The following is a 57671-nucleotide window of genomic DNA, read 5'->3' on the forward strand; positions in this document are numbered from 1 at the left end:
TATCAACCTGGATCTGCCTATTACAGTAGCAGTAACGAGCGATGTTTATAGAACGACGACCATCCATGGAGGAACAACATCTGGGAATAAAGTAGTCGTAACATTGCCTGCGGGTTCACAGGAAACATCCTTTACCGTGGTAGTAGACGACAACCAACTGAATGATGATGATGGATGGGTACAGGCAACCATACAGGCATACGATCCGTTGAGCAGCGGTCCTGCTTACTATGTAGGTCTGGCAAATGAAGTAAAGAACTCTGTAACAGATAATGACACACTGAAAATATCATTTAGCAAGAGTCAGTTCTCCGTTGTAGTACCTTTTGATACAACAGGTGTACCACTGCCGTTCGAACTGTCTATGACCCGCGCCAGCTCTCGTATTATCACCATCTACTATGAGTTCTACGAACCAGGGAAAAGTGAACTGCTGAGTGGTACCAGTGTGGCAGTTGCAGGTAAGGATTACGATGCATCAGTAACACCATTGCTCATTATGCCAAATACAAATTCTACCTCAATTCCGGTATTGGTAAATAGTGTGGAAAAGAACAAAATGTTTGGGATGCGTTTGCTCAGAGCGACAGTAACTTCTACGCAGAACTTACCAACCCTCGATTCAGTGAGCACAGCTACAGGTCTGATTGAAATCTGTATGGATTGTGATTCAGATGGTGATGGTGTACCTGATTATGTAGAGCGTTTTATCACCGATGGCAGATGGCAGGACAACAATAACGGTAATCTGCGCGTACATCCTTCAATGTCTCCAAACGGCGATGGATTGGGCAACGACGTGATGTACATTGAAAATATTGATTCCTATCCTGATAATGAAGTAACAGTATTCAATCGTTGGGGTGGTACTGTATTTACAACGAAAGGCTATAATAACAGTTCAAACAATTTCAACGGAAAGGCGAATACAGGAAGTGCAAAAAATCAGGATGTTCCGGATGGTTCTTATTTCTTCATTATCCATGCAACAGATGCGTCAGGTAAAAAGATTAAATACACCGGATTCCTTGTCATAAAGAGATCATAAGAAAACCAGCGAATGGAGGCAGCTGCCTCCATTCGCTGTAATCCGTATATATGAAGAAAGTAATAATTACCCTGTTTGTCCTATTTGCTTGCTACCTGCCTTCAAAGGCACAACAGGATCCTATCTATTCCCAGTATATGTTCAATGGCCTGGCCATCAATCCTGCCTATGCAAGCATGGATGAGTCAGCCCGACTTACAGTAGATGGCCGTAATCAATGGGTGGGAGTAGACGGAGCCCCCAAAACTGCTACATTTTCATTTTATTCACCACTGAATGAAAGGGGAACTACACTTGGATTATCTGCCATGAGGGAGAGTATCACAGTAGATACCCGTACAGATTTAAATATTTTTGCATCACAGAAAGTTGACCTTACAGAAGAGCTACATCTTGCGATGGGATTGATAGTAGGAATGTCGCAGTATAAGGAGAATAATAGTACACTGACTACTACAGATCCTACATTTGCCAGCAACCTGAGTTACATGAAAACAAATGTTGGCTTCGGATTTGCGTTGTTTACAGAGAAGTTTTACTTAGGTTTGGGTGCGCCTATGTTCAAGAGTTTTGACATTGGAAAAAGTGTAAACAGGATTGTGACGAAACCACACTATTACATGCAGGCAGCCTATGTATTTGATATCAATGAGGATCTGAAATTCAAGCCTACATTGCTGTTGAGAGATGTGAAGGGATCAGGACTGAATTACGATTTCAATGCCAGTGTACTTTTAAAAGAGCTGGTATGGCTGGGAGCTTCGTGGAGATCAGAGAAGACAGTCACTGGAATGGTAGGTGTTAGATTGACACCACAATTAGAAATGGGATATTCATACGATACACCTACAAATTCAAATCTCAAAGGCGCACAATCAGTATCACATGAGCTGATGATTAGCTATAGATTTGGATGGAGTAGCGATCACGAGATTTTGCCCCGACTTTTTTAGTCTAATAACCGAAACACCCTACGGGGTCATCAGTTCCCGCACCAAAAGTGCGGGAATTTTATTTTTCTATCTGCTTGATTTCTAGTTGATAATGAAGAGCTGGAAAAAAATAAAAAAAATAAATCCAAAGGAAATCCGTGTTTAAACATTTATCGTATGTATTTTCATAGCGGTGCAAAGCCAGTAACCTATAAGCTGGAAAACACCAAAAGATTTTAATTAGAAAAGTTGTGTCTTTTAATGGTTAACTTGGGAAACAGCCTGGTATTTTTACCAGGCTGGATTTTTTATAGCACTTTCCTCATCACGAAGTCATTCATCCAGTATCCATTTCCAATATCTATATCTTTCTCTTCGTATACTTCAAACCCGGTTTTCTCGTAGAAATAACGGGCCTTGTTATACTTATTTACATTCAGTTCCAGTATGTGTGCACCTGTTGCTTTCACTGTATCGATCACGGTGTTAAGCAGGAATTTGCCGGCGCCTTTTCCCTGGTAGTCAGGGTGTAGGTATATTTTGTTCAGCTTGTACACACCAGGCTCTTCTTTCGGGCTATAGCCTGCAAAACCAATGGTCCTTTCTCCATCCCATATCAGCAGAAAGGTATGATCGGAAGTGAGTTGTCTGGTCAGTTCTTCCGTATTATACATCAAGGCTATCATATAGTCCAGTTGTGCCTGGGGAAGGATAGACAGGTAGGTAGCTGGCCAGATCTGGTTGGTCAGTTCCTGTATAATGGGAATTTCCTGCGTGGTAGCATGCGTGATCTGATACATCATTTATTTTTTATCTCCTCAATCACCTGCAACAGTCTTGCTTTAGGAGTAAAGCCACTGGCTACCAGGTATAACTGTTCGTCTTTTTCAAGAATAGCAGCTGGAAAACCGGTGATTCCCCATTGCTGTACGATATTAAACTCCTGGTTGGTAGCGTATTTGTTATCATCTTCCTTCATGTTGTTCAGGAAGGCCTGCACCGGAATATTGTATTTCTCCAGAATGGGAATGTAGGTATCGTTATTATTAAGGCTCTTGCCTTCAAAGTTGAGTGCTACCTGCATATCATGAGCAAAGTTCACGGCATTTTCCGGTTGGTATTGCTTGAATATGGTCAGTGCGATACTGGGCTTTTCAGAGTCCATGATATCGTCTGAGCGCAGGTATTCGTTCAGGAAAGGATCACCAAAGGTAATGCCGGTGGTAGCTTCGACCTGTTTGTGTGCTTCCTTGATGTAGTTGTACATTGCGGAGGCAGGGCGGCGGTTGGCACTTAATAACATGCCGCCAGACAGTATCTCTACCGATATCTCTCCTTTAAATTGCTCCTGGATCTCCTGGATCACGGGCGTAAAGCCATAACACCATCCACAGATGGGATCATAGATATAGATAAGTTTCATTGTTCGTTATTTTTTCCTGTTGTGGATATAGTTTTCTAAAGCTTCTTTTGAATAGCTACTCAGGTTACCATCGGCAGTCAGAGCTCCTTTGCGGGCGGCTAAAGTTCCGTAGTAAACATCTTTATAACCGGCTATACTGTGGGCATCGGGATCGATGGAGAGCAGTACGCCTTTTTCGCGTGCATAAGGTATCCATTCCCAGTCGATGTCGAGTCGGCGGGGATGTGCATTCAGTTCAATGACAACATTGTGCTCGGCACAGGCTTCTATGATACGGCGGTGATCTACAGGATAACCGTTACGGCTCAGCAGGAGTCGTCCGGTCATGTGGCCTAAGATAGTGGTATATGGATTTTCAATTGCTTTCAGTAGTCTGCTCATTGCTTTCTCTTCACTCATTTTGAGATTGGAGTGAACAGAAGCGATTACGAGGTCGAAGGAAGCCAGAATTTCGTCCGGATAATCCAGGTTGCCATCGTTGAGAATATCAGCTTCAATGCTTTTGAAAATGCGGAAAGGTGCGAGTTGTTGATTGAGTGCATCGATCTGTGCATGTTGTTCAGCAATGCGCTCAATACTAAGTCCGTTAGCATAAAATGCAGAACGGGAGTGGTCGCTGATCACGAGGTATTCAAAGCCCTGTGCTTTGGCGGCGAGGGCCATTTCTTCGAGGGTATATTGACCATCGCTCCAGGTACTGTGTGAGTGGATGATGCCTTTGATATCCAGTGGTGTGATCAGGTGAGGGATCTGCTGTACTTCCAGCATACTGCCGTCGTTGCGGAGGCAGGGTGGGAGGTAGGGCAGGTTGGCCTGTGAGAAGATTTGTTCTTCCGTAGCACCGGGTGTAAGGCCGGCAGCGCCGCCAGCGGCAAAAAAGCTTTCGATGAAAGCGGGAGTGGCGGTAGTAAGAAAAAGTGATTTACCAAAATCGTCGATGGCAGATGGATAGATCCTCACTTTTACCTTTTGCGCATGTTGAAACAGCAGGGAGTGAGGTGTTTCTTCTATGAAGGTGAGGCTTAATTTTTCTCTGATGATTTCAGGTGCGGCGTCTACAACCAGTTCTATTTCATCGATGATGATTTCGTTTCTTCTAACTTGTCCGGTGAGGGAAACGGCGGCTGGTGCAAACAGTGTTTGTATTTCTTTTTCCAGTTCATTGGCGAGGGTTTCCACTTCGGCGAAGAGGTAACGGTCGCGGTTACTGAAATAAAATTCGATGCTTTGTTTTACGCTGTCCTGCGTTTTCTGGCCGAAGCCTTTCAGGAGCATGAGGCGGTTTTCGTTGCAGGCGTAGAGAAGTTCGCCGAGGGATTCTACTTCCAGGTCTTTCCAGATAGAAGCGATTTTTTTAGGTCCCAGGCCTTTGATCTTCATCATTTCGAGAATGCCGGATGGAGTTTTGTCGATATAGGTATCGAGTAGGCTCCATTGTTCGGTTTGCAGCATTTCCTGGATGCTTTTGCTGATGGATTCGCCGAATCCTTTGATTTTGGCGATCTCCTCAGTGTGCATTTCCTGTAGGGGAGTGGTGAGTTTTTCTACAGTGAATGCTGCATTGGCGAACGACTTTGCTTTGAAGCTGTTTTCACCGTGGATGTCCATAAGTTTGGACAGCAACGAGAAGTTGTCTGCGATAGTGCTGTTATCCGGCATAATTTGATTTGAACTGCGAATTTCGGTTTTTAAAGATGGAATTTCAACGGCAAAAAATAAAAGATCTTTCATTAAAAAGATTTTAAATCCCTCTACCTTACTGCAGCAAGCCAATTCAAACTCCTATAAAAACACGAAAGGTCCTGGTTATTCACCAGAACCTTTATTTCACAGTGTGTAAAATCGTAATTATGCTTCAGTTGAAGGAGCATCAGTCTGTGGAGCTGGAGCAACCACTTTCTTCTTAGCAGCAACCTTCTTCTTAGGAGCAGCTTTCTTAGCAGCAGCCTTTTTAGGAGCAGCTTTCTTAGCAGCAGCTTTTTTAGGAGCAGCTTTCTTAGCAGCAGCTTTTTTAGGAGCAGCTTTCTTAGCAGCAGCCTTTTTAGGAGCAACTTTCTTAGCGGTTGCTTTTTTAGCAGCAGCCTTTTTAGGAGCAGCTTTCTTAGCGGTTGCTTTCTTAGCAGCAGCTTTTTTAGGAGCGGCTTTCTTAGCGGTTGCTTTCTTAGCAGCAGCTTTTTTAGGAGCGGCTTTCTTAGCAGCAGCTTTTTTAGGAGCAGCTTTCTTAGCGGTTGCTTTCTTAGCAGCAGCCTTTTTAGGAGCAGCTTTTTTAGCCGCTTTTTTAATTGTTGCCATTGTTTTTTGAATTTTGGGTTAGTAATTAAAATTGGGTATTAAAAAAAACTTTATGGCAAACACTGCGCCAAGCTTACGCCTGGGCAGTGGTGTCAAATGATTTTACAGAAACGATGGTTCTGTTCTCGCGTCCTTTTCTGAACTCAACAACACCATCAGCTACCGCAAAAATGGTAAAATCTCTACCAATTCCTACGTTAGGACCTGGATGGTAAACTGTACCGCGCTGACGAACGATGATGTTGCCAGATACAGCAGGTTGACCACCAAATATTTTTACTCCCAGCCTTTTGCTTTGAGAGTCACGGCCATTCTTTACACTACCTTCACCTTTTTTATGTGCCATTTCTATGGAAGTTTAAAACTTTAATTAATTAAGCAATTTCTGAAATACGAATCTTCGTAAAGTGAGTACGGTGTCCAACTTTCTTCCTGAAACCCTTTCTGCGTTTCATTTTAAAAGCAATAACCTTATCTCCCTGAACGTGGCTCAGGATTTCTGCTTTAACTACTGATTTTACATCAGTGCCAACGGTCAGCGCGCCGCCATTATCTATTAACAACACTTCAGAGAACTGCACTTTATCTCCAATATTTCCCTGCAACTGTTGTACAAAGATTTCTTGGTCTTTTTGTACTTTGAATTGCTGACCTGCGATTTTTACAACTGCAAACATAGTGATCCAAAAATAATTTCCTGCAAAAGTAGGATTTGTTTTTAAATTGACAAAGTTTTCTCCATATTTAAAATGCGTTTGCCGTCAAAGCATACGTTTTAAAGGAGAATACCATACATTTTCAAAGATACGTAGTTTATTTTAATATAGTTTGTTATTATATGTAAGCTCCACGAACCACTATGCGCAACATTTCCTTAAAAGCCACAATCAGCGCCAATTTAACTAATATGCAAATTGGGCTGACACCAGCAAAAAAACTGCGCACATGCAGTTCATTCCATTCCTTTTATAACAATTTTTATTTTATACATTTGTCCTTTCACATATTCTAAAATAATGGGCATGAAGCTTAAATCACTGCTTGCCAAACCATTTGCTTCCATTGTAGCCAACAGGATCAGGAAGGAGATGCAGAGGGCGGTAGAAGACCAGGAAGCTATCCTGGAGGAGTTGATTAAAACAGGCAGGAAGACCGAATTTGGAAAAGACCACCACTTTGACAATATCCATTCCTATAATGATTTCAGACAGGCAGTGCCTATCAGAGACTATGAACAGTTCAAGCCTTATATAAATAAAATTAAAGAAGGCAAACAGAACATACTCTGGAAAGGCTTGCCCATTTACCTTGCCAAAACATCTGGTACCACCAGTGGGGTAAAGTATATTCCAATCACCAAGGATTCTATCTCTAATCATATTGATACAGCCAGGAATGCGCTGCTTAACTACATGGCAGAAACCGGGCACACTGACTTTGCCGATGGTAAACTCATTTTCCTCTCCGGCTCTCCCGTGCTGGAAAGGGTGGGAGGTACTCCTTATGGCCGCCTCAGTGGTATCGTGAACCACCACGTCCCCCGCTACCTGCGTACCAATCAGCTGCCCACTTACGAAACAAACTGTATCGAAGACTGGGAAACCAAGCTGGATAAAATAGTAGACGAAACCATTAATCAGGATATGACCCTCATCTCTGGTATTCCACCATGGATGCAGATGTACTTTGACAGATTGATAGAGCGTAGTGGAAAGCCTGTGGGTGAACTGTTCAAAAACCTCAATGTACTCGTATATGGTGGTGTGAACTTTGAACCTTACCGTGCAAAACTCATGGCATCTGTGGGTCGTCCGATCAATACCATCGAGACTTTCCCGGCATCCGAAGGATTCTTCGCCTTCCAGGATACACAGGAGCACAAAGGTCTTTTGCTCAATACCAACTCTGGTATATTCTACGAATTCATACCTGCTAATGAGATCTTCAACGAGCATCCTACCCGTCTTTCCCTGAAAGAGGTGGAAGTAGGTGTCAACTACGCCCTCGTAGTCAGCACTAACGCAGGTCTCTGGGGATATAACATTGGCGATACAGTGAAGTTTGTATCCACCAATCCTTATCGTTTGCTGGTAACCGGTCGTATTAAACATTTCATTTCCGCTTTCGGTGAACACGTGATTGGCGAAGAAGTTGAGCACAGCCTGATGACAGCAGCGAAGGAAGATAATTTACAGATCACGGAGTTTACCGTAGCACCTATGGTAAGTCCTGAAGCTGGCGAACTACCTTACCATGAATGGTTTGTGGAGTTCGAAAACCCGCCTGCAGACATCAACGCCTTTGCAAAAAGAGTGGATGACAATCTTCGTAAAAAGAATATTTATTACGACGACCTGCTCACCGGCAACATTCTGCAAGCATTAAAGATCAGAACAGTAAAAAAACAGGGTTTTATAGATTATATGAAGTCTGTGGGCAAACTGGGTGGTCAGAACAAGGTGCCCAGACTGAGCAATGACAGAACATTAGCGGACGAGCTGATGAATTATCTGGCATAAAGCAGGACAGATGTCGGACTACCCATGTCCGCATTTCTTGTAATTCCCTTATTATTGCAACAATGAGTAAGAAAAATATAGCCATTTTTGGCTCCACAGGATCAATTGGCATCCAGGCGCTGGAGGTAATAGAGGCGCATCCTGATAAGTTCAGTGTCGAAGTGTTGACCGCTGGTGTCAATGCAGATCTGCTCATAGAACAGGCCCTCAAATTCAGACCTAATGCAGTAGTGATCGCTGATGAATCAAAATACGAAAGCGTAAAGGAAGTACTCTTTGACAAAGGCATCAAGGTATTTGCCGGTGCCAAAGCTATGGTAGAAGTGGCTGCCTGGAGCTCGATCGATATGATGCTGGCTGCCATCATGGGCTTTGCCGGCCTGGCGCCAACTCTGGCTGCCATTGAACAAGGTACCCCCATCGCCCTGGCGAACAAGGAAACCCTTGTCGTAGCCGGTGATATCGTAATGGGTGCTGCCAGAAAAAGGAATGTACCCGTAATACCGGTAGATTCTGAGCACTCAGCAATCTTCCAGTGTATGATGGGCGAGTCTTCGGCCAAAGTGGAAAAGATGATCCTCACCGCTTCAGGTGGTCCTTTCCTGGGTAAAAAAACTAACTTCCTCATCAATGTGAAAAAGGACCATGCCCTCCAGCATCCAAACTGGCGCATGGGACCCAAAATCACTATTGATAGTGCAACCCTCATGAACAAAGGGCTGGAAATGATCGAGGCGCGCTGGCTCTTCAACATTGATCCTGACAGGATCGAGGTGGTGATCCATCCGCAATCCATCATTCACTCCCTGGTACAGTTTGTAGATGGTAGCATGAAAGCCCAGATGGGTCTGCCTGATATGAAACTGCCTATCCAGTTTGCATTGGGGTATCCTACAAGATTGGAAAATGACTTCCCCCGTTTCTCATTCAGGAACTATTCCAACCTCACATTCGAACAACCTGATACCAAGACCTTCCGTAACCTGGGTATCGCTATCGAGGCAATGCTGAAGGGTGGTAATGCCGCGTGTGTGATGAATGCGGCAAACGAAGAGGTGGTACATGCGTTCCTGAAGAACCGTATCGGCTTCCTGCAGATGACAGATGTCATAGAAGAAATCATGGGCAAGGTGCCATTCATCGAAAAGCCAACCCTGCATGATTACTATGAAAGTGACCTGGCAGCAAGGGAACACGCGAATAATATGATCAACGCTATCATAATTTAAGAACTTTATAACATGACATAGCTGCGATATCGCAGTTATACCGGCTATCTTTGCCATTCCCTGTTATAGAGAAAAAACAACATATATTTACTGTCAGACAAAGCATACATGACAACACAAGAAATATTGGTTAAAGCCGCGCAGTTGATACTGTCACTATCTATACTGGTAGTATTGCATGAGCTCGGACATTTTATCCCTGCAAAACTGTTTAAGACGCGCGTAGAGAAATTTTATCTCTTTTTTGACCCCTGGTTTTCATTATTCAAATTCAGGAAAGGTGAGACGGAGTATGGTATAGGCTGGTTGCCATTGGGGGGGTATGTTAAGATCTCCGGAATGGTAGATGAAAGCATGGATCGCGAACAGTTGGCCAAGCCACCGGAGCCATGGGAATTCCGTTCCAAAAAAGCATGGCAGCGCCTCATTATCATGATTGGTGGTGTGACGGTGAACCTGCTATTAGGTTTCCTCATCTATTCCATGATGTTATGGCATTGGGGTGAAACCTACCTGCCTACAGCAAACACCACTTACGGTATTGCTGCCGATTCACTGGCACAGACGATTGGACTGAGAGATGGAGATATGATCGTGAGTGTAGCCAATGAACCTGTGGAAAACTTCAAAGCGATTCCTGGTAAGATTGTACTGCGTGAAGCAAAAACTATCCAGATCTCCCGCGATGGACAGAAAATAGATATCGCCATTCCGGAAGGATTTGTGGGTAAGATGATCAAGCATAAGAATTCTCTCATGGATGTGAGAGTGCCTTTCCTGGTAGATACAGTAGCTGCCAATACACCGGCAGATAGTGCTGGTATCCGTAAGGGCGATCAGATCCTGACATTGAACGGACAGCCTGCTTATTATTATCATGAGTACAAAAAGGAAATAGTAAAAGATGTAAATAAAACCGTACCACTGCAGGTATTGCGTGGTGGAGATACGGTGAACTTAACGGTGCGTGTACCTGAAAAAGCGGTGTTAGGTTTGAATGTGAATATCGAGAAGATGTTTACCTTCTCAATCAAACATTTTACATTCTTTGAAGCGATTCCGGCTGGTTTTGATAAGTGTATCAATACGCTGGTGGGTTATGTGCAGCAGTTGCGTTTGATTTTTGTGTCTAAAGAAGTAAAGGCGAGTGAGTCTTTGGGTGGTTTTATGACGATAGCGAAGTTGTTTCCTGGAGAGTGGGATTGGATGTCATTTTGGGAGATGACGGCGTTGTTGTCTATCATATTGGCGTTTATGAACATTCTGCCGATTCCTGCGTTAGATGGGGGGCATGTGTTATTCCTGATTTATGAGATGGTAACAGGTAGAAAGCCGAGTGAGAAATTCCTGGAGTATGCACAGATCGTGGGGATGGTAATATTGTTTGGGTTGCTGTTGTATGCGAATGGGTTAGATATTTACAGAAGTATATTTGGGAAGTAAGTATAAATTTAAATTTTGAAGAAGGAAGAGGTCGAAAGGCTTCTTCCTTCTTTTTTTATGCGATACTGATTTGAGGTTCTAATTTTAATAATCGTCTATCTAACTCATCCAGACTGTATTCTGTTTTTTCTGACCTTACATCCATCATTTCAAATTTGTGGTCAAATTTGATCTCCATTGAATTCAGTCTTTTTTCGAGTTTTTCTATCCTGTTATAAACGGCCATAAACCGCAGGTCCAGTTTCTGTTCCATTGACCTAAGTGCACCCAGCACTATAGTAAATTGTGAATCCGACATTGTAATCTGTTTAATGGTTTATACCTTCTAATTTACTTAACTTTCCCAGTGATTCCAAATAATAATCCTTGCAAGATATTGATTATAAGATCATTATCAACTTAATAAGCTCGATATCATTCCAGCTTTTTCATACTCAATTTTATTTATATCTAAATATCACGTATCTTCGTTAGCTGCGAAAGCAAATCTGGGGCTGCCCGGTTTTGACAGCATAGGTCTTTGAAAGTGTAAGCATGTCGTGCGTTGGATAATTAGCACGTAAATCTGAATACCCAAACTTCAAAAGGCGAATCTAACTACGCCATGGCTGCCTAATCAGAGATTAGACACCCATTATAGCCGCCGCGAGCTGGCCGTCTACTCCAGCTGCCGCCGCCGAATCATAAACATGTAGAATAGGTACTCATGGTTTCTGTGAGTGAGTGCTGAAACAACAACGGATAAGGACAAGGTTGGTTAGTTATGCCCCTGCCGTGTCTCGAAAAAACAATGCATAAATAAACATGTAGAAGCCTTTTGGGGGATGTGTTTGGACGCGGGTTCGACTCCCGCCAGCTCCACCTCACGGTACATTTGATTTTTTTGATCGAATGTACCGTTTTTATTTTCACTGGAATCTGCTTGTAGACTGCTTATCAGCGTTAGCACCTCATTAGTTTTCGTGTTTGGACAACTGCTCCCATTAAAAATGAACTTTTCAGGGTATGTCGAAACAATAATCCTCCTTTTAGTCGCAATTGTCCCATGTTTGTATAAAAAGTACAAATTCGTCATGTTATTAAGTAAAGAATCTAACATTTTGTCAATTCCTGTATGGGATGTTTGGACTTCTGTAAAGTGACCTTCCAACAAAGTAAATTTTTTACTTCAATCGTCTTTTATTGCCTTAAAATCTTCTGTCTCTAAGTGCCCCCTCGATTAATAAATCTCTTGCTTTTGCTATTTTGTCAATTAAGTATTTGATTTCGTCTAACAGTTGCTGTCTGGTATTTTTAGCAACTTTTGATTTGAGGTGCACAAGTAAAACCGGACAGTTAATTTGCTTAGCTTTACCAAGCAAAGACAACGGGAAAATACAAAAAGAGTCGTAGAAAATATGATGCTACCTTCAAGGAAGAAGTTATATTGACTCAAATTACTCATCGGCCCTTTATATGCAAAGAAAAGGGCCAACCTTTTTGGTCCGCCCCAGTATTTTATTTTTGTGGTCCGCTTTTTAATAAGCAGTTTATGTCTTTAATCATCTGCTCTATATCTAATTGAAGGGTACCATTGTAAATACCTCTTATCCGCTTTTTTTTGTCAACCAGTATGATATGTTCAGTGTGTAAAAACTCAGTGCTGTCTCTAGTAAATCCAAGGTCTTCTTCGGCAAAGTAAGACTTCCTTGCTAAGGTGTATATTTCTCCTTTATCACCGGTTAGAAGGTGCCAATTGTTTGAATGTATCCCCTGGTTGTCTGCAAATTCTTTTAACCGGCCTATACTGTCTATCCAGGGGGTTACACTGTAGGATAAAATAACAACATCCGGATTGTCCAGGAAGGCTGACTGAACAAGTTTCAGATGCCTGGTCATTAACGGGCAGATGCTGCCACAGCTTGTAAAAATAAAATTGGCTATATGGATCTTTCCTTCAATATCCTTTTCTGTTATCTTTTTCCCATGTTGGTCGGTGAAGGCGAACGGAGCAATGCTGTGATTGATCTTTTGGTCCGCTTCACTTGCTAAAGAAAAGAACTGGGGTGTAAAGTCAGGTGTATTGTAATAAGGCACCCCAGCTGATTCATTCCTGCGGCTGCAAGACGAAATAATTGTCAGCAAAAGCAACAGGCTACCTTTTAAAAACACTATCCGAAACATTGACGCAGTTTTTAGTCCCCAACAATCCATATCTTTTTCCGTTATGTACAATGTAATTGCTTCTTATTTTACCGTTATCATAAAATTGTTTCTGCGCGCCTTCCTCGTAGCCGTTGTGGTAATTCATCTCCCGGACTAACAATCCGTCACGATTCCATTCCCGGCAGGTTCCTTCGTATTCGCCGTCTTTAAAAAAATATTGAAGCTGTTTTTTCCCAGACTCCCAATAAGCAATAAACTCGCCGCTCTTTTTCCCATCAATAAATCCCCTTTGCTCATTTAATCTCCCGTTTGGAAAAAAATTTTTCCAGACACCCTCTTCTTTTCCATTGATAAAACTTTCAATCCATGCCGTATCACCTGTGCCGGGATAAAGCATATAAACCGTTCCGGAAAAAGGTTCATTCCCCCACCAGGGAACTCCATTTCTCATGACAAACCTAACATCCTTGGCGTTGATAATTCGTTTTACTATTTCCTTTTGCGACTGTTGTGTACAATGAGCAAAATGATAAAGAAGGACCAGCCATAACAATTTATTTTGAAGCCGTGCCAGGTGTGCCATAAAATCCGCTGCCATTTATATAAGGATCTGTATTGGTTACGTGATAATGATAAATTCCATTGGGGTATTCAGCCGTAGCCGCTGTATGTCCATGATAGGCATCTAACGACGATTCTGAAACGGCGCTTCCGTTTTCTTCGGGGCCATAAACCGGAAAACCGTCAAGTAAAAAGCCTAATAACGAGGAGCGGGATAATTTTACCTGCGTTAAATATTTTGGTTCAACATGATAATGATAATCACCACTCTGTGCAGGATGTCCCCAATACTGGTCAAAACTTTTTGCTTCTGTCTGGGTAAGCGGCTCACTGGGCCCCGCATATTGATTGTAAAACGGAACACCATTTACTGAAACTCCTATCGGGCCCAACGGTGTTGCTGAATGGGAAGAGGCTTCTTTCGGATTAACTGGAATTTTAAATGTATAATTTTGGGAAATTATGCTATTGGGATTTTTTTCAAATGAATAATCACTCCAGGTGGTTCCGGAAAAATTTTCATACAGGCTGCTAGTGATAGGGTAATAAATACTTTTATGATCGGGAGTACCGGTGGTTTTAATGATAATATATGTACCGTCAGAAGTGATACTGGTGGCACCATAAATGTTTTTATACACGTCAGGAACAGTATTGCTGTCGCTACTGCTGTCGCTATCTTTTTTGGAACAGGCAAATGACATAAATAAAAAGAATGCACCAATAAGTGCAAATGTGTTTGTTGATTTCATATTTCAGGCTTATTATTACAATACATCCTTATACGTCATTCCTTTATCAATCCTTCGGCGGTGGCGGAATTATTTTTCCAGGCCGGAACAATTTTGCAAAATCTCTTGAAAGTAGTTTGAAATAGGGTAGTTGTTCGGGCCGGCATAGTTTTTTTATTTCAACAAGATGTTCATAGTGTGTTGATTCAACCTGTTGCTGAAGTTCTCCCAGCCTTACCATCAGGGAATCCCTTTGCCATATTGATACTTCTGCAAGGGAAGAATACAGGTAATTCTTTGCTTGCCTGATCTGATCGTCCAACTCGCCGATCCGTTTTCTATGGGCCGCTATCAGCATTTCATACTGAGCCACCTGCCCATTGTCGAAATGCAGCCGTTCGATAATGATCCTTTTGGGACCATCCCGGTGGAAGTTTCTTTCTGGTTCATCCATCGGGTAGGGTCTGGTAAAAAAAAGAAAAGCAAGCGTTCCTAGGTTTAATACCAGCAGGCCAACTACCGCAATGCTTAGTAATTTTATTTTACTCATCGTAAAATTCATTTGTAGTGGATAATTTCATACTGCTTGCCACTTGTTCCATACTACTCCTATTGTTCTGTCCCTTTGATCTTATAAGTATAGTAATATTCAGCAGAATGATTAAGACGGATAACAGCGCAAACGTTAATCGCCACTTTATTGGAGCAACCATTTCTGTCCCCTGCTCCATTTTATGGAGGATGCGGTTGTATAAGAAAGGCGGGGCCTCCACCTGCCTTATTTTTTTCAGTTTGTCCAGTTTGTTTTCAATATTCATGGTTAGTTAATTAAATGATACGACAAAATCATTTTGATCCTTCTCCCTTCTTCAACTTTTTTTCAAGGTTTTGCCTGGCACGTTGAAGCAGCGACTCCACGGCTTTTACACTTATATTCATAATTTCGGCCACTTCCTGCTGCGGCTTGTCCTCAATACGGGCAAGGATCAATGCAGTCTTCTGTTTGTCGGGCAGTTTGTTCACCAGGCTTAAAAGTTGTTGCAATTCATCTTTGTCTTCCGCTGCTATGCCAGGATGTACGGAATGGATCGCCTCATTCAATGGTTTAGCTGATTCGTTGCCTACAAGAGAAATGATAAATCCCAATCGTTTTTTGGCTTTACGGCTGCGGAGAAAATCAAGACACTGGTTAACGGTGATGCGGTATATCCATGTTTTCAGGCTGGCAATCTCCGGGTTATGCGACTGATAATTTTTGTAGATCTTAATAAAAACATCCTGTGTAATATCCTGTGCATCTTCATGACAGGATACATAATGAAGAACCAGGTTGTAAACCATGCTAATATATTCATTATATATCCGGCTGAAAGTACTGTTATCCATTGTAGGAACCATTAAACCTGTTTGAAGTTATAGTCCCCCAATGCCCGGGCCGGCGCATGTTTCATGGTCGCCAATATGTATCGAAGGTAAAATTCAGCTGGAACTTTAATGTATTTTGGCATTATAATCAAGGTGTTTACACAAATAATTTAAAAACATGAATTGATGGTACTGACTCATTTTCATTTTTACTTAGCCTGCCTCAGAACCACCACCAGTAATGGTGGGCGGGAAAAGATCAACCGCCGAAGGCGTAAGATCAATATTGAGTGAGTACCAGATTTATAATATTTCAAACGCTACTTTAAGAATTAGGTTAAACCCCGAAAACTTATACTTACTATTAATGCCAATAAACGACCTTTTGATCACCTTATAGATAAACCATTCACATTCGTAGTTTTAAAATGCTATTGTGTATATTTATAAGTATAAAGCTCAATTAAAACCGCCTTCATTGATAGCCGAGATATTTAACCAGCTTATTAATTTATTTTGGACAACCCTTTGTTTTGTACCCTAAGAACATGTTTAAATTTCTGAACGACTCATTTTAGAAGAATATTTATGAATGCTACCTGAATGAACGCTGCAGAAGATTCAGGTAGCCTCTCATGATCTTACCTGGCCTTCAGAAAAAATTTAGCCAGGAAAAGGATTATTCGACCTGCCACCTACCTTTTGGGGTAATAAAACCCTTTACGGATGGTGGTTTCTGGGTAATTTCAATGTTCCATTTATAATATTTTTCAACTGTATTCCTTAAAAATCATTTAATCCATCGGGCCATACCACACCATCGTCCGCTTCCCATATGCATCCTTAAACACCGCTTTCACCTCTGCCAATAACTTCTTCGCTTCCACATCCTGTATTCCTGCCACCACTATATAATATCCGCCCGAAAGATGCTTATACGCATTTGAATATTCCACTGATATATAATCATCATTGTCGGCATTCCCATCTCCCCTCGCCGGATAATAAGGGAAATCTTTCTCATCACTTCCTCCCGTCTTACACGCTGCCTCACTCAGCGTTAATCCTGTCTTCGCATTCGGACTCAACTCCCGCAAATCCAATTTCTTCCCTAGCTTCTTTGCCGCATCTTTCGCCGCCGTCAATGCCTCCTCATAGCTTTTAGTACTTCTTACAATAATGATCTGCTTGGGAACCTCTGACATCCATTTTTTCTGTGCAAAACCATTCAGCGAACAAATAAAAATCAATAAAATCGAAAGGGTCGTTTTCATTACAAAATGTGGGTTTTAATATCTGTGAAAATACAATACAAAATTTACCGGGCTGTACTATTTTGAACAAAAAAACAGGAATCAGTCCTAAAATACACAGCTTTTTCTTAACTTGAAATGCACATTCGTACTGACGACAATTAATTGTCATGTTATAATCCCATATATCTGTTCCTCTATGGCGAACTATCAAAATCCCGATAAGGATGTGATCGATGTATCAAACATGGTCAATCCCGCGGATCTTCGAATCCCGACCCAGAGCAACCTACCCGGACCGGAACAAGAACCGGAATACCTGGAAGACATCAAGCTGGGCAAAAAATACGAAACACGACTGAACCTCAGCCCGGACGAAATTAAATGGCTCAATACATTCTATTGCTTTCGCAACGCCTTTAACAGCATTGAAGGCTGTGAAATCGCCATCGTCAAGCTTTTCCTGCTCACCGTAAAGGCACTCAATAAACGCCTGAAAAAGGAAGAAAGCAGCCTGGAACAGGAAATCACCCGTATCCGGGAAAAATCGTTACAATCTCCCGAATACTTCATCGGATACGATAATATGTATATCCAGCAGGCAGCCGAGGCAGAAGCGTTTTATACCATCTATAAAAAGGCAGAAGCCATTGTAAGAACCGCCTGGGGACATAAACGTAAAATCTCCTCTGAGTATACCAGCTACAGCACCCCAGCCAAAGACCAGTTTAACAGTAAATTAGGTCCTCTGGTAGACGAAATCGTGGCCTACCTGCAGCCTACTATCGGGGAAACGGACGAGCAGATAGAACTGGAGCTAAACGCCGCCACCACCACCCGTTGGAAAGACAGAATGAATGAGATCACCGCTGCTTATTCAAAGGATAAAACAGTAGAAGAACTCTACCGCCTGGGAACACAGAACCTGCGCAATCCCGCCAGGGAAAACATCTACTACGAAGCTGCCCGGTTCCTGGCCCCATACGACAAACCAGAAACGCTTAAATTTTACCTCCATTATATTTACCACGACCTCAAGTCGCCCAAATTTGATCAGAAAGAGCTAAATAAATCCATCCAGAAAAAGCTCTTTTCAGATGAATCCCAATTGGCCGAATTCCTGACCATCGTCAATGGTTTGATCAATGACCAGAACCTGGTAAGGGCATTGATCCAGGTAGACAAGATCTGCCAGCCCAAACGACGCAGAATTGAGCTGGATCACGAGCAGATCCAGATGGTCACCGAAGCCCACAGTATTACTGTCGAAACTTTAAATGGCTACCTGCAGGAGGAAGAGGTCATCTTCATTCCCGAACCGGAGAAGGAACCATTACCCGAGTCAGCAACCCCTTTAAGCCCGCTACAGGTCGAGTTCTTAAAACTCTTTCCTGATGACTACCAGGTGAGCGCAAGTGATGTAGAAGCATTTGCACTGGGCAAAGGTCTGTTCAAAAACCAGTTGCTCGACAGTATCAACGAAACCTGCTACGAAGTACTGGATGATGTGCTCATCGAAGAAGATGACGATCAATATACTATCAATGTTAATTATTATACACAAATACTCTCCTAAATGTCATTGAATATTAAGCCCAAAGAAGTAACTGCAATCATTAATTCCTTATTAGGTGGTGTAGTCCCAAAGATTGGTGTACAACATATCACCGTAGGTCGTTCAGCAGAAGTAGATGCTTTCCTGCATGCGCTGGAAGATGTGAAAAATGGCCACAGCATTGTGAAATTCTGGATAGGTGATTTTGGATCGGGTAAGTCTTTTATGATGCACCTGCTGAATACCGTTGCCCTGAAACAGAAATTCGTTGTGACAAATGCGGACTTTACACCTGATAACCGTCTATATGCAAATGATGGAAAAGCAGTCGTATTGTATTCAGCTATCATGGATAACATCGCTATCCAGACGAAGCCTGAAGGCGGTGCATTGCCTACCTTATTGGATAAATGGATCGAGCAGATCATGATCAATACTGCGCAGGAAAATGGAATATCTCCTACTGAAATCCGCAATGAACAATATATAGAACTGATTCAGCGGAATATTCTGAAGACGGTGAATGAAGTCACAGAAGTAGGTGGATTTGATTTTGCGCATGTGATCATGAAATACTATGAGGGCTTTATCAGGCATGATGAGCAGCTGAGAAGAAATGCATTGAAATGGCTGAAAGGAGAATATAAAACAAAGGTTGAAGCAAGGCAGGAATTAGGTGTTCGGGAGATTATCAATGACCTGAACTATTATGATATGCTGAAGAATTTCACGAAGCTGTTTGTAAGTATCGGGTATAGTGGTTTTATGATCAATCTGGATGAGGCGATCAATTTGTACAAGATATCCACCTCCGCGATGCGTGAAAAGAATTATGAAAAAATCCTCTCTATCTATAATGATTGTTTCCAGGGTAAGGTGAGTAACCTGTTTATCAACTTTGCCGGTACGGCTGAGTTCCTGGAGAATCCAAGAAGAGGGTTGTTCAGTTATCAGGCGTTAAAATCAAGACTGGAAACCAATAAATTTGAAAACCAGTTGGTGCGCGATTTTGCGCAGCCGGTAATCAGGTTGATGCCGCTGAATAATAATGAAATCTTTGTATTGCTCAAGAAGTTGAAGGCGGTCTTTGAATTGAATTATAACATTACGATGGATGTGAGTGATGAGGATGTTCGGTTGTTTATGGAAGAGTTATATAATAAGCCGGGTGCGAATGAGTTCCTGACACCACGTGAAGTGATTCGCGATTTTCTGAATGTATTGAGCATTATCCGTCAGAATCCGAATATTAACAAGCAACAGTTGTTTGGAGATATACAGGTGAAGGATGAAAGACCAAATGAAACCTTATTAGCTGATATAGAAGAATTATAATCGTGTACGAACTATTATCAGAACCGATTCGGCGGTATGTAAGAGAGCAGGGGTGGGAGAGTTTACGTCCCATTCAATCCGCTTCTATTCAGAAAGTATTACAATCTGAAGATAACCTGATTCTTGCTTCCCGTACCGCTTCTGGAAAAACTGAAGCTGCTTTTTTGCCTATTCTTTCCAAGGTGAATTTTAATGAACGGGGAGTGCAGGTATTGTATATTTCTCCTTTAATAGCGTTGATAAACGATCAGTTTTTCCGTGTAGAAGAGCTATGCAAACATCTCGATGTACCAGTGACCAAGTGGCATGGAGAAGCAAATCGCACATTGAAAGAAAAGCTGGTAAATGATCCGGGGGGAATTGTGTTAATAACTCCTGAGTCGATAGAGGCGATGTTGGTGAATGCGGCTTATAAGGCCAAGGCGTTATTCAGTAATCTGAAGTTTATTGTGATTGATGAGATACATGCTTTCTTAGGAACGGATCGGGGAAAACAATTGCAGTCACTGCTTTTTCGGATACGTGAATTAAATGCCGGCAATGTCCGTGTAATTGGCTTGTCCGCTACCATTGGCAGCTATGAACAGGCAAAGGAGATGGCAGGTCCTGAAAATACAACGAAGATCTTACGTGATACCACAAGTAAGGAAATAGAAACGGAATTCAGATATTTCAAACAGGAGGGAGCAGAATTACCACTCGCTTTAATCAAAGATCTGTATCTGAATGTATGCAATAATAAAGTGCTCATATTCCCCAATGCGAGAGGTCTGGCAGAAGAAGTCGCTGTAAAACTGCATAAGATATCACAAAAAGTAGGAGGGCACCCTTATTACTTTTCGCATCATTCCTCCGTTCATAAAGAGTTGCGCGAATACATCGAAGAATTCGCCAGGAACAATGTTCGTTTTCCATTTACTATAGCCTGTACCTCTACCCTGGAATTAGGTATCGACATTGGCTCTGTAGATAAAGTAGTACAAATAGATGCTACGCATTCAATCGCCAGCCTGATTCAACGAATCGGACGAAGTGGTAGAAGAGGAAATGAAACAAGTAAATTGTCATTGTATGCCACTGATCCGTGGAGCCTGTTACAGTCAGTTGCCTGCATGACTTTATTTGAAGGGGAAGGGTTTGTAGAACCAATTGAATATACTGAAAAGCCTTATGATATCTTACTACATCAGGCATTGGCTTTAGTTCGTCAGCTTTCGGAATGTACACAGGAAGAACTGGTGCATAGATTATCCATCAATACAGCATTTAAATACATAACAGTCGATGAGATCAAGGAAATATTACTCCATCTGATCCAAACAGATCTGCTTGAATTTATAGGCGGTAAGCTGATCATAGCGATAGAAGGGGAGAAGATCGTCAATACTAAAGACTTTTATAGCGTATTCCAAACTGATACTTTGTTGAAAGTCCGGTGTCAGGATAAGCCTATAGGAGAAGTCCCCTTTTCTCCCCAGATCGTAGTTAATAACAATATGCTGTTGGCAGCCAGAATCTGGAAAATAGTAGATGTAGATCTGCCCGCAAAGCGAATAACCGTGGTTCCTGCGATGGATGGTAAGAAGCCTTTATTCTCCGGTTCTGGTGCTGATATTCATCCCAAAATCCGCGAACAGATGCTGCGCTTGCTGGTGAGGGAAGAAAAGATGCCAAACCTTAGTGACGATGCAAAAGAAGCAATTCGTCAATTAAAATTGGATTTTGAATTATATACAATTGAAAATCTGGAAACGGATCGCCCTTTGAAAGTACAGATCAAGGAGATGTACTGGTATTCTTTTCAGGGCACCAAAACCAATCGTAGCCTGGCTTTTCTGTTTGACGCCGCTAATATTAAAAACAATTTGAGGGAAGATGAAAGCATGTTCGAATTTAAGGCCGGTGACTTTGAATTAATCATTCAAAAAGCAATGAAGGCTTATGACCAACTTGCATCTGTTTTGGAGAGCGCTGTTCAGAATGAGCCCCTCATGCTTGCATTTTCAAAATTCGGTAGCTATCTCCCACTCAAATACCAGGTGCAATTAGTAAGAGATAAACGCTTCAACTTCGAATCCGCCATGGATTTCTTATCCTCCGTTCACATCTCCCAAACTCACACCCTCCCCGAATCCTGACACCCTCCTCCAGCGGGTTAGGACAACTATCTCCCAACCCGCTGACTACCATCATTCCCCTCCCAAAATAATCTCCCTATCTTCCCGCCTTACTATTATTTCCGCGTCAGTCATGAATATGAATTACAGACTCATCTCAATTTTCCTATTACTGCTTTCCCTCTCCGCCCGGTCTCAAAATCCTGTCGCCAACCCGGCTTCACAAGTGACCATCGGCTCCGCCCGTTTTACCATTCTCACACCCAGCCTCATCCGCATGGAATGGAATGAAAAAGCCGCCTTTGAGGACAAAGCCTCTCTCGTTTTTATCAACAGAAACCTCCCTGTCACCCCTTTCCAAAAAAAGGAAGCAGGCGAATTTCTCGAAATAAAAACGACCCATCTTACCCTGCGCTACAAAAAGAACGCAGGCAAGTTTTCCAAAGACAACCTGAAGATTACTTTCACCCTCAACGGTCGTAAAGTTGACTGGGTACCCGGTCTCAAAGATTCTTTAAATCTAAAAGGCACCACACGCACCCTCGATCAAACTGACGGTGATGCAAAACTGGAAGATGGCCTCCTCTCTAAAAGTGGCTGGACCCTGATCGACGATTCCAATCAACTCCTCTTCGACGGTGACAAAGATTGGAACTGGGCCACCACAAGAAATGAAGGTGACAAACAAGACTGGTACTTCTTCGGCTATGGGCATGAATATAAGAAAGCCTTATACGATTATACCCGTATAGCTGGAAAGATCCCCATGCCACCTAAATATGCATTCGGCTACTGGTGGTCACGGTACTGGACATATTCTGACACTGAACTCAGAGGTCTCCTCAACGACTTCACCACCTACAATATCCCCATCGATGTACTGATTATCGATATGGATTGGCACTATACCTGGGGACTTAACAAAGACTGGAAAAGAGATATGATGGGCGAACCTACAGGATGGACAGGTTATACCTGGAATAAAAACCTCTTCCCTGAACCGGAAGAATTTCTAACCTGGGCACATCAGCGTGGTGTGAAAACCGCTCTGAACCTGCACCCGGCTTCCGGTATCGCTCCTATGGAAGCACAGTATAATTGCTTCGCAAAAGCTTATGACTTTGATACCACCGGCAAGAAAAATATCCCTTTCAAAATAGAAGATAAAAAATGGGCGCAAATTTACTTTGACAGCGTGCTGCATCCTATCGAAAAACAAGGGATTGATTTCTGGTGGCTCGACTGGCAGCAATGGCTGGAAAACCGCAACCTGAAAGGCCTGAGCAATACATGGTGGTTAAACTATACCTTCTTCACCGACAAGCAAAGAGAAGGTGGCAGACCACTCTTATTCCATCGCTGGGGTGGTTTAGGTAACCATCGTTATCAGATCGGTTTCTCTGGCGATAGCCGCAGTACCTGGGCGTCATTGGCTTACCAGCCATACTTTACAGCCACTGCAGGCAACGTAGGGTATGGCTATTGGAGTCATGACATCGGTGGTCACGTAGCCGATAATCCTGATCCTGAATTGTACCTCCGCTGGATACAGTTTGGTACATTTAGCCCGATATTCAGAACACACTGTTCAAAGAGTGCTTTCAACGAACGTAGGATCTGGAAGTTCCCTGAACACTATAAAATGATGCTGAAAGCTTACGAGCTCAGGTATGCACTAAATCCATATATCTACACGGCTTCACACGAAGCCTTTGATTCAGGTGTATCCATCTGCCGTCCTATGTACTATGATTATCCTGAATCACCGGAAGCTTATACAGCCAAAGAGCAGTACATGTTCGGCGGTGATATGATCGTGGCGCCAATTACTGCAAAAGCAGATAGCATCACACATCTTGCAGGCAAAAAGGTTTGGTTACCTGCCGGTCAATGGTTCGATTATTTCTCCGGTGGCCTGATCACAGGAAACAAATTTGTAGAAAATAAATATACGCTGGACCAGGTACCAGTATTTATCAAAGCAGGAAGTATTATTCCGATGTATGGAAATATTAAAAACCTGCAAAAGCAATCTGACACGCTGGTATTGACTGTAATCCCTGGTGGTAGCGGTGCTACGAAGTTGTATGAAGATGATGGAAACTCTGAAGAATACAAAGACAAAGGTTACAGCTTTACTGCTATCAGAAATGTAGTGGCTGCGGATGGTGCGATGGTATTGACGATCTCTCCCCGCGAAGGAAGTTATAAAGGAATGTCTGCAAGTAGAAGTTACGAAATAAAATATCCTTCTATCTATCCACCTGCCAGTATATCTATCAATGGCCAGCCTGCCACCTATACATATTCAGCTGACAGACTGATGGCTACTATAAGTATCCCTGCTACTTCCTGTGCAGAACAGATCGAAGTAAAAGTAATACCTGATGCTGCAGGCAAAGGAAAAGAAGACCTGCTCTACAAAGCAGCGTTGATATTATCCCGCTTATCACAATCTACAGAAGATATGAAGTATGAAACTGCCAGGATAGACTGGGTAGCAAATACTTCAGATTGTATCCTGGCGCTGTCTGCTATTCCAGGTATGATCAATTATCATCCTGAGCAAACAGTAGCATTGGTTGAGAAATTGAATAAAGAAATTCTCCCTTGTATACAAACAATGAAAGCTTATCCCGGGGTGGATGCAAACACACTTAGAAAAATAACAGCGCCACTGGAAGCAGGTAAATAAAAAGATATATATGTAAAGCTAAAAGAAAACAGATATTAGAAATAAAAAGGGTTCATGATCTCGTTCATGAACCCTTTTTATTTTTTAAAATAGATTGACTATCTTTTCAAAAAATAAGATTGTCAAATGCCTCAATTCACCTTACCCTACTTTGGATCCATTGACTCCGACGTGCTTGAAAATAGTTATGATACAGAAATTAGGTTAGCTGGCCACGATATTGAACTAGAGCTGAACTTTGCAGATAAGCGTATCGAACTCTCCAGTTTACAAATTCTGAAGAAATATCTCGATAATATTGATGATCACTTATTAAAAACCAAAGAATTCATCGATGAAAATTATTCAGATGAAGACGCTGAAGATGGAGTCCGTTTCTATTTTGAATTTCACAAAGAAGAGTCAGAAATCGAGGAACTGGGCGTCAACGCAACAGATGACCTGGACGAGCAATTATTAAAGAAGATCCATCCAATCCGGATAGTCCTTTACCCGGATAGTCATCAGTTTGCTGTATATAATTATACCTTCGGCGAAGACTTTACAAATTACATCCTAGTCATCACGACCGACGAAGACGGTGACCTTTCATACATCACCGTAGAAAGTTAAAAAAAAAGGGTGTCTGCCAGACACCCTCCCTGATTTATTTCGCTATCAGCGCCGTCCCTTCAAATCCTATCCCATCCCAGCCATGCTTCATAAACTGCCTGATATTCTGATGATCCGTAGCTTCCGGATGTCCTAATACCGCCTGATAATGTTCTGCAAACAATAACAGCGTATCCTCCTTACTCCAGCCATTCAATTGCGCAAACGCAAACACCTTTGCACTCCCCTGATTCTGTGTCGCTTCATTATACGCATCTCCATTCTTAAAAGCCGTAGCCTGATGTGTATACCCCGCTTCAATAAACTCAATCACGTCTTTAAATGAAATTGAATTCTCCTTTAATTTATTTAACAATTGCTCTTTCATACCCTCAAAAATATAAATTTCTCCAATAACTCAATCCCATCGGTAATTTAATAAATAACTAAAAGTATCGCTTTCGACTATGGCCTAACCAATACTTTTATTATATTTATCGCCATGCCAATATAATAATACTAAATATGAAAAACGGTCTCAACGGAGTAGCCATCATTGCAACCCTGCTTTGCTGCTCTCTGCAACCTCACAATCTGTATGCGCAATCTAATGAATGGCTGGACCCAAATGTCAATGCGGTAAACCGCCTGCCAATGCATACAAACTTTTTTCCTTATGAAAATGAAAGCCTCGCCAGACAAGGCGTGAAAGAGCACTCGGCGAACTTCCTTACCATGAATGGTTACTGGAAATTCAACTGGGTACCTGACGCCGATGCACGTCCGACGGACTTTTTCAAACAAGGGTTTAATGATAAGGGATGGAAAGAAATGCAAGTTCCCGGTATATGGGAATTGAACGGCTATGGTGATCCGATGTATACCAACATCGAATATCCATGGCATTTGCAGGCGCCTCTGAATCCACCTGTCGTTCCTGCAGAAAAGAACCATGTTGGCTCTTATCGCAAAGAAATCACAGTGCCGGCATCCTGGTCTGGAAAACAGATTATCGCTCATTTCGGTTCTGTTACTTCCAATATGTACTTATGGGTAAATGGTCAATATGTAGGCTATAGTGAAGACAGCAAGCTCGAATCGGAGTTTGACCTGACTAAATATCTCAGGCCTGGCCAACCTAACCTGATCGCTTTCCAGGTATTCCGCTGGTGTGATGGTAGTTATCTGGAAGACCAGGATTTCTGGCGACTCACCGGTGTAGGCCGGGATTGTTATCTCTTTGCAAGAGGTAATGTACATGTAGAAGATCTCAGGATTACACCTGAATTAGATGATCAGTACAAAGATGCCAGCCTGCTCGTAAACCTGCAACTTAAAGGAGATGCAGCGACCGAAGTACAGTTATTTGATAGAAAAGGAAACCTGGTGACCAGTACACAATCTAAAGGTACAGGTTTGCAAAAGCTTTCATTGAAAGTGAATGACCCCGAAAAGTGGTCAGCCGAAAATCCTTATCTGTACCAGGTTTTAGTAACAGTGAAAACAAAAGATAAAGTAACGGAAGTGATCCGCCAGCAGGTAGGCTTCCGTAAGGTTGAAATCAAAAATGCGCAGCTGCTTGTCAATGGTCAGCCAGTATTGATAAAGGGCGTGAATCGTCACGAAATGGATCCTGACTTTGGCTATGCGGTATCTCCACAGCGTATGATGGAAGACATTCGTTTGATGAAAGAGTTAAATGTAAATGCAGTCCGTACCTGTCATTACCCTGACGATAATCTTTGGTATGACCTCTGTGATCAATATGGTATTTACCTGGTGGCAGAAGCAAATCTTGAATCCCATGGTATGGGATATGGCGAGAAGACCCTTGCCAAAAATCCTGCTTATGCCAAAGCACACCTGGAACGGAATGAGCGTAATGTACAGCGCAACTATAATCATCCTGCTGTGATCATATGGTCGTTGGGGAATGAAGCCGGTTTCGGTCCAAACTTCGAAGCCTGCTACAAATGGATCAAAGAAGATGACAAAACCCGTCCTGTACAATTTGAACAAGCCGGCACGAACGATTTTACAGATATCTACTGCCCGATGTACTTATCTCCGGCAGCATCTGAAAAATACAGCCAGGGTAATATCAATAAACCGCTCATCCAATGTGAATATGCACACGCAATGGGTAACTCAGAAGGTAATTTCAAGGAATACTGGGAACTGGTGCGTAAATATCCTAAGTACCAGGGTGGCTTTATATGGGATTGGGTAGATCAGTCCCTACATATAAAAAATGCTCAGGGTCATACCTTTTACGCCTATGGTGGCGACTTCAATAAATATGATCCTTCTGATAACAACTTCCTGGATAATGGTCTCATCTCTCCTGACAGAAGACCTAATCCGCATGCATATGAAGTAGGTTACTTTTACCAGAATATCTGGGCATCTGCGGCAGACTTGTCAAAAGGACAGGTAACGATTTACAATGAAAATTTCTTCCGTAATCTGGATAACTATTATGCTGAATGGGAGTTGCTGGCAGATGGAGAAAAATTACAGTCAGGCGTTCTTTTGAATCTCGATGTACCCCCTCACCAGAAAAAAGTATTCAACCTGGATTATGATCTTCCTTCAGGGAAAGAAGTACTATTGAATATCAGCTTCAAATTGAAAAAAGCAGAAACCCTGCTTCCGGCAGGATTTATAGTGGCGAAAAACCAATTGAATATTTCTGGTTATAATTTCAATTACGCATTAGCAGGGAATGATCGTGCAGATTCACTGCATGTGCAGGATAATGATGAAAATTACCTTATTGTTAAAAACAATAAAATACACATTGAATTCGATAGGCACAATGGCTTTCTGAATCAATATGTGATCGCAGGCCAGTCTATGTTGAAAGAAGGTACATACCTGTCTCCTAATTTCTGGCGTGCACCGACAGATAATGACTTCGGAGCAGGGCTGCAGCATCGATTCCGTGTGTGGAAAAACCCTGAATTGAAACTGACTTCTTTTAATAGTCAACGTAAAGATGGAATTATTACCATTCAGGCCAGCTACGATATGCCGGCTGTATCCGGAAAACTGTCACTTACTTATGAGATCTCTAATGAAGGGGCTATAAAGGTAACACAAGACCTGACAGCAGATAAGAGTGCGAAAGTATCAGATATGTTCCGCTTCGGTATGAAACTGCAAATGCCTAAAGATGCTGATCACATAAAATATTATGGCCGTGGTCCGGGGGAAAATTATAGCGATAGAAACAGTGCAGCGCAGCTGGGTGTATATTCACAAACCGTGGATCAACAGTTCTATCATTACATCCGTCCACAGGAGACAGGTACCAAAACAGATGTACGCTGGTGGAATCAAATAACGGTGGGAGGAAACGGGTTACGTTTTTCCAGTGATACGACATTCTCTATATCTGCATTAAATTATTCAATAGATGCATTGGACGATGGAGATAAAAAACATCAGCGTCATAGTGAATTACTACAACCAGAACCAATCACGAATATATGTATTGATAAAGCACAGATGGGATTGGGAGGTATCGACAGCTGGGGAAGGCTGCCGCTCGAAAAGTACCTCCTGCATTACCAGGATTATCACTTTACATTTATGATCACGCCAATTAAGAATGGCTTTTAAAATTTAGAAGGTGGTTGTCATAAATAAATGAAACTCCTTAGAACCTCATAATAGGAACCTCGCTCTATCAAGGTATCCGAATTAAAAGAGCGTGTATACAAATTTCGATACACGCTCTTTTATTTTAATGCTGAGTTGATTTACGATGTATACCTTTTTAATTGTGTGATCATTTTATCAGTCAGAGAAGCATACTCATCTTCATACTTTTCCACAACTCATCTCTTGATGTATCCTTCCCTTTTGCCTGCCCTTCCCACAACACAGACATAATACCTCCGTATTCGAGAGTCCGCAATGCTTGAGCGTGCCCAGTAAGATTATTGCTTTCATAATAAACTGGTTACCATTCACGTGCCAGATCAATTTTGGTCGTTAACCACTTATTAACATATTTATTAGAATTAAGATTTAAATTTAACGCGTTATGAAATATATTCCCAACCTGATCCCTGATAATGCGAAAGTAATACCTGAATATTTCGTAAGCGGACACACGACAGATCAAACATCTTTTGCAAAAAAGTTTTTCACTACAGCTGGTGCGGTATTCTTGTATATGCTGGCATTAGGTAGTATTCCTCACCCACCATTGGCCATATTGTTCTTTATCATGGCTACAGGGCTGTTATTGCCTGTACACCGGTGGTTAGAGTGGAAATTACGTTTCACTTTTACATCTATTATAAAAGCGGCAGTATATAGCTTGTTGCTGATACCTTCTTTTATACTCATCGTAAATAGTGCTGATGATATAAAAGCAGGAGGTAAACCTGCAGTAGTTGAAGCGTCGGAAAAGCAACCGGTAGAAAAACAGGCGTCTCCCCAAAAGGACCCTGCTCAGGCGCAGGCGCAGCATCTGCTCATGGTGCAGGATAGCATTCGCAAAGACAGTTTAAGTAAAGACCTGGTGCTGTTGAATAATCCGGATAAGATAGCCAATATCTCATTCGATGAAATTGACAAACGATATGATCATGCTATCGCACTGGCCACTTCACCGGAAGAAAAAGCCCAGGTAGACCGTGCTGTTGAGCAAGCCAGAACAGCAAGTGTGTCCAGGCTCATGAAATCTAAAAAGTATAATGATGCACTGAATATTCTGACAGTGCTCATGATAGACCATCCTAACGATGTATCTATGCTGTATCAGCGTGCTTTGTGTTATGACAAGCTCGGAGATGATGAGGAGGCGGTAAAAGATTTAAGAAAAGCAATGGAATTGGGCAGTGCAGAAGCCAATACGCTACATGAAAAGATCAATCCTGAAATAAAGAAAGTAACCGGATATGTGACGAGGTGTTGTGATGGCAGTATCTCTTATTCTACAGGACGGGGCACCTGTTCGCACCACGGTGGTGTATGTGGAAGGGAACCTGAATATGAAACATCCAGAAAATATGAATAGCATGACGACACAACCTCCTTATCAGATAGTACCGTTAGTAAATAAAAGTTTTCTGCAAAGCCTGTTTAAGCAGCAGCCGGATGAGAATGCTATTATAGCGGTGAATAATTTACTGGCGACTACACCGATGGAGCAGATCAATAGAGCGATGATTTTGAAAATTGGGGTGGAGTATAAAGTAGATATCAACAAAATGTTTCCATTGAATATGCAGGAGTTTTATGCCGCATATCTGAACTTCATTTTGAGGAAACATCAGGTAGGGTATGAGGACGATAATAGCTTACAGCATTTGCAGGGGATATTAGGATTGAGCAATGAGAAAGTGCAGGAATTGCATGAACGGGTGGGGAGGATATGGTATGAGAAGGCGTTGAAGAAATGTGTGAAGAATGGGGTGTTTTCTCATGGAGAAGAAAAGGCGATGGCTAACTATGCACGGAATTTAAGATTACCTGAAAAGATTACGAGCACACTGCGTGCGGAGGTAGGGGTTTAATAAAGATATGGTTAAGACTTTATTGATACTACTGATAGCGGAAGGTAAATACCTGGTTCGTTGAATAATTATTTCATGCCCTTAAATGGGCCTTCCTTTGTTTTATTATATTTATTGCCTATTTTTCATAAGCACAACACACAACCAAAATCGCTTATGAACATTAAAACGGCCATCCAAACGATCCTTTGTTTGACTGCTATCCATGCAGGTTTTGCCCAAAAGAAACCCATCGCAGTCACAGACATGCTCAAGATAAAAAGAGCATCGGAGGTGAAGTTAAGTCCCGATGGAAAACATGCTGTTTACACTGTGACCAGCATTATCCCCGATACAGCAAAGAAAAAGGATTACACCTACCTGAAGCAGGTGTACATTTCCGACCTTGCCGGCCAGGCACAGTTGCTGGATACAGGGGCTACTTCTTCCCCGGCCTACAACCCTTCGGGCAATACGATAGCCTTTGTAAAAGCAGTCAAAGGTAAACCACAAATTTTTCTTTACAGCACTACCAGCGGCAAGATACGCCAGTTGACTGATTTTGTATATGGTGCCGGTGGCCCGGTTTGGAGCCCTGATGGCAGGCAGCTTGTATTCACAACAGAAATCTCCCTGCAGGAATTAGTAAATGATAAAGTCTTAAACCCAGGCAGAATGGTGCCTTCCTGGAATGATGGCGCACCTGGTTTTGCTCATAATGAAGATTTATTGACAGATACCACCAATCCTAACCCCGATGGCGACCTTCGTGCAGTCAGGGCGTATCTGTATGATAATGCCAAAGATAAAAAAGCGAAAGTCATCACCCATTCTAAATTTCAGGGTGAGACCGCTGTGGATCCGGAAGTGCATCTGTCGCATGTTTTTATCATAGATACGACTGCCGGTGCTACACCGAGAGAACTGACGCATGGATTCTTCTCTTTCGAAAATCCTGCTTTTGCGGGGAATAACAAGATAGTGGTATCTGCTAATATGCAAACCCATCAACATCCGGATGATACAAAGGAGGTGCAGATCTATTCAGTAGGTACAGATGGCAATAACCTGACACAGTTATTACATGCACAGGATTCTTCCTATTTTTTAGAAACAGTATCTCCATCCGGAAAATGGCTGGTGTTTCAGCGCACTACAGAAAAGAAAGTAGATGTAGGGGAGATGTGGATTTGCCCATTAGCTACATTAGCAGCTCCTGTCCGTATTCCGTTGGATCGTTTAAAAGGAAAGACGAAGTTCTCTGCAGATGAGAAGACGATCTACTTTACGGCTCTCAATAATGGTGGAACCAGTTTATACAAAGCAGATGTAAAAACCGGGAAAGTCGGGAAGCTCACTACAGAAGATGAAGGGATCCTTGAATTTGATATCAGTAGCAATCAACTGATCTTCTCAAAGACATGGATCATGGACCCTTCAGAAGTTTTCATCTCCGATCTGAATGGGAAATCTCAGAAAGCGATCACCCAACTCAATACAGGTTGGCTGAGTGAGCGGGAATTGTCTATTCCTCAAAAATTCACCTTTACCAACAATCTTGGTTTGACTGTGGAATACTGGGTGATGAAGCCTGTGAATTTTGATCCTCAAAAGAAATACCCGGTACTATTAGATATGCATGGAGGGCCTTCTGCTATGTGGGGACCTGGTGAAGCGAGTATGTGGCATGAGTTCCAGTTTTTCTGTGGAAAAGGCTTTGGCATAGTCTATTGTAATCCCAGAGGTTCGGGCGGCTATGGCAATGAGTTTATGAGAGCAAATTATCGTGATTGGGGGGTAGGGCCATCCAGTGATGTGCTGACGGCGCTTACAAAAGCAGAGGCACAGGGATGGATTGATACGACAAAACGTTTTCTCAGTGGCGGGTCTTATGCAGGGTATCTCACTGCGTGGATAGTAGGGCATGATCACCGGTTCAGAGCAGCGAGTTGTCAACGTGGAGTGTATGATTTTAAAACCTTTTTTGGAGAGGGAAATGCGGGGAAGATGTTAGATAATTACTTTGGCGGGTTTCCGTATGTGGATAGTGTGAAAGCGGTGCTGGAAGAGCAATCGCCTATCAACTATGTGAAGGATATTACAACGCCTTTGCTCATCTTTCATGGGGAAAATGATTTGAGAACAGGGGTATCGCAGAGTGAGATGTTGTTTAAGAGTCTGAATACATTGGGTAAGCAGGTGGAGTATGTACGGCATCCGGGGGCAAGTCATGAGCTGGTGAGGAGTGGGGATAACCGGCAAAGGATAGATCAGATGTTAAGGACGTATGAGTTCTTTAGTAGATTTTTATAATCATAATATGAATTGCGTCCGCACTGCAGACGCAATTCATATTTATATATAGCACATATTTTGCTGCAATTCCCTCATGAACAAAAAACTCTACCTCGTACTCGCTTACCACCTCATCCTTTTCCTTGAATCCATGATTTTGGTAACCGCAATAGCCGGTTATAAAACATCATTTTTCGCAGCCTCCTTTCACTTTAACCTCCTCTACCTCCCCATAGGTGGCATTCTCAACTACATCGCCTGGGCAGCTCTCCAAACCCGCTTTAACCAAAACAAACCCCTGCTACTGACAACCCACTTCATTGTAGTCTTATTATTGTTGAATACCATCATCTATTTTACCCAACACCATTAGCTCTTCCAGGATAAGTGGATCGCCATCTTAACCCATTTGCTTGTAGCAGATTGTTATATCTTAGCTATCCTCTTAACACGAAAAACTATGCAGCAACAAACAAAGACATCTTAACCAGAAAAGCCATCCACTCATCTCAACCGGAAAAACACGCATTCATTAACTTTAACCTGAAAATCTAACCAGTCATGAATAACGAACCTAGAAAAGGCAGCCCCACAGACCATCTCGCCAATGAACGTACCTTACTCGCCTGGGTACGAACAGGCATCGGCATCATGGCATTCGGATTTGTCGTGGTAAAATTCTCCCTGTTCGTAAAACAGATCAGTCTGGCCTTAGGCAAACCAAACACCGTACATCAGTATGGCTATTCTGCCCCCATAGGTATATTAATGGTCATCACCGGGGCGCTCAGTTTATTATTATCCTTACTCAGGTACAAAAGAACAGAAAGACAGATCAGCACCAACAGTTATCAACATTCATCTGCATTTTTATACGTTCTGGTTTTGACATTGATGATCGCCAGCATCTTCCTGATAGCTTATTTGGTAGAAAGCACGTGATATTTATTGTCTGGTAAAAACACCTTATCTGGTAAATACATAAACCCAGCATGAGCCGCCCTGAAAGCTGCCTGCACTCAAATCAAACCCTCCTGTATTCAAATTCCACCAGCCATCCTCAAATCAAATCTACCTGCACTCAAATCCCTCACCCTCCTCAAATAAAAAAGGCCGCCAAAACCGGCAGCCTTTCCTATCGAAAATATCTAAACACTTAAAACTTATACGCAAAACTTGCTGCCAATCTTCTCGGCATCTGCTTCTCCAAAGTAGTCCATCCTGAGAAATACTCTTTATTCGCCACATTATCCACCTTCAATGCCAGCCGATACTTCGCCGCATTATAGAACACTGTTGCATTCAGCACTGTATAAGCAGGCAGCGTAAATCTACCGGTCCTGCTATCATTCGTAATCACATTATCACTCGCATAGTTACCTCCAAAACCAGCTCCTAATCCTTTCAGATCTCCCTTCACAAAAGTATAACTCGCCCACAGATTCACCAGTGTATTCGGACCCGCAGATACCGGTCTTCTTCCCTCCTGATAATAATACGCTTTCGTCATCTTACTATCGTTATAGCTATAACCTGCAATGATGTTCAACCCCGGTACCGGATTCGCCGCCAGTTCCAGCTCTACACCCTTACTTACCTGTGTACCATTTTGTACAGTTACATTATAAGCGGAGTCCTGATAAGTCACTGTCTGTGAAAGACTCGTATTGCTTACCTTAATATCATAGTAGCTCGCTGTAAAACCAAGTTTGTGATCCAGCACATCCAGTTTCACACCACCTTCCCACTGATTCGCCTGCTGTGGTTTCAACACATCAGAATAACCCGGAATACCATAGTTATTAACTGATGCTACGTTTTTGAAACCATTCATATAGTTAGCAAATACACTCACCTGCTCTTTCACTACCTGATACACGATACCAAATTTAGGAGATACCGCTGTCTGACCATATTTACCGGTAGTTGTACTGGTTAAATAGTTTGTGCTTCCTTTGCTTTCAAAACGGTCTACACGTACACTCGCCATTACCAGCAACGCATCTGTGATGTTGAACACATCAGACACATATGCACTATACACCTGTGAGCTGTTACCATTTTTTGAACCGGTACTACCTGCAATCTTTGCATCCACTGCCGCCCTGTTCAGCGTACCATAACTTGCATCTTTCGGATTGGTAACATCTACGATATCAAATCTTGGAGATGCACTGTTATTATTAGTCGTACTCTGATCATTAAAGTCCAGACCCAATACCACACGATTACGCATTTTACCAATCTTGAAATCACCAATAAAGTTCTGCTGAATATCAGTCGTCAACGTAGTAGAGTTCTGGTAGTAAGCATAACGGCTGGCCAATGAATCACTTGGTGCAACAGCACCCGCATCCAGGAACATTACGTAAGAATAATACCCATCACTTTTACGGGAACTTCTTGACAAATTCGTCTGTGAAGTCCAGCTATTAGAGATCTTATAATTCGCCTGACCATAAAAATTTACAGTAGGGTTCTTATAAGTCAGATCATTACTGGTATAAGATTTATTGAAATTCATATGCAGTTGCTCCGGCGTTCTCGCAATCAGCTGACGGCTACGGTTCAGGAACAACATCATGGTATTTGTCGCCTCACTATTATAAATTTCCGCATTGATCAGGAATGACAAACGGTCATTCGCTTTAAATGCCAGACTTGGCGCGATAAAGAAAGACTTCTTAAAACCCGCATCCTGGAAACTACCTTCTGTATGATAAGCAGCATTCAAACGCAATATGGCAGATTTATCATCATTCAGCGGCGCATTTACATCAGCAGTAAAACGGCTCAGGCCAAAACCACTAATGGTATAACCAACCTCACCACCAAAATGATCATAAGGACGCTTTGTCACAATATTCAACAAACCACCAAAAGAAATATAGCTGCTACCAAACAAAGTACTGCTTGGGCCTTTGATCACTTCAATTCTTTCCACATTCGCAGGATCAATACCACCATTGGTCAACCCCGGTACACCATTGATCATCGTAGGCTGTACAGCAAAACCTCTGATTGAGAAGTAACCCGCGCCATCACTCGGACGACCGGTAGATGACCATAATTTAGTCAGACCCGGCGTGTTCTTCAACGCATCGTCGAAGTTGGTGATCACCTGCTCTTTCAACAATTCTTTAGAAATAGAACTATATACCTGTGGATTTTCCAGATTCTTTATCGGCAGCCGCGCTACCTGCTCAGACTCCTTTTTACCAAACTTCGCACGGCCGGTAGCAATTTCTACCTCCTGCAGCTGGGTATCAGAAACCTCCAGGGTCATTGTTACCTGTGCAGTTGCATCAGGAGATACGGTCACCGTTTCCTCCTTTGTACTGTAACCTACCAGTCTTACCTGCAGGGTATAAGTACCCGGCTTTACATTGTTCAGTACAAAAGTACCGTCATCTTCAGTAATAGTAGATTTTTTGGTGCCTTTTAACACTACCGTCACCAAACCTGCTGGCTTACCGTCGGTGGTAACAATTTTCCCTTTAATGGTACCATTCCCATCTAAATCATTGGCGGACAATACGCCGGTACATAATATAAGAAATGCTGAAATAAGTAATAGAATAGATCTCATCGCTATATAAGTTTGCGCCGCAAAGGTGACAATTAATTGCTAACCTAATTTTAACATTTGGGAATTATGTTTACGCTATCCGGAAAAATTCGCCCTAAACCCATCCAGAAAAAACAGAAAACACCTATTTTTGGACCCGTTCAGAATCTTTTAAGGACTTTTTAATAAACACCGTGTAACCACCTGCGGTACTGTGTTCCCTGATCCAAACCTTCATTTCTCACTTACCACTCATCCCAGCCAGCTTTGCATGTATTATATAACTTCTCTATTTTTGGTTTAGATGATGAAGCTATTCATAAGATTTTTATTCTCGCTCTGTATCCTGCTCACCGGGTATAGTCACCTGAAGGCCACTACGCCACGGGACCATGTCTCGACGTCGTCGGACAGGATGCTCATATTCATTGAGCAGGGAGATGAAATGTTGAATATCCGCAATCACCCACACAGTTTTGAGCGGTTAAATTTAAAGTTCACCGAGACTAATAATGAGGATGATACCGATGAAATGACAGCTTTCAAAAAGCACCTTGCCATCGGTAATAACTTTACCACTGTTTTCTCCCCACCCGCTACTGACACACTCCACCCGTATTTTCTTTCCAATTCATATCCTTTATCGAGTACTGCCCAAAGTCTTTATATAAGACACGGCGTGCTACGCATCTGATATATTATTGCCAACCAGTAACCAGACCATTTATTGCTGAACACTTCCACGTCCACAGGATACGGAAGTGTATTGTCATTCGCACACCACTTAAAAACATAGAATCGCATCCTTATTATGAAGAGAACTTCAATGCTCGTCGTGGGCTTGTATGCACTGTTGTGCTTTGCAAGCTGTAAATCATCAAAGAAAGAGGAAGAAAAGGAAGGGGAAACCAAATACCTCGTCACCACTCCAGTAAAAATGGATACTTCCGTTGTAAAGGAATACGTATCTCAGATACGCTCATTCCGTAACATCGAACTCAGGGCCCAGGAAAAAGGCTACTTACAAAACATCTTCGTAGATGAAGGTCAGTTTGTAAAAGAAGGCCAGCTCCTGTTCAAAATTATGCCCAAAGTGTATGAAGCAGAACTGGAAAAAGCCCAGGCAGAAGCCCAGGCAGCCGAAATAGAACTGCAGAATACCAAATCCCTTGCTGACAAAAATGTCGTATCAAAAGCAGAACTGGCAATGGCGCAGGCTAACCTGGCCAAAGCAAAAGCAGAACTGTCACTGGCCAAAGTCCACCTGGCTTTTACCGACATCAAAGCTCCTTTCGATGGGATCATCGACCGCCTGCCACTGAAACTTGGTAGTCTGGTCGATGAAGGTGAACTGCTCACCAGCCTCTCTGACAACCGCCAGATGTATGTGTACTTCAACGTATCTGAACCTGAATACCTGAACTATGAAGAAGGCGTGAAAGAGAAAAAAGGTAAGATGCCTGTGAACCTGCTCATGGCAAACAGCGAAGTGTTCAAACACACCGGCAATGTTGAAACCATCGAAAGTGAATTCAACAATGAAACCGGTAACATCGCTTTCCGTGCTACTTTCCCTAATCCTGAAGGTCTGCTCAGACACGGAGAAACCGGTAAAGTACAGATGGTTGTTCCGCTGAAAAATGCCGTTGTAATTCCGCAGAAAGCAACATTCGAAATACAGGACAAACACTATGTATTCATCGTTGGCAAGGATAGCAAAGTAAAATCACAGGAAATCACTGTAGCAGCTGAAATGCCTGACCTGTTTGTAGTAGGAGACGGACTGTCTGAAACTGACAAAATACTGCTTGAAGGTGTGCAGAAGGTGAGAGACAACGATAAGATCACCTACGAGTTTGAGGAACCAGCTAAAGTAATCTCGCATCTGAGACTGAAGGCTGAATAGTCTAAGTATCCAAAAAGTATTTAAATGTTCAGTAATATTCTTAAAAGGCCCGTCCTTTCAATTATCATATCCGTCCTAATCGTCTTTTTAGGAATATTGGGTATCACCCAGCTCCCCATCACGCAGTTCCCCGCTATCTCGCCGGTGACCGTAAAGGTTTCCGCAGAGTATCCGGGTGCGAACGGTGAGCTGTTGGTAAAAACTGTAATCATTCCGCTGGAAAGAGCGATCAACGGGGTACCCGGCATGAAGTACATGACTTCTGACGCGACCAACACCGGTGAAGCGAACATCCAGATTATATTCGACCTGGGTACCGATCCAAACACGGCATCCCTGAACGTACAGAACCGTATTGCCAAGGTGTTGAACAAACTGCCACCATTGGTGATCCGTGAAGGTCTGCTCACCTCCCTCGAGCAACCTGCGATGCTGATGTACCTGAACCTGTATTCAAAAGATCCAAAGACTGATGAAAGGTTCCTGTACAACTTTGCCGATATCAACATCATGCCTGAGTTAACCCGTCTGCAGGGTGTGGGTAGTGCCCGTATTCTCGGTACACGCGAATACTCCATGCGTATCTGGCTGAAGCCTGACCGTATGCTGGCATACAAGATCTCTTCCGAAGAAGTGTTGAAAGCACTGGGTAACCAATCGCTCGAAGCTTCTCCTGGTAAGACCGGCGAAAGCTCTGGTAAAAGATCTCAGGCATTTGAGTATGTAATGAAATACTCTGGTCGTTTCAGTACCAAAGAAGAATATGAAAACATCGTTCTTCGTGCTAATCCAAACGGCGAATTGCTGCGTCTGAAAGATGTGGCAGACATTGAATTCGGTAGCTTGTTCTACGATATCTATTCCAACCTGAATGGCAGACCTTCTGCTGCGATCGTTGTGAAACAGTTGTATGGTAGTAATGCGAGTAAGGTGATCGAAGAAGTGAAAGCGAAACTGCAGGAACTGAAGAAAACGACTTTCCCTGCTGGTATGGATTACGCCATCAGTTATGACGTATCTAAGTTCCTCGACGCCTCTATTGAGAAAGTAATACACACACTGGTAGAAGCTTTCGTGCTGGTAGGTATTGTGGTATTCATCTTCCTGGGCGACTGGCGTTCTACATTGATCCCTACACTGGCGGTGCCTGTATCGCTGGTAGGTACCTTTATCTTCATGGGCATGTTTGGTCTGACGATGAACATGATCACGCTCTTCGCACTCGTATTGGCTATCGGTATCGTGGTGGATAACGCGATTGTGGTAATGGAGGCCGTACACGCAAAGATGGAAGAAGAACACCTCTCACCATATATGGCTACGAAAAAAGTGGTGCATGAAATTGCGGGTGCGGTAATCGCGATCACCTTCCTGATGGTGGCGGTGTTCGTGCCGGTAGCCTTCATGACAGGTCCTGTGGGTGTGTTCTACAGACAGTTCGCAATTACGATGGCGGTATCAATCGTACTCTCTGGTGTGGTGGCGTTGACACTGACACCGGCATTGTGTGCGATGATCCTGAAGAACAACCATGGTGTACCGAAGAAAAAGAACCTGTTGACCAAAGGGCTCGATGCCTTCAACAGAAGCTTCGAAAAACTGACTGGCCGCTATACTGGTTTGCTAAAGAAGATCGTAAACGTACGTACCGTAACCTGGGGTATGCTGATCGGCTTCTGTCTGCTCACCTGGGGTATCAGTACTACCTTACCTTCAGGCTTTATTCCTGCGGAAGACCAGGGTATGATATATGGTATTATCCAGGCGCCTCCGGGTTCATCACTGGAACGAACAAATGAAATCGCAGAGCGCTTACAGAAGATCGCCGAGAAGATCGACGGTATCAGTTCTGTATCAGCACTGGCTGGTTATGAGATCCTCACGGAAGGTACTGGTTCCAACGCAGGTACCTGTCTGATCAACCTGAAAGACTGGACAGAGCGTAAGGAATCGGCAGAAGAGATCATCCGTGAACTGGAAGAAAAATCCAAAGACATTCCGGGTGCTACCATCGAGTTCTTCCAGCCACCAGCCGTACCTGGTTATGGTGCTGCGGGCGGTTTGGACTTACGTCTGCTCGATAAAACCGGTACTGCTGATTATAAAAAGTTTGAAAAGGTGAACAGGGATTTTGTAGATGCGTTGATGAAACGTAAGGAACTGACATCTATCTTCTCTTTCTACTCTGCAAGCTATCCTCAGTACATGCTGAAGATCGACAACGATGTAGCACAGCAGAAAGGTGTGACCATCGAGAATGCGATGAACACTATTTCTACACTGGTAGGTAGTAACTACGAAACCAGCTTTATCCGTTACGGTCGTTTGTACAAGGTAATGGTGCAGGCGGCGCCACAGTACAGGGCTTTGCCTGAAGACATCCTGAAACTGTATGTGAAGAATGACAAGGAAGAAATGGTGCCGATGTCTGCATTCATGAGGATGGAGAAGTTCTATGGCCTGAATGAGATCACCCGCTATAACATGTTTACATCATCTGCCATCAAGGGGGCGCCAGCACCTGGTTATAGTAGTGGTGACGCGATCAAGGCGATACAGGAAGTAGCGGAGCAGACATTGCCAAGAGGTTATGGTATTGACTGGGGGGGTATGACGAAGGATGAGGTAGGCCGTGGTAATGAAGCGATCTATATTTTCCTGATCTGTCTGGTGTTCGTATACATGATCCTGGCAGCGCAGTACGAAAGCTTCATGTTGCCTTTTGCAGTAATTCTGTCACTGCCTGCAGGTGTGTTTGGTTCCTTCCTGTTGGTGAAATTAATGGGGCTGGAAAACAACATTTATGCACAGGTAGGTCTGGTGATGTTGATTGGTCTGTTAGGTAAGAATGCGGTGTTGATTGTGGAGTTTGCAGTGCAGCGACATCGGGCGGGCGATACCGTATTTAATGCGGCGATCGAAGGTGCGAAAACGCGTTTCCGTCCGATCCTGATGACCTCCTTCGCTTTCATCGCAGGTTTGATTCCGCTGGTGTATGCGACAGGTCCGGGTGCGATCGGTAACCGTACGATTGGTACGGCAGCTGCGGGTGGTATGTTGTTCGGTACTGTATTCGGTGTAATAGTAGTACCAGGGCTGTACCTCATCTTCGGCAAGATTGCAGAGAAACGGAAGCTGTTGAAGAATGAAGAAGAGAATCCATTAACTGAAGAATTTGACCATAATGTTTAAGAGAAAGATATACCATTGCTTAGGGATCGCCTGTCTCACGCTGACGTATTCAGCGTGTAAAATCCCGGCTATTGTTGATAAACAGGAAAACAAAAACCTGCCTGCGAGTTTCAGTAACCCGCAGGATTCTACGAACACCGGCAAGGTGAAGTGGAAAGAGTATTTCACCGATCCTTATCTGGCGGCGTTGATTGATACTGCATTGCAGAACAATCAGGAGTTGAATATCACCTTGCAGGAAATTCAGATCGCGAACAACGAGGTGAGGGCCAGCAAAGGTGAATACTTACCATCAGTAGGCGTGAAGGTGGGTGCAGATGTGGATAAAGTAGGGCGCTATACCAACATCGGTGCGATGGAAGAAAATACGGAGATCCGGGAAGGGCATTCAATGCCTGATCCGGTGCCTAATTTATTGGTAGGTTTATACGCTAACTGGGAAGTAGATATCTGGCACAAGTTGCACAATCAGAAGAAAGCAGCGGTGGTGCGTTATCTGGCCAGTGTAGAAGGTAAGAACTTTGTAGTGACCAACCTGATTGCCGAAATCGCGAATTCATATTATGAGTTACTGGCGCTGGATAATCAGTTGGAGATTGTGCAGAAGAATATCGAAATTCAAACCAATGCACTCGGGATCGTAAAACTGCAGAAAGAAGCGGCGAAGGCAACAGAGTTGGCAGTACGTAAATTTGAGGCAGAGGTGTTGAATACACAGAGTTTGCAATATGATATTAAGCAGCAGATCACAGAGACGGAGAATAAGATCAACTTCCTGTTAGGTCGTTATCCACAGCCGATTGCCAGAAATACACAGGCCTTTAGTGTGCAGGTACCGGCGATCGTACATGCAGGTATACCGGCAGATCTGTTGTCTAATCGTCCTGATATCAGGAAGGCGGAGTTGGAATTAGCGGCTGCAAGACTTGATATCAAAGTGGCGAAGGCGAGGTTCTATCCTTCATTGGGATTGAGTGGTGGTATTGGATATGAGGCGTATAGTCCGTCTTATTTGTTCTCTACGCCTGCTTCGCTCATGTATTCGCTGGCTGGAGATCTGGCGGCGCCGTTGGTAAATAAGAATGCGATAAAGGCTTCTTATATGACGGCGAGTAGCAAGCAGATACAGGCGGTGTATAATTATGAGAGGACGGTGTTGAATGCCTATAGGGAGGTGACGAATCAGTTGTCTAAGATTGGGAATCTGGAGAAGAGTTATGATTTGAAGTCGAAAGAGGTCGATGCGCTGACACAGAGTATAGAGATTTCTAATGATCTGTTTAAGTCGTCCAGAGCGGAATATTTAGAGGTTTTGATGACCCAGCGTGATGCACTGGAGTCAAAGTTTGAGCTGATCGAGACTAAGAAGAAGCAGATGAATGCGGTGGTGAATATTTACCAGGCATTAGGAGGCGGCTGGAATTGATCGCGGTTTTAATTTTTACGAGGTGAAGGGCCGGGGGAGTATTTCTCCGGCCTTTTTTGTAGGGTAAATAAAATACGATCAAAAGTTGTTATCATTCACCATTAAGCAACTTAGATATAATCTCTACCCCAACAGCAACCCCCTCTCACTCACATTCCCCGGCAAATCCTCCACAAACACCCTTATCCTCCCTTTCTTCGGCATCTGCGCTACCTTATAACTCCAATCCACCCTATTCTTTTCCGGTACTGCCTTGCCCTCTTCTATCACCTTCCCACTCTCATCCTGCACCCTCACCCTCACTGTCGCTAACCGGAACTCATTCTTCGCCGTCACCACCACTGTATCTGTAGCTTCCACTTTAATATCCTGTATCACCGGCGAATGAAAAGCATCCTTCACCGCCATATTATACGCATTCTGCCCCGGACCAGCCAATGACTGATAATAAGCCTTTACCTCAGGATCCTTGATAATTGCTACCGCATACGCACTCGCTACCTTCATTTTCCATCTCACATCGAGTTGCTTCTGAGTCGGTTTCTTTTTGGATTTTCCGCGCTTTACGGCAATGATAATCTGGCCGTTTCGCTTGTAGATAGTAAACTGTTTGCCCAGTGTGCCCTGCACATTTTGCAGGAGCAGGTTGCTGTCTTTTACAATGGCCATAGGTTAAAATTTGAGGTTAAAACAATGCACTGAATTTACGACTTTTATATGAAGAGACTGCCAATTCGGTAAAATAAAGTCATCAATTAGGCACCTCATTATCCAATCGATAATGAGATGCCTAATTGGTAACCTGATAATGACCATAGAATGATAGGATCTTACCGAAGCTTGAGTAACTGAATAAAGGTTAATTTCAACATAAGGGATCTAACCCCTGAATTAAGTTTCTTATCTTACTACCATGATCTCCCGCCAGACAGGACAATTTTACGGTCAGACTAACCAATGCTTACAGCAAAACGGACTCACCCTGACCGACACAGAATACACCCTGCCGGAGGTAGACTGGCATTACCATGAAAATGCCTACTTCACCTTTATCCTGCAAGGCCATGTGATAGAAGGAAATAAGAAAGAAACCTACCATTGTGGACCCGGCGACCTGCTCTTTCATCACTGGCAGGATGCCCACTATAATATCAAACCTCCAGGTTTTACCCGTGGGTTTCATATTGAAATTAACCCAGGGTGGTTTGAACAGTATGACCTGCCAGATAATCTCATTGAGGGTAGCGTGCGACTCAAAGACCCACGCCTGAAATTGCAGATGTACCGTATTTTCAGAGAGAGTAAGGAACTGGATTGTAAAGCAGCTATTGACGCCTTGTTAATAGAGTTATTTAATAATGCAATAGTAAAGCCCGAAAGCTACCCTGCATGGGTAAAAAGACTCGATGCCCTATTGCATGATGACAGGGAAAGTCATTTATATTCCTTAAAAGAACTGGCATCCAAAGTAGATGTGCATCCCGTGCATTTATCAAGAACATTCCCGGTATATTTTAAGACCCGGCTCAGTGATTACCAGCGGCAACTGAAATTGTCGAAAGCCCTTAGTTTATTGGGAGATAGAGATCAAACGCTGAGTTCCATTGCCGCCTCCTGCGGATTTGCTGATCAAAGCCATTTTATCCGACAGTTTAAACAGGTGCAGAAAATGACCCCACTGGCGTACCGCAAAATGTTAACAGGATTCTATTTTTAGAAAATTCCCGGTTATAAATTTGAGCATGAAAATACACCTACTCATTATTTGTTTATTCCTGACGGGCGCAATCCATGCCCAGACTATTATATTTTCAGGCGATTCGATATTTACGAATAAATCTAATCTGTCGATTTCAGTGGCGCTTAAGCAACCCCTGATTGATTATTTGAAAGAATTAGCCCCCACAGATTCTTTATGGAAAACAGGCAACTACCAGTTTTCATTTTATGTGGATAATCATCTCATTTATCATACTGAATTATGGCCGGGATTCCCTGATCCCAACGATCAGAAATGGACAAAGCCACTCATCGATTACCAACATGAAGGGGCTTACTGGAGCCAGTTTGCCTGGTATCGTTTCATGAATAATGGAGGTGAAAAAGCATTGTCAGAAGGGCCACATACCTTAAAAATTGAATTACGCCCCTATGTAAAGGCACCTGATCTGAAAATAGGAGAGATCATTGCCGAAGGACAGTTCGCGCTGAATGTGAAACGCATTGTTGTAAAACCATTACCACTTGCCAAAGTGCACCCTTATAAAGACCTTCCTGTGTCAAAAGAAAAATTTGATACTAACAAGATTAAGTTGTTAAAAGGTGCTATAGAAGCGGGTGTATTCCGCCACATCACCAGCGTAGTCGCTATCAAAAATAACAAGATCTTATTCGAAGAATATTTCGATGGCAATACCCGGGATAGCCTGCATGATGTACGTTCTGTAGGCAAGACCTTTGCAGCAGCATTAACAGGTTTAGCTATCCGTGATGGATATTTAAAATCAGAAAATCAGACCCTGGGAGAGTTCTATTCCCTTCCAAATGAAAAAGCAAAAATCACTTTAAAGGAACTCCTCACCATGAGCTCCCCTTTTGATGGTGATGACAGTGATGATAACTCACCCGGTAATGAAGAAAATATGTACCCTACGGAGAACTGGTTACAATTTACGTTGAACCTTCCGGTAGATACTATTAAATACCATGGCCAATGGCATTACTTCACCGCCGGTGTGATGCTATTAGGAAGTACGCTTGATAAAATCATTCCGGGAGGATTAGAAAAATATGCGGATAAAGTACTCTTCGCGCCATTACATATCACCAATTACAAATGGCAATACACCCCGCAACATGCTCCCAGCACTGCCGGTGGTATTCGTATGAACAGTCTTGACTTTGCGAAGTTTGGATTAGTATATGCGAATAAAAAAATCATCCCTGCCAGTTGGGTGGAGAAAAGCCTTTCTCATCAATTGCCCATCGCTGGCAGAGAGAATGAATTTTATGGGTACCTGTTCTGGAATAAGAAATATGGTAAATATGAGACTTACTATTGTTCCGGCAATGGAGGAAATAAGATTTATATCTTCAACGATATGGTGATTGTGATCACAGCTACCGCTTATAATATGCCTTATGCACATGGACAGGTGGATAAAATGATGGAAGAATTTATCCTTCCGGCAATCTATTAAAGACATGAACGCTTCTGCAGTTTTGCAGAAGCGTTCATTCATCAAAGCGCAACTTCAACCTATCTCAAATCCATCCCTACCTCAACCTATCTCAAATCCATCCTTACTTCAATTAAGTAATATTATCCGCTGCTTCCAATCCAATTACTGTACTCACCACATTGCCCGACCCATCGCCATTTATCCGGCAGTAAGGCGGAGAAAATTGTACAAAACTTACCAATATCAATGAGGGAAATTGACCTTTTGGAGGAGCAAATATTCTCGGTTTGATCAGGCAAAAGGGGGTATATTAAATATGAATTAATCTAAATATTATTATACTTTTGTCTGGAGGGGAACGCCAGCTTTTTAGAAGCATTACCACAACCCTGAATCTTAATCAGATAACAAATGTCTAAACTACTAAGCCTGTGCCCGTGGGTGATAATTGCATTGTTTCCTGTGCAATCGGCATTTTCTTTCAATCGCATTTACGTCAACGTAAACAATCCTACACCCGGTACCGGTACAAGTTGGGCGACCGCCTACAATGACCTGTCGGCAGCAATAGCCGCAGGAAATCAGGCAGATACATTCTGGGTGGCGCAGGGTACTTACCTGCCCACGGCTACTACGGATAGAACGATTGCTTTTTCTCCGAAACCTTCTCAGGTGATCTATGGAGGGTTTATCGGCACCGAGGTGTTGCTCTCGCAGCGAAACTGGAAGACGAATGTCACCATTCTAAGTGGGGATATTGGAACGTCCGGTATCGCGTCGGACAACTCGTACAATGTAGTGCGTATCATCAACGCTACTGTCGATGGTGTTACGATCAGGGATGGTCAGGGAGATTATGGTTTTCCTGCCCTGACGGCGAATCAATATAATACAGGGGCGGGCGTGAGTCTGTATGCAGATGCATCGGCATCGGCTGTGGCGGCGATTGTCGCGGCGATTGTCGCAAATTGCACGTTTACAAATAACTATGCGATATATGGAGCAGGGTTAGGTGTGTTAGGCATTACTTCGGGTAGCGCCCAACCTTATCTGGCTACCAAGGTGTCAAAGTGTATATTCATAGGGAATACCGCCAATACAGCGGGTGGGGCTATCTCTGTTACTTATGAGGGTGCCTGCTGGGGAAATGATTATACTGACAACAGTATCTTCATTGGGAATACGGTTACTTCCGGACAAGGTTCAGTGATTGCCAATATACTGGATGGTACCACTACTGCACACAGGCCCTGGATGGACAATGTCGTGTTTTGGGCAAATGGTGAAAACCTGGCCTACAACTCTCTCGCTAATGGAGCGACTGGCGGACCTTACATAGAATTTGCCATCGTGTGGAGAAACGGTGCTAAGTATGGAGCTTCCAACTTTAGTGATGCGAATATCACCTGGCATGACAGTGACATTTATGTGGATGATGCGGGTCTGCCTGCCAACAATATCAACAGTGATCCACAATTTGTAGATGCATCGAATTATGATTTTCATGTGGCGCCTTGTTCACCTGTCATAGATGCAACTATCCTGACTGCTGTGGGTAGCAGCACGACGGATTATGGTGGTAACCCACGTGTAGTGAATACTGTAGATATGGGTATCTATGAATCTACAAAGACGATCTCCACTGCGCCTACGGCCAGTCTGCAATACTTTTGCCAGAATATGGATGCTACGCCCCTTGTAGCTACGGGCGATAACCTGCTATGGTATACTGCCGCAACAGGTGGTACGGGGTCTTCAACCGCACCTACACCGGTTACAACCGCTTCAGGATATTTGTATTATTATGTAACACAAACCACGGCCGGGGCTTGTGAGAGTGACCGTACGATGGTGACAGCCTATGTAAGAGCGCAACCTGCGGCACCGGTGGTAACTGATGTAGCTTACTGTAGGTATGCAACAGCATCGGCACTGACAGCGACAGGTACGGATTTAAAATGGTATACAGCGGAAACAGGTGGTACGGCACTCAGCACCGCACCAGTTCCGGCTACAACAGTGATCGGTGTATCTTATTATTACGTATCGCAGACGGTGGGTTGTGAAAGTGATCGTGCGCCGTTGCAGGTACTTGTAAACGGAATTCCTGCGGGACCAGCAGTATCAGATGTGACCTATTGTATCGGTTCAACAGCCGCACCATTGACAGCTACTGGTAGTAACCTGCTATGGTATACGACATCAACAGGTGGTACAGGATCTGCAACAGCACCTACTCCATCTACAGCTGTAAATGGTACCACTACCTATTATGTGACACAGAATCCCGGATGTGAAAGTAGCCGTTCTGCACTGACAGTGACCATAGGTAGTCAGGCGACACCACCGATTGTGAATGACTTTACTTATTGTCAGAATGTGGCAGCGCCAGCGTTGACAGCATCAGGTACAAACTTATTGTGGTACACATCTGCTACAGGTGGTACAGGTACGTCTGTTGCACCTGCGGTGAATACAGGTACTTTAGGTACGACTTACTATTGGGTCACACAGCAGGATGCGGGTGGTTGTGAGAGTGAACGATCAGAACTGTCAGTAACCATTCTGGCACAGGCACAACCACCAGTGGTGAGTGACCTGGATTATTGTCTGAACCAGTCAGTGCCGCAACTGACAGCAACGGGTACAAATTTGAAATGGTATACAGTTGCTACAGGTGGTACGGGGTCTTCAACAGCACCGATACCAGTTACATTATCAGTAGGGTCTACTACCTATTATGTATCGCAGACTACAGGTTGTGAAAGTGATCGTGCTGCACTGACAGTGACAGTAACTACGTCTACATCACCAGTAGTAACGCCATTGACTCTATGTCAGTATTCATCAGCAACATCGCTTACAGCAGAAGGTACTAACTTACTGTGGTATACGGCTGCTACCGGTGGTACGGGTTCTTCAACAGCACCCATACCTTCAACACTGGTAACTGGTTCGACAACGTATTATGTGAGTCAGACGGATGGATGTGAAAGTGCGCGGGCACCAATGACGGTGACAGTGAAGCAAAGTCCGATCGCTGATTTTACGACGAGCGGTGGTTGTGCAGGTACACCGATGACAGTGACACTGGTACCTGCGGAGTCGAAGACAGCTTTTTATACCTGGAATTTTTATAATGCAGTGAGTGTAAGTGGAGATGATCCGGGGCCATATCAGGTGTTGTGGCATGATCCGGGAGCGTATACAGTTTTATTGATGGCGTATGATGGTCAGTGTGAAACGAAGGTAGAAAAAGTGGTATCGGTAGGAGTGGCACCGGAAATTCAGGTGACACCATCCGCGGGGATGTATTGCATCAATGATACGGTGACATTAAGAGCAAGTGGTGCATCGACGTATGAGTGGAGTCCGGCCACGAATTTATCTGCTGTTACCGGTGCTGGTATTCTCGCTACTTTCAGGGGAGATGCAACTTATACAGTAACGGGTACGGATGCCGGTGGTTGTGTGGGTACGGCAGAAGTACATTTGAATCAGAGTCCTGATTGTAAGATATATTATATGCTGCCTACGGCGTTTTCGCCGAATGGGGATGGGAAGAATGATGTGTTTAGGGCGAAGACTTCCGATTTGCCGGTGGTGTTTGTGATGAGGGTGTATAATAGAGTAGGACAGTTGGTGTTTGAATCGCATGATGTAAATACCGGATGGGCTGGTATGCAGAAGGGGCAGCAGGCGGCGTTAGGAGCGTATGTGTATATGATTAGTGCGGTAACATCGGAGGGGAAGCATATAGAGCAATCAGGTAGTGTGGTGTTAACGAGGTAATATTTAAGATATTGGTATTTTTAATAAGCTGACATTAATAAGCCGGCCGCAGGCCATGGATAGCTAAAGAGCGTTTTTACCAAAGGTAAAAGCGCTCTTTGACTATTTAGAAGTTGTTGGATTATACCCATATTGCTTTTTAAAAGCAAAAGAAAAATGTGACAAATCAGAGATGGATTTGAACGGCTTTTCATCCACAGGGTACTTGGTTAGTCTGCACAGGTGATTGCGGGGAATGAGGACTGTATCACCGCTGGTATACACTTTCTCCTGAGTGCCGTAATGAATAAGAAGTTCGCTATAGGGTAGGGGTTGGTTTGTTTAAAAGGCGTAATTGGTTTGTTTAAAAGTCGGGGGTAAAGGGTAAAAGATCATAATTATTGGAGAATTAAAGTCTGTTTCTTCCCCTGGTTGTTAAAAGTCGATTTCTTTAGCGACCTGTTACTATCGGCTCTACAAGTCAATTTCTTCAGAAGGATCCCAGAAGATGTTTCTAAAATTCACCACTTTATCATTCTTTATTTCCACGCCTTCTTTTTCCAAAAGTTTTCGGCGAACAGCAACATGCCTTGGGTCACCGGTCAGATATCCCTGGCTATTGACCACTCTCTGAAAAGGCACAGGCTTTTTTTCTTCATTTACAAGTCCCATTGCACGTCCTACCATGCGGGAAAGGTTGCCTTTACCAAGGGCTTTGGCGATGGCGCCATAAGAGGTAACACGGCCTTTGGGAATGGCGCGGGCGATGTCGAAGACGAGTTTGTTGAAGTCCGGATCGTTTTGCATTTTTCAAATGTAGGAAACCTGGGGTAATTCACCCAGCTTAGGGATTGTAAAAATTCTTAATCAGCAACCTAAGATAATTTACCCACCGGTTCAAAAGCAAATTCATTTAGTCATTCAAAAAGAATAATGTTGCTGATTTTGATTTCTCAAATAGATAAAAAATAATTTCTCAAATAGATAAGAAATAGTTACCCATATACCTCTACAAATAGAAAGCATTAATAATTCATCCGGGTTACCATTAATAAAATGATTTTTCAAAACAATTTTTTAATTGTAAATTATACAATTAATTCTCACGTTTATGAAAACCAAATTAACCCTTATTGCAAGCGCTATGCTTGCCTTCGCCTGCAATAAAGAGCAGGCAGATCTGTCGTCACTCAAATTGAACAACTCCACTGCTGTAGTAGCTGTAGCCGTTGCCTCCAGTGATTTCAAAGGCGTCAACTGGGCGGATAGCAGGGACAACTTTGCAGATGATGCACTGATCCTTTCCGGCACTGTCTCTACTGATACCTACGCCAGTATGCAAACAAAGGCCGATTACATTCTCAACGGCTTTGTTTCCGCCGGCGCGAACACCGTGCGGCTACCGGTCAATCCTTCTACAGTAGTGAGTTCTTTCTGGTCTACTTACAAAGGCGCTATCGACAAAGCGACCTCCAAAAACATGAAAGTTCTATTAGGCTATTGGGAAGGATCTTCCTCCCGTGATGGCCTGATTGACAACACCACCACATTTTGGCAAATGTGGGACACGATTGTCGCTAATTACAGATCTAACACACTGGTGTATTTTGAGTGCTTCAATGAACCGCATGGGTATAGTGCGAGTGATTTGAAGACGCTCTACAATACATTTGTAACCAGGTACCCTGGCGTACCTAAAAACAGGTTTGTATTGGATGGGGTAGGGTATTCTTCCGATGTGAATACCATTGGCGCAGATACCCGCTTTGACAGTTGTTTGCTCTCTTTTCACGACTACACCTGGTTTGAATCCAGCAAAACTACCACTGCTGATTGGGAACAACCGGTGAAATCATTGTCTTATCCAACAAGAACGATCGTTACTGAATTTGGTACGGTCATGACAGATGGTACGAATTACACCGGAGCGCCGGGTTCCAATGTAAACAACACTTACCTGCAAGGTATGACCAATTCACTTCATGACCTGGGTGTAGGTTGTGTATACTGGCCAGGATTAAGAACAGGGGATACTTACAGCATGTTTACTTCCACGGGTTCTGCATTGACGACTAACAATACTTCTGGTCTGACCCGCCTGAAATACGCATGGGGTACAGGAACCATTACTCCTCCGTATGCATCATTTACTTCCGGTACTTATTACAAAGTTATTAACAAGAATAGTAGTAAAGCATTGGAAGTATACAATCAATCTACTGCTAATAGCGCTGCTATTGACCAGTGGGATTATTGGGGTGGTGCGAATCAGCAGTGGACATTCAATGCACTGGGTAGTAATTATCAGTCTATCATCAATAAGAATAGTGCAAAGGCGCTGGATGTAAATGGCGCTTCTACGACTGCGGGTACAGGAATTATTCAGTATGATTATTCAGGTGGTACGAACCAGCAGTGGCAGGTAATTGATATTGGGTTTGGGTATTATAAAATACTAAATAGGAATAGTGGGTTTGCAGTGGATGTAAATGCGGCGTCTACGACGAATGGCGCGGGTATTATACAGTGGAACTGGAATAGCGGAGCGAATCAGCAGTGGCAGATAACGGCGTTATAAGGTGGTCATTAAATAATAACAAGAGGTGCGTAAGATGTAAGTTTTACGTGCCTCTTGTGTTTTCAGAAAAGTAGTTTCCCGAAAAATTGCAGTGTATTTTAATCACTCGTACCTCCCAGAAACCGTCATAGTTATCTCCGGCCATAGACCTTCACCCATTTCTTCAATCGCTTTATTTTCTTCTTTTTAAACTGCCCCGGCATCATCCTCCATTTCCAGTTTTTATTACTCCCCGAAGGATGATTCATCCTCGCATCACCAGACAGCTCCAACACATCCTGCATAGGCAAAATCACAATATCTGCTATAGAAGAATAAGCCATCCTTGATAAAATACGCGCCACTTTTTTAGGCGCTATTTTCAACCCTGTATATTCCCGGAAGTTTAATCTTGTTTTGCGATCCGCATCTTCCTCATACCATCCACGGGAAGTATTATTATCATGCGTACCCGTTACTGCCACCACATTCGAAATAAAATGATGCGGTGCATGATCACTTTCCGGCATATCCTTCCCAAAACCAAACTGCAACACCCGCATACCTTTCAAATTGAATTGTTCCTGCAAGGCCCTCACAGGTGCATCGATAGTACCCAAATCTTCTGCAATAAAAGGCATGGTAGGAAACAGTGCTTTAAATTTTTCAAACAAATCCGCTCCCGGACCCGGTTTCCATTGCCCATTCACAGCCGTGGGTTCACCAGCAGGAATTTCCCAATAAGCAGAAAAGGCACGGAAGTGATCAAGACGAATAATATCAAATCTTTCCAGATTGCGTTTTATTCTACGTATCCACCAACTGTAATTATCTGCTTTGAGCGCATCCCAGTCGTACACAGGTACATTCCAGCATTGCCCTGTCTCACTAAAATAATCCGGTGGCACCCCACCTACACCATTGAGATTAAAGTACGCAGGATGGGCTTTTACATCGCAGGCATCTCCATGCATATAAAAGGGAAGGTCCCCAAAGAGTAGAATTCCTTTGTCATTGCAATAGGATTTGAGCGCTACCCATTGCTGGTCAAATTTAAATTGATACCATTTCTCACGTTGAATATCTGTAAACTCATCGAGCCAATGTGCCTGTTCCCTGCAATAATTTTCGAAGGCCGATTGATCTTGTGTCTGTACGAAATTCAGGTAAGCGATTTCCAGTAACGCTCCTTTGACAGGAATAGCTTTTGCAAAATCAACCTGGTCCGAAACAGACAAGTGACACTTGCTGAGTTGGGCAGGGGTGAGTAAACCTTCTTTGGCTAGCAATTCCGGGCTTATCAGTAATGGTTCGCCTGCCATACTGCTGATTGGGCTGTAGGGAGACAAATGTTCCGGATGCAAAGGATTGACAGGCAGTACCTGCCAATAACGTTGCCTGGCCAGGTGTAGCTGATCTGCAAAGTGATAAGCGGATGGGCCTAAATCGCCGGCGCCAAAAGGCCCGGGTAGAGAAGTAATATGTAGAAGTATACCGGCACTACGTTGTGAAATAGTTGTCATATGCAAATGTACAGCTACTTCTGTGCCAGTCCGGTTATGGAGATATTACTACGTGTATTTGTATTAAAAGGAGTAGGCATACATCTACCTATCCGCGGATATCTATGATGAGGAAATTAAATTATTCTTGATTTGAAGTAACCTGTTTTGGTGAATCTGTGGAATGAGGAAATTAAATTATTGGTACGAATCCACTTATTTGACGTGTAGGAACTGCAATCAGATCGTGATTAAAGGCATGTGCATCTCCGTGACATGGCTAATCAAAAGCCTGTCATCTCCCTGAGCACGTGAACCCTATTTTTATTTAGTATAAATCGACGGATCAAACTTATACAGATGTGGCGCCTTGTGCGCCCCCCCTGTCTTTGCCTCCCCTTGTTTAATCAGGATATTCTCCTTCATAATCTTCCTGTAAAAATTCCCCCTGTTAAACTTCTGATTCATAATCTTCTCATACATGGCTTGCAGTTGTGGCAAGGTAAAGATCTCAGGCAGCAGGTTGTACCCAATCGGTTTGTGATACAGCTGATCCCGCAGTTTCTCAAGGGCCTTATCGATGATCTGGCGATGGTCCATGACCATTTCGGGCAATTCGTAAACCGGCATCCATTCGCAGGCATCACTAAACATATCAGGAACTGGTGTGACCTGTGACTGGTCTATTACCGCATAATAACCAATGGTAATAAAACGCATCTTATGCCACAGGTTATCATCGTACGCTGCAAAATAATCTTCGGAGCGGTTAGGTTCTCCGAATACCCCAAATACTTCCAGAAACACCTTCTCTGCACCACTTCGTTCGAAGAGGATCCGCTTCGCTGCATCATCAATCGATTCCGTTTTTTGAATATAACCGCCGGGGAGGATCCAGCTGTTATCTCCTTTCATTTTTGCCAACAGTACATTGAAACTGCCCTGGTGATAGCCAAAAACCACGCAGTCGACAGATAGGTGAGGTAGGGCATTTTTCCATAACGCCTCGCTGGCTTTTTCAATCTCAGTATTCCGCATATGACAAAGATAAATAGATTTAACATTAGTGATGATCTTACCCGGGGAAATGCCTGATTCTCGTTTCCATGGCAAGGAAACTTATATGATTTTGAAAGTTTTTGCCCTTTTTTTGACAAAAAATGATTCAGATAGGTGTATGTTTGTGTTTTGCCAACTTTAACAATGAAACGTAAGTCCGGGTTATGAACAATTATAAGAAAGGAAACAATGCAATTCCACTGATCACGATCACGTTATTGTTTTTTATGTGGGGATTTATCACGTGTATGAACGATATTTTGATCCCTTACCTGAAAGAGTTGTTCCAGCTCACATTCTTTAAATCGATGCTGGTTCAGTTTGCGTTCTTTGGCGCATATTTTATCGGTTCGCTGATCTATTTCATTATTTCCTATTACAACGGGGACCCTGTAAATAAAGTGGGGTACAAGAAGGGGATAATCTTTGGTATTATCCTGTCAGCGCTGGGCTGCGTATTATTCCTGCCAGCTGCTACATATGGTGTATATGGTCTGTTCCTGAGCGCATTGTTTGTGCTTGGTTTGGGCTTCACTGTATTGCAGATTACCGCGAATGCCTATGTATCACTGCTGGGGCCGGAAGATAGTGCTTCCAGCCGGTTGAACCTCACACAGGCGTTTAACTCATTCGGTACTACGATAGCGCCAATATTAGGTGGTCACCTGATATTTGAACTGTTCAAGGATCCCAATGGTGGTTTCAGTGCCGCAGCAACGAGAATTCCTTACCTGATCTTTGCAGGTATCCTCTTGCTTGTAGCGCTGCTGATCTGGCGTGTAAAACTGCCTGCATTTGCAGTAGATGAAGAAAACCAACCGAAAGGATTGGGTGTATTACAGTTTCCGCAGCTGAAAAGAGGTGTGCTTTCCATCTTCTGTTATGTAGGTGGTGAAGTAGCCGTGGGTAGTTTTATGATCAGTTTCCTGGGTCTGCAGGATATCGCTGGTCTGCCGGAAACTGAAGCGAAGAAATACCTGGCTTTGTATTGGGGTGGTGCAATGATAGGCCGTTTCGTAGGTGCTATTTCCCTGAGCCATACCATGAGCCAGGCAAGGAAAGCAGCGTATATGCTGGTAACAGCACTGGCGGTATTTGTGGTGATTTACCTGTTGGTAGGTATGCCATTTGACCAGATCGCGTTCTTCCTCATCTTTATTGCACTCAACTTTGTAGGATTCCTGGTGGGCCGTTCTGCTCCTGCCCGTACATTGGTTATTTTCTCTCTGGTCAATATGTTCCTGCTGGCATCTGCCATCATTAACAAGGGAGAGATTGCGATGTTCAGCATTGTAGGTATCGGTATCTTCAACTCCATCATGTTCTCCAATATTTACACACTGGCGATTGCCAAGCTGGGTACTTATACCAGTCAGGGTTCATCTCTGTTAGTGATGGCTATTCTGGGTGGTGCGATTATGCCTGTGATACAGGGTGCACTGGCAGATGCGATTGGGGTACAATATGCATTGGTAGTGCCGCTTGTTTGTTATGGAGTAGTGCTGAGTTTTGGTGTGTATTGTATGAAGCGGTTTAAGAATCTGGAAATGACATCAGTGAAGTCAGGACACTAAGGTAGACTGACTGCAGGATATAGATAAGCGTCCCTCGTTTTGAGGGGCGCTTTTTTTATGATGATGCAGTTGTTGCAAAGTGTAATAAATAATCCCGAACATACCCCCAAAACCTATACTGAATGCCCATGCACCCATATGATCATATGGGTTGAACAAATGACCCGCTATGGTGAATAACAATGCTTCCGGATTGGTCACAGCATCCCAGCTGTTGAACCGCAAAAACCTGCCAATATACACTCCATATCCACATAGAATGAAGCTCACAACCACGATCACTTTTACCCACAGCCCTTTCACATGAAGAGACAAAAAATGTTCTACCTGCATTAGAGAAATGATTCCCAGCAACAAGCCGTTCCAGGCTGCTGAAGAGACGATGAGGAGATCGAACCACTGTGGAACAGGCGGTCTTTCCTGAAAGTGAAAGAGATCCGTGATCATGTACGGTGCATTGGGGAAAAATACCAGCCAGCAAGCCAGCACACCGACAGTACGGAGATTGATACCGGACAATCTGGCCAATTTTCGACTGAATATCAGGGGTAATACACCCAAAAATGTGTTCCAGATATAGAATAAATAGAAATATTCATGATAGCGGAGAACGCGTGCTACGAGGAGTGCCATCGTAAAAGCAATGGCAATACCCAGCATTTTTTCGAGTGGGGAGATTCTTTTTAACATAATGGTCAGGTTATTCATGCTCAATTTACTGTTTTTGGCTGCAGTGATAGTACATAGGCATAGCAGGGATGCGGGATGGGAGCGGATTCTTTGAAGGATAGGTACACTACCTGACCGGGTCGCTCTACCATAAGTTTAGTAAGGTGTTTGCTGGCATTCGTTGACCGCAGCCAACCTCCTAAGCAGGTAGCAATTATTTACTGGC

General features: G+C 43.2%; 47 protein-coding genes and 1 other RNA gene (2 of these 48 only partly in view). 26 read left to right on the forward strand and 22 right to left on the reverse strand.

Annotation, left to right across the window (positions count from 1 at the left end; genetic code table 11):
* Positions 1-1048 carry the 3' end of a gliding motility-associated C-terminal domain-containing protein gene (locus QQL36_RS14750; RefSeq protein WP_321570116.1) on the forward strand. It extends 4997 nt beyond the left edge of the window, so the window shows 1048 of its 6045 coding nt (coding positions 4998-6045); its start codon lies beyond the left edge, outside the window; the stop codon is at positions 1046-1048.
* Between the two features lie 50 nt (positions 1049-1098).
* On the forward strand, positions 1099-2001 hold the full coding sequence (locus tag QQL36_RS14755) for a type IX secretion system membrane protein PorP/SprF (protein WP_083720599.1): 903 nt from the start codon (positions 1099-1101) through the stop codon (positions 1999-2001).
* Positions 2002-2288: 287 nt separating this feature from the next.
* Here the strand turns inward: QQL36_RS14755 and QQL36_RS14760 are convergent, their stop codons facing one another.
* The 6 genes from QQL36_RS14760 to rplU form a co-directional block, all read right to left on the reverse strand.
* Positions 2289-2783, reverse strand: a complete 495-nt coding sequence (locus tag QQL36_RS14760; RefSeq protein WP_083720597.1) for a GNAT family N-acetyltransferase — start codon at positions 2781-2783, stop codon at positions 2289-2291.
* Positions 2780-3403 (reverse strand): DsbA family protein, encoded by a 624-nt coding sequence (locus tag QQL36_RS14765; protein WP_083720595.1) that lies wholly within the window; start codon positions 3401-3403, stop codon positions 2780-2782. The genes QQL36_RS14760 and QQL36_RS14765 overlap by 4 nt, the downstream gene beginning before the upstream one ends.
* 6 nt (positions 3404-3409) lie before the next feature.
* Positions 3410-5062: a helix-hairpin-helix domain-containing protein gene (locus QQL36_RS14770; protein WP_321570117.1), complete on the reverse strand. Its 1653-nt coding sequence runs from the start codon at positions 5060-5062 to the stop codon at positions 3410-3412.
* A 189-nt stretch (positions 5063-5251) separates the two neighbouring features.
* Positions 5252-5695 carry a histone H1-like repetitive region-containing protein gene (locus QQL36_RS14775; protein WP_321570118.1) on the reverse strand — a complete coding sequence of 148 codons (444 nt, stop codon included), beginning with the start codon at positions 5693-5695 and terminating at the stop codon, positions 5252-5254.
* 73 nt (positions 5696-5768) lie between these two features.
* Positions 5769-6041: a 50S ribosomal protein L27 gene (gene rpmA, locus QQL36_RS14780; protein WP_083720590.1), complete on the reverse strand. Its 273-nt coding sequence runs from the start codon at positions 6039-6041 to the stop codon at positions 5769-5771.
* A 28-nt stretch (positions 6042-6069) separates the two neighbouring features.
* Positions 6070-6372, reverse strand: coding sequence for a 50S ribosomal protein L21 (gene rplU, locus QQL36_RS14785; protein ID WP_072359712.1), 303 nt, complete (start codon positions 6370-6372; stop codon positions 6070-6072).
* Positions 6373-6717: 345 nt separating this feature from the next.
* Here rplU and QQL36_RS14790 point away from each other — a divergent pair, with 345 nt between their 5' ends.
* From QQL36_RS14790 to rseP, 3 genes are all read left to right on the forward strand, one after another.
* On the forward strand, positions 6718-8214 hold the full coding sequence (locus QQL36_RS14790) for a GH3 auxin-responsive promoter family protein (protein ID WP_321570119.1): 1497 nt from the start codon (positions 6718-6720) through the stop codon (positions 8212-8214).
* A gap of 62 nt (positions 8215-8276) precedes the next feature.
* Complete coding sequence (locus QQL36_RS14795; protein WP_083720588.1) at positions 8277-9443, forward strand: 1-deoxy-D-xylulose-5-phosphate reductoisomerase; 1167 nt, start codon at positions 8277-8279, stop codon at positions 9441-9443.
* A 108-nt stretch (positions 9444-9551) separates the two neighbouring features.
* Positions 9552-10886 (forward strand): RIP metalloprotease RseP, encoded by a 1335-nt coding sequence (gene rseP / locus QQL36_RS14800; protein WP_321570120.1) that lies wholly within the window; start codon positions 9552-9554, stop codon positions 10884-10886.
* A gap of 55 nt (positions 10887-10941) precedes the next feature.
* Here rseP and QQL36_RS14805 read toward each other — a convergent pair whose 3' ends face one another.
* Positions 10942-11184: a hypothetical protein gene (locus tag QQL36_RS14805; RefSeq protein ID WP_143708695.1), complete on the reverse strand. Its 243-nt coding sequence runs from the start codon at positions 11182-11184 to the stop codon at positions 10942-10944.
* A 192-nt stretch (positions 11185-11376) separates the two neighbouring features.
* On the opposite strand from QQL36_RS14805, the gene ssrA reads away from it, so the two are divergent.
* Positions 11377-11750: a transfer-messenger RNA gene (ssrA, locus tag QQL36_RS14810) on the forward strand.
* Positions 11751-12383: 633 nt separating this feature from the next.
* Here ssrA and QQL36_RS14815 read toward each other — a convergent pair.
* The 7 genes from QQL36_RS14815 to QQL36_RS14845 all read right to left on the reverse strand — a co-directional run bounded on the left by QQL36_RS14815 (position 12384) and on the right by QQL36_RS14845 (position 16962).
* Positions 12384-13049, reverse strand: coding sequence for an SCO family protein (locus QQL36_RS14815; RefSeq protein ID WP_083720581.1), 666 nt, complete (start codon positions 13047-13049; stop codon positions 12384-12386).
* Positions 13021-13614: a hypothetical protein gene (locus QQL36_RS14820; RefSeq protein ID WP_321570121.1), complete on the reverse strand. Its 594-nt coding sequence runs from the start codon at positions 13612-13614 to the stop codon at positions 13021-13023. The genes QQL36_RS14815 and QQL36_RS14820 overlap by 29 nt, the downstream gene beginning before the upstream one ends.
* Positions 13586-14344: a YHYH protein gene (locus QQL36_RS14825; RefSeq protein ID WP_321570122.1), complete on the reverse strand. Its 759-nt coding sequence runs from the start codon at positions 14342-14344 to the stop codon at positions 13586-13588. The genes QQL36_RS14820 and QQL36_RS14825 overlap by 29 nt, the downstream gene beginning before the upstream one ends.
* Positions 14345-14390: 46 nt before the next feature.
* Positions 14391-14873: a hypothetical protein gene (locus QQL36_RS14830; protein ID WP_321570123.1), complete on the reverse strand. Its 483-nt coding sequence runs from the start codon at positions 14871-14873 to the stop codon at positions 14391-14393.
* Entirely contained in the window at positions 14866-15141 is a 276-nt protein-coding gene (locus QQL36_RS14835; protein ID WP_083720574.1) for a hypothetical protein, read from the reverse strand. The genes QQL36_RS14830 and QQL36_RS14835 overlap by 8 nt, the downstream gene beginning before the upstream one ends.
* 28 nt (positions 15142-15169) lie before the next feature.
* On the reverse strand, positions 15170-15709 hold the full coding sequence (locus QQL36_RS14840) for an RNA polymerase sigma factor (protein ID WP_179090972.1): 540 nt from the start codon (positions 15707-15709) through the stop codon (positions 15170-15172).
* A 773-nt stretch (positions 15710-16482) separates the two neighbouring features.
* On the reverse strand, positions 16483-16962 hold the full coding sequence (locus tag QQL36_RS14845) for a hypothetical protein (protein ID WP_321570124.1): 480 nt from the start codon (positions 16960-16962) through the stop codon (positions 16483-16485).
* Between the two features lie 178 nt (positions 16963-17140).
* Between QQL36_RS14845 and QQL36_RS14850 the strand changes: the two genes are divergently transcribed.
* The 5 genes from QQL36_RS14850 (at position 17141) to QQL36_RS14870 (ending at position 25255) form a co-directional block, all read left to right on the forward strand.
* A complete protein-coding gene (locus QQL36_RS14850; RefSeq protein WP_321570125.1) occupies positions 17141-18517 on the forward strand; it encodes a tellurite resistance TerB C-terminal domain-containing protein in 1377 nt (458 codons plus the stop codon).
* Complete coding sequence (locus tag QQL36_RS14855; protein ID WP_083720566.1) at positions 18518-19831, forward strand: ATP-binding protein; 1314 nt, start codon at positions 18518-18520, stop codon at positions 19829-19831.
* A gap of 2 nt (positions 19832-19833) precedes the next feature.
* On the forward strand, positions 19834-21969 hold the full coding sequence (locus QQL36_RS14860; protein WP_321570126.1) for a DEAD/DEAH box helicase: 2136 nt from the start codon (positions 19834-19836) through the stop codon (positions 21967-21969).
* A 118-nt stretch (positions 21970-22087) separates the two neighbouring features.
* Positions 22088-24643 (forward strand): glycoside hydrolase family 31 protein, encoded by a 2556-nt coding sequence (locus QQL36_RS14865; RefSeq protein ID WP_321570127.1) that lies wholly within the window; start codon positions 22088-22090, stop codon positions 24641-24643.
* A gap of 126 nt (positions 24644-24769) precedes the next feature.
* Positions 24770-25255, forward strand: coding sequence for a DUF2004 domain-containing protein (locus tag QQL36_RS14870; protein ID WP_083720559.1), 486 nt, complete (start codon positions 24770-24772; stop codon positions 25253-25255).
* Positions 25256-25289: 34 nt separating this feature from the next.
* Here QQL36_RS14870 and QQL36_RS14875 read toward each other — a convergent pair whose 3' ends face one another.
* Entirely contained in the window at positions 25290-25622 is a 333-nt protein-coding gene (locus QQL36_RS14875; protein WP_083720557.1) for a HopJ type III effector protein, read from the reverse strand.
* Between the two features lie 137 nt (positions 25623-25759).
* Here QQL36_RS14875 and QQL36_RS14880 point away from each other — a divergent pair, with 137 nt between their 5' ends.
* From QQL36_RS14880 to QQL36_RS14905, 6 genes are all read left to right on the forward strand, one after another.
* Positions 25760-28858 carry a glycoside hydrolase family 2 TIM barrel-domain containing protein gene (locus QQL36_RS14880; RefSeq protein WP_321570128.1) on the forward strand — a complete coding sequence of 1033 codons (3099 nt, stop codon included), beginning with the start codon at positions 25760-25762 and terminating at the stop codon, positions 28856-28858.
* Positions 28859-29285: 427 nt separating this feature from the next.
* Complete coding sequence (locus QQL36_RS14885) at positions 29286-30266, forward strand: hypothetical protein (protein WP_321570129.1); 981 nt, start codon at positions 29286-29288, stop codon at positions 30264-30266.
* A 1-nt stretch (position 30267) separates the two neighbouring features.
* On the forward strand, positions 30268-30765 hold the full coding sequence (locus tag QQL36_RS14890) for a hypothetical protein (protein ID WP_321570130.1): 498 nt from the start codon (positions 30268-30270) through the stop codon (positions 30763-30765).
* A gap of 156 nt (positions 30766-30921) precedes the next feature.
* Entirely contained in the window at positions 30922-33057 is a 2136-nt protein-coding gene (locus QQL36_RS14895; protein WP_321570131.1) for a S9 family peptidase, read from the forward strand.
* A gap of 76 nt (positions 33058-33133) precedes the next feature.
* Positions 33134-33412, forward strand: coding sequence for a hypothetical protein (locus QQL36_RS14900; protein WP_321570132.1), 279 nt, complete (start codon positions 33134-33136; stop codon positions 33410-33412).
* A 188-nt stretch (positions 33413-33600) separates the two neighbouring features.
* Positions 33601-33981 carry a YidH family protein gene (locus tag QQL36_RS14905; RefSeq protein WP_083720545.1) on the forward strand — a complete coding sequence of 127 codons (381 nt, stop codon included), beginning with the start codon at positions 33601-33603 and terminating at the stop codon, positions 33979-33981.
* A 214-nt stretch (positions 33982-34195) separates the two neighbouring features.
* Here QQL36_RS14905 and QQL36_RS14910 read toward each other — a convergent pair whose 3' ends face one another.
* A complete protein-coding gene (locus tag QQL36_RS14910) occupies positions 34196-36628 on the reverse strand; it encodes a TonB-dependent receptor (RefSeq protein WP_321570133.1) in 2433 nt (810 codons plus the stop codon).
* A gap of 283 nt (positions 36629-36911) precedes the next feature.
* Here QQL36_RS14910 and QQL36_RS14915 point away from each other — a divergent pair, with 283 nt between their 5' ends.
* The 4 genes from QQL36_RS14915 (at position 36912) to QQL36_RS14930 (ending at position 43131) form a co-directional block, all read left to right on the forward strand.
* Positions 36912-37301, forward strand: a complete 390-nt coding sequence (locus QQL36_RS14915; protein WP_083720541.1) for a hypothetical protein — start codon at positions 36912-36914, stop codon at positions 37299-37301.
* A 117-nt stretch (positions 37302-37418) separates the two neighbouring features.
* Positions 37419-38513, forward strand: coding sequence for an efflux RND transporter periplasmic adaptor subunit (locus tag QQL36_RS14920; protein ID WP_083720538.1), 1095 nt, complete (start codon positions 37419-37421; stop codon positions 38511-38513).
* 24 nt (positions 38514-38537) lie between these two features.
* Entirely contained in the window at positions 38538-41705 is a 3168-nt protein-coding gene (locus QQL36_RS14925) for an efflux RND transporter permease subunit (protein WP_321570134.1), read from the forward strand.
* The gene (locus QQL36_RS14930) at positions 41698-43131 is read left to right on the forward strand and encodes a TolC family protein (RefSeq protein ID WP_321570135.1); all 1434 of its coding nucleotides are present in this window, start codon (positions 41698-41700) and stop codon (positions 43129-43131) included. Before QQL36_RS14925 ends, QQL36_RS14930 begins: the two co-directional genes overlap by 8 nt.
* Before the next feature lie 123 nt (positions 43132-43254).
* Here QQL36_RS14930 and QQL36_RS14935 read toward each other — a convergent pair whose 3' ends face one another.
* Entirely contained in the window at positions 43255-43800 is a 546-nt protein-coding gene (locus tag QQL36_RS14935) for a hypothetical protein (RefSeq protein ID WP_321570136.1), read from the reverse strand.
* A gap of 244 nt (positions 43801-44044) precedes the next feature.
* Here QQL36_RS14935 and QQL36_RS14940 point away from each other — a divergent pair, with 244 nt between their 5' ends.
* The 3 genes from QQL36_RS14940 (at position 44045) to QQL36_RS14950 (ending at position 50105) form a co-directional block, all read left to right on the forward strand.
* Positions 44045-44848: an AraC family transcriptional regulator gene (locus QQL36_RS14940; protein WP_321570137.1), complete on the forward strand. Its 804-nt coding sequence runs from the start codon at positions 44045-44047 to the stop codon at positions 44846-44848.
* 25 nt (positions 44849-44873) lie between these two features.
* On the forward strand, positions 44874-46331 hold the full coding sequence (locus tag QQL36_RS14945; RefSeq protein ID WP_321570138.1) for a serine hydrolase domain-containing protein: 1458 nt from the start codon (positions 44874-44876) through the stop codon (positions 46329-46331).
* Between the two features lie 393 nt (positions 46332-46724).
* Entirely contained in the window at positions 46725-50105 is a 3381-nt protein-coding gene (locus QQL36_RS14950) for a gliding motility-associated C-terminal domain-containing protein (RefSeq protein WP_321570139.1), read from the forward strand.
* 453 nt (positions 50106-50558) lie between these two features.
* Here QQL36_RS14950 and QQL36_RS14955 read toward each other — a convergent pair whose 3' ends face one another.
* Positions 50559-50891, reverse strand: a complete 333-nt coding sequence (locus QQL36_RS14955) for an MGMT family protein (RefSeq protein ID WP_083720523.1) — start codon at positions 50889-50891, stop codon at positions 50559-50561.
* Between the two features lie 304 nt (positions 50892-51195).
* Between QQL36_RS14955 and QQL36_RS14960 the strand changes: the two genes are divergently transcribed.
* Complete coding sequence (locus QQL36_RS14960) at positions 51196-52662, forward strand: RICIN domain-containing protein (RefSeq protein WP_083720521.1); 1467 nt, start codon at positions 51196-51198, stop codon at positions 52660-52662.
* 131 nt (positions 52663-52793) lie between these two features.
* Here the strand turns inward: QQL36_RS14960 and malQ are convergent, their stop codons facing one another.
* Together malQ and QQL36_RS14970 are read right to left on the reverse strand one after the other, a co-directional pair.
* On the reverse strand, positions 52794-54164 hold the full coding sequence (gene malQ, locus QQL36_RS14965; protein ID WP_321570140.1) for a 4-alpha-glucanotransferase: 1371 nt from the start codon (positions 54162-54164) through the stop codon (positions 52794-52796).
* A 303-nt stretch (positions 54165-54467) separates the two neighbouring features.
* Positions 54468-55181, reverse strand: coding sequence for an NUDIX hydrolase (locus QQL36_RS14970; RefSeq protein WP_321570141.1), 714 nt, complete (start codon positions 55179-55181; stop codon positions 54468-54470).
* Between the two features lie 185 nt (positions 55182-55366).
* On the opposite strand from QQL36_RS14970, the gene QQL36_RS14975 reads away from it, so the two are divergent.
* On the forward strand, positions 55367-56776 hold the full coding sequence (locus QQL36_RS14975; protein WP_321570142.1) for a sugar MFS transporter: 1410 nt from the start codon (positions 55367-55369) through the stop codon (positions 56774-56776).
* Here the strand turns inward: QQL36_RS14975 and QQL36_RS14980 are convergent.
* Both QQL36_RS14980 and QQL36_RS14985 read right to left on the reverse strand, forming a co-directional pair.
* The gene (locus QQL36_RS14980) at positions 56765-57466 is read right to left on the reverse strand and encodes a DUF1361 domain-containing protein (RefSeq protein WP_321570143.1); all 702 of its coding nucleotides are present in this window, start codon (positions 57464-57466) and stop codon (positions 56765-56767) included. The two genes, QQL36_RS14975 and QQL36_RS14980, sit on opposite strands and share 12 nt — an antisense overlap.
* A 193-nt stretch (positions 57467-57659) precedes the next feature.
* Positions 57660-57671, reverse strand: partial view of an aldo/keto reductase gene (locus QQL36_RS14985; RefSeq protein WP_321570144.1) — the final stretch only. It continues 936 nt past the right edge of the window; only the last 12 of its 948 coding nucleotides appear in the window; the start codon falls outside the window, past its right edge; the stop codon is at positions 57660-57662.

This window comes from Chitinophaga sp. LS1 (genome assembly GCF_034274695.1).
GTDB lineage: Bacteria > Bacteroidota > Bacteroidia > Chitinophagales > Chitinophagaceae > Chitinophaga.

What these genes read in the sequence shown, in the direction of transcription:
- QQL36_RS14865 (WP_321570127.1), top strand. Translation starts at nt 22,088, where the DNA reads ATGAATTACAGACTCATCTCAATTTTCCTATTACTGCTTTCCCTCTCC.
- QQL36_RS14945 (WP_321570138.1), top strand. Translation starts at nt 44,874, where the DNA reads ATGAAAATACACCTACTCATTATTTGTTTATTCCTGACGGGCGCAATC.
- QQL36_RS14870 (WP_083720559.1), top strand. Translation starts at nt 24,770, where the DNA reads ATGCCTCAATTCACCTTACCCTACTTTGGATCCATTGACTCCGACGTG.
- QQL36_RS14980 (WP_321570143.1), bottom strand. Translation starts at nt 57,466, where the DNA reads ATGTTAAAAAGAATCTCCCCACTCGAAAAAATGCTGGGTATTGCCATT.
- QQL36_RS14835 (WP_083720574.1), bottom strand. Translation starts at nt 15,141, where the DNA reads ATGAATATTGAAAACAAACTGGACAAACTGAAAAAAATAAGGCAGGTG.
- QQL36_RS14840 (WP_179090972.1), bottom strand. Translation starts at nt 15,709, where the DNA reads ATGGATAACAGTACTTTCAGCCGGATATATAATGAATATATTAGCATG.
- QQL36_RS14905 (WP_083720545.1), top strand. Translation starts at nt 33,601, where the DNA reads ATGAATAACGAACCTAGAAAAGGCAGCCCCACAGACCATCTCGCCAAT.
- QQL36_RS14875 (WP_083720557.1), bottom strand. Translation starts at nt 25,622, where the DNA reads ATGAAAGAGCAATTGTTAAATAAATTAAAGGAGAATTCAATTTCATTT.
- QQL36_RS14845 (WP_321570124.1), bottom strand. Translation starts at nt 16,962, where the DNA reads ATGAAAACGACCCTTTCGATTTTATTGATTTTTATTTGTTCGCTGAAT.
- QQL36_RS14795 (WP_083720588.1), top strand. Translation starts at nt 8,277, where the DNA reads ATGAGTAAGAAAAATATAGCCATTTTTGGCTCCACAGGATCAATTGGC.
- QQL36_RS14770 (WP_321570117.1), bottom strand. Translation starts at nt 5,062, where the DNA reads ATGCCGGATAACAGCACTATCGCAGACAACTTCTCGTTGCTGTCCAAA.
- QQL36_RS14760 (WP_083720597.1), bottom strand. Translation starts at nt 2,783, where the DNA reads ATGATGTATCAGATCACGCATGCTACCACGCAGGAAATTCCCATTATA.
- QQL36_RS14775 (WP_321570118.1), bottom strand. Translation starts at nt 5,695, where the DNA reads ATGGCAACAATTAAAAAAGCGGCTAAAAAAGCTGCTCCTAAAAAGGCT.
- QQL36_RS14960 (WP_083720521.1), top strand. Translation starts at nt 51,196, where the DNA reads ATGAAAACCAAATTAACCCTTATTGCAAGCGCTATGCTTGCCTTCGCC.
- rpmA (WP_083720590.1), bottom strand. Translation starts at nt 6,041, where the DNA reads ATGGCACATAAAAAAGGTGAAGGTAGTGTAAAGAATGGCCGTGACTCT.
- QQL36_RS14930 (WP_321570135.1), top strand. Translation starts at nt 41,698, where the DNA reads ATGTTTAAGAGAAAGATATACCATTGCTTAGGGATCGCCTGTCTCACG.
- QQL36_RS14765 (WP_083720595.1), bottom strand. Translation starts at nt 3,403, where the DNA reads ATGAAACTTATCTATATCTATGATCCCATCTGTGGATGGTGTTATGGC.
- QQL36_RS14935 (WP_321570136.1), bottom strand. Translation starts at nt 43,800, where the DNA reads ATGGCCATTGTAAAAGACAGCAACCTGCTCCTGCAAAATGTGCAGGGC.
- QQL36_RS14890 (WP_321570130.1), top strand. Translation starts at nt 30,268, where the DNA reads ATGACGACACAACCTCCTTATCAGATAGTACCGTTAGTAAATAAAAGT.
- QQL36_RS14790 (WP_321570119.1), top strand. Translation starts at nt 6,718, where the DNA reads ATGAAGCTTAAATCACTGCTTGCCAAACCATTTGCTTCCATTGTAGCC.
- QQL36_RS14970 (WP_321570141.1), bottom strand. Translation starts at nt 55,181, where the DNA reads ATGCGGAATACTGAGATTGAAAAAGCCAGCGAGGCGTTATGGAAAAAT.
- QQL36_RS14940 (WP_321570137.1), top strand. Translation starts at nt 44,045, where the DNA reads ATGATCTCCCGCCAGACAGGACAATTTTACGGTCAGACTAACCAATGC.
- rplU (WP_072359712.1), bottom strand. Translation starts at nt 6,372, where the DNA reads ATGTTTGCAGTTGTAAAAATCGCAGGTCAGCAATTCAAAGTACAAAAA.
- rseP (WP_321570120.1), top strand. Translation starts at nt 9,552, where the DNA reads ATGACAACACAAGAAATATTGGTTAAAGCCGCGCAGTTGATACTGTCA.
- QQL36_RS14820 (WP_321570121.1), bottom strand. Translation starts at nt 13,614, where the DNA reads ATGGCACACCTGGCACGGCTTCAAAATAAATTGTTATGGCTGGTCCTT.
- QQL36_RS14895 (WP_321570131.1), top strand. Translation starts at nt 30,922, where the DNA reads ATGAACATTAAAACGGCCATCCAAACGATCCTTTGTTTGACTGCTATC.
- QQL36_RS14910 (WP_321570133.1), bottom strand. Translation starts at nt 36,628, where the DNA reads ATGAGATCTATTCTATTACTTATTTCAGCATTTCTTATATTATGTACC.
- QQL36_RS14815 (WP_083720581.1), bottom strand. Translation starts at nt 13,049, where the DNA reads ATGTTTCGGATAGTGTTTTTAAAAGGTAGCCTGTTGCTTTTGCTGACA.
- QQL36_RS14915 (WP_083720541.1), top strand. Translation starts at nt 36,912, where the DNA reads ATGATGAAGCTATTCATAAGATTTTTATTCTCGCTCTGTATCCTGCTC.
- QQL36_RS14900 (WP_321570132.1), top strand. Translation starts at nt 33,134, where the DNA reads ATGAACAAAAAACTCTACCTCGTACTCGCTTACCACCTCATCCTTTTC.
- QQL36_RS14955 (WP_083720523.1), bottom strand. Translation starts at nt 50,891, where the DNA reads ATGCAAAACGATCCGGACTTCAACAAACTCGTCTTCGACATCGCCCGC.
- QQL36_RS14880 (WP_321570128.1), top strand. Translation starts at nt 25,760, where the DNA reads ATGAAAAACGGTCTCAACGGAGTAGCCATCATTGCAACCCTGCTTTGC.
- QQL36_RS14830 (WP_321570123.1), bottom strand. Translation starts at nt 14,873, where the DNA reads ATGAGTAAAATAAAATTACTAAGCATTGCGGTAGTTGGCCTGCTGGTA.
- QQL36_RS14950 (WP_321570139.1), top strand. Translation starts at nt 46,725, where the DNA reads ATGTCTAAACTACTAAGCCTGTGCCCGTGGGTGATAATTGCATTGTTT.
- QQL36_RS14925 (WP_321570134.1), top strand. Translation starts at nt 38,538, where the DNA reads ATGTTCAGTAATATTCTTAAAAGGCCCGTCCTTTCAATTATCATATCC.
- QQL36_RS14805 (WP_143708695.1), bottom strand. Translation starts at nt 11,184, where the DNA reads ATGTCGGATTCACAATTTACTATAGTGCTGGGTGCACTTAGGTCAATG.
- malQ (WP_321570140.1), bottom strand. Translation starts at nt 54,164, where the DNA reads ATGACAACTATTTCACAACGTAGTGCCGGTATACTTCTACATATTACT.
- QQL36_RS14850 (WP_321570125.1), top strand. Translation starts at nt 17,141, where the DNA reads ATGGCGAACTATCAAAATCCCGATAAGGATGTGATCGATGTATCAAAC.
- QQL36_RS14755 (WP_083720599.1), top strand. Translation starts at nt 1,099, where the DNA reads ATGAAGAAAGTAATAATTACCCTGTTTGTCCTATTTGCTTGCTACCTG.
- QQL36_RS14825 (WP_321570122.1), bottom strand. Translation starts at nt 14,344, where the DNA reads ATGAAATCAACAAACACATTTGCACTTATTGGTGCATTCTTTTTATTT.
- QQL36_RS14885 (WP_321570129.1), top strand. Translation starts at nt 29,286, where the DNA reads ATGAAATATATTCCCAACCTGATCCCTGATAATGCGAAAGTAATACCT.
- QQL36_RS14975 (WP_321570142.1), top strand. Translation starts at nt 55,367, where the DNA reads ATGAACAATTATAAGAAAGGAAACAATGCAATTCCACTGATCACGATC.
- QQL36_RS14920 (WP_083720538.1), top strand. Translation starts at nt 37,419, where the DNA reads ATGAAGAGAACTTCAATGCTCGTCGTGGGCTTGTATGCACTGTTGTGC.
- QQL36_RS14855 (WP_083720566.1), top strand. Translation starts at nt 18,518, where the DNA reads ATGTCATTGAATATTAAGCCCAAAGAAGTAACTGCAATCATTAATTCC.